Genomic DNA, 57,671 nt, shown 5'->3' with positions numbered 1-57,671 from the left:
CGCTCAGTTTTGTTGGTTTGATGATTCCTCATCTTGCTACCACGCTAGGTGCAGTTCAACTCAAGCGCCAATTGCAATTGGCAGCTATTTTGGGAGCAGCGTTGATGGTAATCGCTGACTGGCTTGGGCGTTATATTATATTCCCGTATGAGATACCAGCTGGCACCATTGCCGCAATTATTGGTGGTGCGTATTTCTTATACCTGATGCGCCGTATCAAAGCGTAAATCAAATCGTACTGAAAAATCGATGATAAATCATTTGTTACGATCATTTATCTAACGCTATTCATAGCATTTAAAAAAAAGGAGTTGGGACGCGCCTCCTCCTTTTATGCTACCAACATACATAAAATTCACTCTATTACTGAGCCGCTATGTCTTCTCGCACCCCATCTTCTTTGTACCGTATGATTTGGGCATATTATCGCCTACCTTTTCTCAAAGTCATTTTACTCAACTTAGTGAATGCAGCGGTTAGTGTTGGCATTATTGCTTTTATCAATCACACCTTTATCAGCCAGCCTGCTTTTAATACGTTGTCGTGGGTCAGTTTGGGCTATTTTGCCGCTTTGATACTGTTACTGCTAATTACTACTTTTATATCGCAGTATACTTTGACTTGCTTGGGACATAAGTTCGTCTACGAGCTAAGAACCAAACTGGTCAAACAAATCATCGATACCAAAGTCCCGCAAATTGATAATCTAGGAAGCGCACGGTTGATTGCCAGTCTATCCTCTGATATTCAATCAATTACCGTCGCCTTTGTCCGTATGCCAGAGTTGGTTCAAGGTGTGATTTTATCTACGGGAGTCGCGCTTTATTTGGGCTGGTTGTCGCTACCACTACTATTGATTGTCATGTTTTGGATCGTGATGACGATTTGGATAAGTACCATTTTAGTCAAGCATGTTTATCAACATTTAAAGGGATTAAGAGAGCTTAATGATCTTTTATATGAAGATTATCAATCGATCATAGAAGGACGTAAAGAGCTTGCTCTGAATCAACACCGTGCTGAAAAGCTGTATAAAACTGATTTTTTGACCCATGCTAAATCGTATGAAAAAGCAGTAATTAAAGCGGATACGTTTCATTTATCCGCGGTGAATTGGTCAAACATCATGATGTTTGCAGCAATTGGCGTGGTGTTTGCTCTATCAAACTATCTTGACATACCGATGGGCGTTGCCACTACTTTTTCTTTGACGATTTTATTTATGCAGTCGCCTTTATTGCATGCAGTTGGCGCTTATCCAACCATACAAACTGCACAAGTGGCGCTAGACAAAATCCATTCTCTAGAGCTTAGTGACTATAAACCAGAATTTACGACCAATGCGCTTATACAAGATTGGCAGTCTATCTCATTAACGGACATTGGCTATCGCTACCAAGGGAGTGAAGAAAACTCTCAAGGTTTGGTGACTCAAACTGACAACCACGCTGGTGATATATTAAGTGAGGTCAACTTTACCCTCAAACGTGGAGACGTGGTCTTTTTGATAGGCGCTAACGGTAGCGGTAAGTCTACTCTTGCAAAGATTATCACAGGGATTTTCACTCCTACCAATGGTCAAGTAAAAGTGGATGATAAAACAGTTTCAGACGTCAACGCTGTTGATTATAGACAGCTATTTTCTGCTATTTTCAGCGATCAGCATCTGTTCAAACAACTGGTCGGTAGTGAAGGCAATGACCCTGATATGACCTTGGTGACATCTTGGTTGCACAAATTGAACTTACAAGAAAAAGTCAGTGTGACCGATGACCGTTTATCAACTGATAAATTATCACAAGGACAGCGAAAACGTTTGGCTATGTTGATTTCTGTCGCTGAGCAAAAAGACATTTTATTACTTGATGAATGGGCGGCTGATCAGGACCCTGCCTTTCGCCGCGTGTTTTACCAAACGCTTATTCCCGAATTAAAAGCGATGGGTAAAACCTTATTTATTATCAGTCACGATGACGGTTACTTTGAACATGCTGACCGACTGCTACTGATGAAAAAAGGCAAATTAATAGAATTAAATGCTGAAGAGCGACAGCGCGCTAGTGCTGATGCCATATCTATGTTGCACTAAATACCAATGATCAAATACTAGTGATAAAATACGACTAACATTGGGACAACCTACGGGCGCTACATTTATACAGTAGCGCTCCTCAATGAATCATTTCCTCCAATCACTATACCCTCCTCGCTTTATCACACAACGATACAAACCTGCATGCAAATGTGTCAAAAATATTTCTCTATTGTATTGCTAATCATTATCATTATCATTATCATGTACACAATTAATCGTGCCTATCTGTGCACCTTAAATAGCGTGTCCTTTACCAAATCGTTCATTGGTCATTTGAATCTGTACCGAGATAATGTTGGACCAATCCTTCTATTACTTTAATTGAGATACCCTCTGATGTTTATAATTGCACAAGACACAAAGCGACATAAACCCAGCACGTTAAGTTGGTTCGTCAAGCGGACAATGCACCTTTCAGCCATTGCCTCATTGGCGGTCAGCTCATCTATTATTCACGCTGAAACTGTATCGCAAACACCGACTGATAATGGTATCGAAATTAATCGCGCTGACAACGCAGCAGAACCAAGCACTACTTTAGAGACTATCGTAGTCACGGCAAATACCAACTCACAAATCACTGAAAACACGGATCGCTATACCATCCCTGTCGCGACCAGTGCCACAGGCATGGCGCTATCAGCCAGAGAAACGCCGCAAGCGACCAGCGTAGTGACTAATCAGCAGCTTAAAGACCAAAACTCAACCAATCTAACAGATGTCCTCAAACGTGCACCTGGTATTCAGGTAGGCAGTATTGACGGCGCTCGCAGCGGGTTTTCAGCGAGGGGTTTTGGCATTACTGGTTTTCAAATTGATGGGTTAAATACCGATTTTGTTCAGCAAGCGGCAATGGGCGAATATGGTGTTAATACCGCCATGTTTGATCATGTGGAAATCGTACGAGGCGCGACTGGTTTGATGAGTGGCTCAGGCGACCCTTCTGCCAATGTCAATTTAATACGTAAACGTGCCGATAGCAGCGTGCCCGCCACCGAACTCTCAGCGGACGTAGATCGTTTTGGTAAATATGGGCTGAGTGTCGATCATAGCCAGCCTTTGACTGAGAGCGGTGCGGTACGTGGTCGAGTGGTCGCAAGTTATCAAGATGGTGATACCTTTATCGACCGTCAAGAACTGGGTCAAAATCTGATTTACGCTACAGTTGATGCCGATCTGAGCGACAACACCACCGTCAGCGTGGGTGCAAGCCGTCAACATAACAAATCAAAATCGACCATGTGGGGCGGTTTGCCAAGTTACTTAAGTGATGGCTCAAAAGCGGATTGGGACACCAGTAAAAACGGCAGTCCAAATTGGTCAAACTGGGACTCTGACAATACCTACTACTTCGCTGATGTCTCTCATGATTTTAATGAAGATTGGAACCTAACCACTAAAGCCAGTTACAACGAGAGTGATAGCAGCCCAAAACTCCTTTATATGTATGCCAACGCAAATCAGGAAATCGACCCTAATGTTGGACTGGTCTACAACTTAAATCCATTCCACGCTGATACCGAACGCAAACAAGTCAATGTCAAAACTGAGTTAACTGGTAATTTTGATGCATTAGGCAGAACGCATCAACTAATTCTAGGTGGCTCTTATAACAAAAGCGATCTTGATACCTTTACTTATAAAGCACCGCCTGATGGACTTTTACCGATATCTGAATTTGATAACTGGGATGGCAGCTACGCTGAGCCAGCATGGGGCGCTAGAACTCAAAGCTCTGATGTGACTACTAAGGAAAAAGCCATCTTCGCCGCCACTCAGCTTAAGCTCACTGACCCTTTGTCAGTGATTTTAGGGACTCGCGTGTCTGATTATGAGCGCTCGGGTATACAGTATGGCAGTAATGTGGACACCAAATCCGATCATATCTGGACGCCTTATGCGGGTATCACTTATGATATCAATGAAAACCACAGTGTCTACGGCAGCTATAGCGACATCTTTAAGCCTCAGTCAAAGCGTGATATCAATGGTAACTATCTTGATCCTATTGAAGGCAAAAACTACGAGATCGGTCTAAAGAGTGAGTCGGACAATGGTGCACTACAAAGCCAAGTCAGTCTCTTTAAAATTGAGCAAGACAATCTTGCGCAACTCGATGGCAATCAAACCATACCAGGTACTAATGAATTTGCCTACGTTGGCGCAGAAGGTGCCAATAGTCAGGGCGTCGAAGTGGAAGTCACAGGTCAGCTGAGTGATAAGCTAAAGGCCACTATCGGATACACGCATTTTAATGTTGAAGATAAGAATGGTAAGGCCATAAATACAGGCTACGCGGATACCACGCTTAATCTGTTTGCTACCTATGATATGAACGATATCATTCCTAATTTGACCATTGGTGGCGGTGTCGATTGGTCAAATGGCTACTACGGTGTTGTCACAAACCCTATTACCCAGAGATCTGAAAAGTACGGTCAAGATGATGTAACCCTTGCGAGCATCATGGCAAAATATGCCTTTAATGACAATTTAGAAGCACAAGTTAACGTCAACAACTTATTCAACCAAAAATATCTTGCTGGCGAAAACTTCTTTGGATTGACTTATGGTGAACCTATCAATGTAGTAGGTAGACTGACGTATCGCTTTTAGTCTGAATACTGGTTTTTTAAACAAGTAGACCGTCACATGAGTCATCGCCGTAGCAAGCAAAAAAGTAGCCAAGGTTTTTATCTGCCCAGTCTTAATGTACTAAGTCGCATTGTTTTAGCGATGGGTGGCGGCTATGGCGTGGCGGTACTCACGAATCTTGTATTTTTGGCCTTACCAATGGATACGATTTCTGCTATCTATTGGAGTCAAATTGCAAGTATCGTGGTGTACGCGGTCATCATTATCTTGGTATTCTCGCTGCAGCATCTGTGGCTGGCTTGGACAGTCGTCGCTGGCATTGCTGCGATATTAGGAATTATCTGCTATACCACTATTTAGTTTTTTATTATAATCAGGTCATTTTTGATGTCAGACTCTGCTAAAACCCAAACTGTAGCGATGACCAAAACTAAGACAAAAGCCAAGGGGAAAGGTTATCGGGCAACGATGTCCGACGTACATACTTGGTTTGGATTACTATTGGGTTGGTTATTATTTACCATCTTTCTCATGGGTACGGTCAGTTATTTTAATAACGAGCTGACCGCATGGATGCAACCTGACATTCCTGCTGTCTCCCAGCAAACCTCACTAGCGTCCCAGCAACTTCAGTCAACACAGTCACAAAAACTCCAAAATGCGGCAAGCACAGCAAATAAGCCTGAACCATTTAGCGTGGCGATTGCACACTTGCAAGCAACCCAAGCAAACGCCAAAAACTGGTTTATCACCACAGGCCCTAGTAGCACGAGTAATGATCAGCGCTTGCATGTTACTGTCAGTACTGAGGATGAAAGACTACAATATCAATTTGATACGCAAACCCGAACGCTATATACACCAAGAGATACCGCAGGCGGTAACTTCTTTTATCGCATGCACTTTGATTTGCACTATATGAGTGTGATATGGGCGAGAATCATCGTCGGTATTGCATCTATGATGATGTTGATTGCCATCATCGCTGGTGTCATCGTCCACAAAAAGATATTTACCGACTTTTTTACTTTTCGCTGGGGCAAAGGTCAACGCTCGTGGCTTGATGCACACAATGCTTTTTCAGTATTACCCCTGCCCTTTCATATTATGATTACGTTTACAGGTATCATCACCTTAATCACGTTATACATGCCATGGGCTGGCAAGGTCTCCGACATTAACACTCAGCAATTTTTTGAAGAAATTTATTCTTATCGAGCTGCTGATGCAACAGAGCTACAACCTGCATCGATGGTAGATGTCACCCCCCTACTGGCGAGTGCTCAGGCGGACTGGCAAAAACTCAATCCCAATTATGCGATTACGAGTGTCAGTATCAATCATCCCAACACTGACCACAGTATGATTATCATCGATGGGAAAGCCGACCGCCAAATATCGACGATAGGCGTGTTTCGTATCTATGATGGGCAAACAGGAAAAACCCTTAAACAAAGCGAGCCACCACCACTTGCTGTAACTACTCAAACGGTCATGATTGGATTGCATGCAGGACGTTTTGCTGACTATTGGCTGCGCGGACTGTACTTCTTATTGGGCGCGGCTGGATGCGGTATGATTGCGACAGGCTTGGTACTTTGGACAGTAAAACGCCGTCGTCAATTACTCGATATGGACAAGCCTTATGCCGGATTTTGGCTGGTGGAAAAGCTCAATATCGCAACGCTTGCCGGACTACCATTGGCTATGGTAGGGTTTTTATGGCTCAACCGTATGCTGCCTTTAGATATGACGAATCGCGCAAAGTGGGAAATAGATGGCTTTTTTATGATATGGGCAGGCAGTTTGCTGCTGACTTTATGGTGCTCCAATCGTCATGCATGGCGCATTTTGCTGTCATTGGTCACGCTATTGCTCTTGTTCACACCGCTACTCAATAGCCTCACCACTGAGCGTGGGTTTTTTCAAAGTATCTTAAATAGAGATATATTATTTATCAGCTTTGATGTTGCTTGTTTCATTTTAGCGCTACTGTTTGCGTACATCACTTATGCAGCGACTTTTAAAAAAGTGTCTCCCAAACAAAAGACGAAGTCGAAGCACCGCTTAGCATCTCAGATAGGAAACCCATAGTATGTCTAATTTGATGCTGTCTGGACTGCTATTTTTACTGAATCTGCTGAGTATGATTGCCTTAATGATGAGCAGTAAAAGACATAAAGATAAATTTCAACGCAAACTGCCACTACTCTTAAATGAGCAATGGCTACGCGGGCTGGGATTCATACTCTTAGTAATTGCGTTTTCATTGACCTATACTTCAGACCAGACGGGCTATTTTGTCGTGATGTGGTTTGGGAGTTTGACAGCGGCCGCAGGATTGGTTTATTGCGTTATGATGGTATATGAGCAATTGAGACCGATTACCTCTCGATAATTTGACCTGTCTTATCGATATATTCGAAATAACAGAAATCAAAGCCATCATCAATAGCGTCTTAAACCGCATATTTTTTAGCTCCGACCACGCACGCAACTGCGCCCAATGTGCTTATCAACATGCCTGTGCTAACCATCTCATGGAGCAATAAAGCCGCCAATGCCAATCCCATAAAAGGCTGCATTAGCTGTAGTTGGCCAACTGCTGCAATACCCCCTAAAGCCAAGCCACGATACCAAAATATAAAACCAATAAACATGCTAAATAAGGATACATAAATTAAGCCCGCCCAAGCAGTCGCGCTCACCTCTATCAAAGACTCAGGCCATGTGAACCACATAATTGGCAGCATAATAGGTAGAGATAGAACTAACGCCCAACTAATCACTTGCCAGCCACCGAGTACTCGTGATAACCGTCCACCTTCGGCATAACCGAGTCCGCAAGCTATCACTGCACCCAGCATTAACAAGCCTCCTATTAGGGAGGTAGAATCACTGTTTAATGCTGCATAACCTGCCACAAATAAGCTGCCTAGTAAGGCAAACAACCAAAACAAAGCTGGGGGACGCTCATCCCCTCGCCAAACTGCAAAGATTGCTGTAAATAACGGTAGGACGCCCAAAAAAACCATAGCGTGAGCTGAGGTGACATACTGTAGCGCCATGGCACTGAGCAGAGGAAACCCGATGACTACACCTAGAGTAACAATGGTTAACGCTGGCAAATCTGTCTTGGTCGGCAAACGTTGTTTTAACATAAGTAAAACCATACCGCCAAGTAATGCGGCAAGTGTCGCTCTTGTCGCAGTCAGAAATACGGGATCAAAATCCATCACCGCTAAGCGTGTGGCTGGTAGCGACCCTGCAAAAATAACCACGCCAATAAATCCGCTAATCCAGCCTTGAGTCAATTTTTTCATAATCATACCACTGTGTATTTATGTCATGATTAAAACAAAAGCACAGTGGGTTATCTATGTACAATCCAATACAATTTTATCGAACTGTTTGGCTTCATTTACCCATACAGTTAGGATGTTTTTTAATATTTATTACTTTTCGACTCAGTAGCGTTTGGTAGTAAACTCTAGTAGGTAGGCTAAACGAGAAGCAACATAGAAGATGCGTCAACGATGAAAGATAAAATGACAAAAATTGAATTAGTAATGGCAGATATCAAAGCGAAGATAGCCACGGTTATCTATATGCCGGGGACGCGCTTGCCTTCTGTCCGTGCTGCCGCTAAAAGCCATGGATTTTCACCTTCCACTATTATAGAAGCTTATGAGCGACTACAAACAGATGGCATCATCACCTCACGCCCAGGTGCAGGATTTTATATTTCAGACTCCGCAGCACCGCTGTCTATAGCAGATATCGGACCAAATCTTAATCGAGCCGTCGATCCACTGTGGGTATCGCGGCAGTCGCTTGAGATCTCGGAGGACGCATTAAAACCAGGCTGCGGCTGGTTACCCCCTGATTGGCTATATGCGGAAGGTATGCGCCGTGGCCTACGAAGTGTAGCGAAAGCGGATGCCAAGGTAATAAGTGAGTATGCAACCCCACTTGGGTTGCTGGCGTTGCGGGAATTGCTGACACGTCGTATGGCAGGTTTGGGCATTGAGGCCGAGCCTTCACAAGTAATATTGACTGAATCTGGCACTCAATCAATCGACTTGATTTTTCGTTTTTTACTGATGCCCGGTGATACCGTTGTCGTCGATGATCCCTGCTATTTTAACTTTCATGCCTTGTTGCGTGCCCATCGGGTAAAGGTGGTCGGTGTGCCCTATACACCAAATGGTCCAGATGTGGACGCTTTTGCGACAATTTTGGATGAGCATAAACCACGCCTTTATATCACCAACGCAGCCATACATAATCCTACTGGTGCTACCCTATCGCCCGCTACGGCATATCAGGTATTGCGATTGGCACAAGCCGCCGGGTTATACATTATTGAAGACGATATCTTTGCAGATTTTGAGTCCACGCCAGCGCCTAGATTGGCAGCATTAGATGGGTTATCAAAGGTGTTTTATATTGGCAGTTTCTCAAAAACCCTGTCAGCCTCCTTGCGCTGCGGTTACATTGCCGCGCCTCGTGAGTGGGTCGAGCCTTTATTGGATTTAAAAATAGCCACGGGTTTCGGCGGTGGACAATTAGCAGCAGCGGTTGTGTTATCCGCCCTCACTGATAGTGGCTACCGCAAACACATGAGTACGGTACATACCCGCTTATCAAGCGCTCGCGCTCACACCATACCGCGACTCGCCAAACTGGGTATCACGCCTTGGCTAATTCCGCAGGCTGGTATGTTTCTTTGGTGCAAATTGCCTGATAATAATAGTGCCGCTGAGCTGGCAAACCGCTGCCTATCGCAGGGTGTGGTTTTAGCGCCGGGCAACACGTTCAGCCAATCACAACGCGCAGAAAACTTTATGCGCTTTAACGTCGCACAAGCAAATAACGCTAAAGTGTTTGAAGTGTTGGCTCGCGCACTAACGTAAAAGCTGCCAGGTAAAAGACGCACGATCAACACTCAAAGAGTTACTAATCGTCATTAGGACTCATCGCTTATACTGTTATCAAATTTTTCAATAATGATACTTGCGCATTGCTCAGGCGCTTCCATAGGCAGCAGATGCCCATTGTCAAACAACTCAATAATTCGCTTGGTTGGAACCATATTTTTCCAAACCTTACGGACTTTATGGCTGATAAAAATGGAAGGTTTACCAATAATAATCGTATAAGGAAATTCTATCTTATTGAGTTTTTTTAGCGCATCATTAACGAAAGGGGTATCAAAATAACTTGCCAGCTCTTGCTCAGGGGTGAACAGTAAACGATACGCCTCGCCCTCATTTTGGGTAAGACTGTTTTTTGCAAAGACATAAAGATGGTCATCATTAATGCGTTTGAAGGCACGATGCGCCCGCAAGTATTCGTAATAGGCATCAACGCTGTCCCACTTTACTTGCTTTGTGAGCGTGCTTTTAAAAGGTTCTTGGCCTATTTTTAATCTGTCAGGCATCAAATCCATCATAAGCTTTTGCGATTTGGTAAACGTCACAGGCTCCATCAAGTACAATTGTGAGAATAAATCTGGACGTTTGGCGGCAGCAATGGCAGTGGCTGTCGCACCTTGCGAATGCCCAATACCTACCACAGGCTTATCTTGCGTTTGTTCCAAAAAGGCAATCAATGCCTCGGCATCTTGCTCACGGCTCAGCTTCTTTATCGATGGCAAGTCTTGCCAATAGCCGCGCATGGCCAAACTGCTCAGATCAAATCGCTCACTGAGTTTGGTTAATAAGGGTACATAGACACCTGCCGTAAAACCATTGCCGCCATAAAAGTGTGCGGGTGGCAATTTGGTGTTTTTATCCCTTTGCACCAAATCAGAAAAGTCGTAATAACGGGCTTTTTTTCCATTAATACTGATAATACGTTCGAATGTTTGCATAGTAAAAGTCTTATCATTAATGAGCAGTCAGAGCAGTTTAAACATCAAATATCAAACAAGTCGTGGTGGCATGTGCGTACAGTTTGCCATCTGGCCCTACAATCCGTCCCTCAGCGGTAGCAGTTTGACGACCCGCGTGAATGACGTTGCCTTCGGCGCGCACAAGTGGGGTTGCTGCACTCAAAGCACGTATCATATTTACTTTTATTTCTAACGTGGTATAGGCCCTGCCAGCTGGTAAGGTTGAATGAATGGCGCAAGCAACTGCGGAGTCTAAGAGCGTACAAAACCAACCGCCGTGGACACTACCCAAAGGATTGTAGTGCTGCGGGCCTGGTCGTCCCTGAAAAATAGCAGTGCCAGATTCAATGCGAATGGGCGTAAAATCCAGCGTCACACCAATTGGCGGCTGTGGCAGCTCACCGGCAAACATAGCGTTGAACACCTCCATGCCACTCATACCAGCCAAATCAGCCGGTGGGGTAACGCCAGCAGCGCCTAATTTATCCTGTACTTGCAACGCTTCTGCTTCCCAAGCGGCAATTATATCTGCAACGTCCATTTTACAATCCTTGTTCGTTAAAATACGTGTTGTCTCAGCGTTTTGCTTTATCAGTTAACTACAGGGTAATGTAATAGTCGATTCTTATTGCTTTAAACGCTGCACCTCAAACTCTGTTTAGAAATATAGCACAAAAAAATTGGCGATTACTTGAATATTATCTATCGCCTATTTGAAAATAATTTCCTTGCATTTTTATTATAGTAATATATGATTCGTATACGTTTCATATATTAAAGGTTTTTTATGGGTATCGTAAAAATTGACGATGAGCTACACGAAGAGATTCGTAAGGCGAGTACGGTTATGGTGCGCTCTATCAACGCACAAGCAGAGTATTGGATGAAGATAGGTATGCTCGCTGAAGCCAATCCTACTATGTCTTATAGTCAAATCATCAATGAGCAAATGAAAAAAGCTGATGTCAATGCTGAAATAAACATAGGGAATCTTATCGATGGCTAAAATCATTCTAAAAACGCCTGAAGAGTTAGAGGTAATGCGCAAGTCTGGACGCCTGCTTGCCTCTGTTTTTGATTATCTTGATAAGAATATCACCATTGGCACATCGACGATGGAAATCAACGATCTTACGGAACGCTATATCGTCGATCAGCTAGGCGCACGGCCAGCCAGCAAGGGTCAGTATGGTTATGAGTATGCCTTAAACACCTCTGTCAATAATGTGGTCTGTCATGGTATCCCTTCAGACACTCAAATCCTAAAATCAGGCGATATTGTGAACGTAGACATCACATTGGAGCAAGGTGGCTATATTGCAGATTCGAGTAAAATGTATATGATCGGTGAGGTAGCACCGCTTGCCAAACGTTTGGTTGATAAGACTTATGAGGCGATGTGGGAAGGCATACGGATGGTAAAACCGGGTGCAACGCTGGGTGATGTTGGTCATGCCATTCAAACCTATGCTGAAAAGCATGGCTACTCTATCGTACGAGAATATTGCGGTCATGGTATCGGCCGTGAGATGCATGAGGCACCAGAAGTCCTGCATTACGGTATTCAAGGGAAAGGGTTGATGTTAGAAGAAGGCATGACCTTCACCATTGAGCCAATGATCAATCAAGGTAAAGCCAAGGTTAAAACAAAAAACGATGGCTGGACTGTCGTTACCCATGATAAAAAACTGTCTGCCCAATGGGAGCATACCATTGCGGTCACGTCAGACAGTTATGAAGTACTCACGCTTCGAGAGGATGAAAGTGTGTAGATAACGAATAAGATAGACGTTTAAATTTGAGTTATAGAACTCTTGCAAAAGTATCCCCTCACAGCCTAGCACTACGAGGTTTAGCCATAGCTTTTACAAGAGTTTTGTCTATTATTCATTAGAATTTATAACGCTGACCATCGTTTGGCACTAGTGCGCGCTGCTTATCCAAATGCTTTTCTTCAATAAAACGGCGTAGCTCTGCTTTTGTTAGCGTTGCATGATTAACGGTATCCATGTGAACGCCAACGATTTTAGCATTGGGAGAGAATTGATACGCGCGGTATAAATCTTCTTTACCCATGATAATTGAGTCATCAAAATTATCGACTTTTGCATACCCTATGTTAAGAATAACAGCATCAGGCTTATAACGAGTGAGTGCCTCTTCTACCTCCTCGTTCCAAACGGTATCACCCACTACATAGACAGTCTTATAATCAGGTCTTTGGAACACAAGACCCATCGTTTTGCCCAGTGACTCAGCTAACGGCGGTACTTGGTACATCTCATCAGTACCATGCTGCCCTATGGTTTTGTTGATTTTAGTACCATTGAACGTAACCCCAGCTTCAGTCAATACTTTTACATTAGTAAAGCCGTCTTTACGCACAGTTTTTGCATCGGCTTCATTTTGAGTAAAAATTGGCATGTCGCGAGGCACTAAAAAACGTGCGGCCTCGTCCCAATGATCAGCGTGCAAATGGGTCAAGATAATAGCATCCGCATCAAGCACTTCTTCAACCGTTACTGGTAGATCTACTTTAGGATAGCGTACTTCACTGTTTACGGTGCCTGCAAACCCTAGATAAGCGTTTTTAGGCGCGAGCATAGGGTCTACCAAAAATTTGGTACCTGCATAATTCAGCTTAATGGTTGCATTACGGATTTGCTGAAAAGTCACAGTATTGGCACTCGTTTCCTTTTCAGGATGAGAACTGCCAACTGGACTTGTAAAAGTAGTACATGCGGTTAAAAACAAAACGCTACTTAAAATAGTGGTGCTGGTCAGTAATTTGGTTATTTTCATTATTTTATACCTGTTAATAAGGAGATTTTACAGATTCATCCTGCTTGTATAAACAACTTAGTATTAACGCGCAATCCAAGTTTTAGTATCAATCACTTCGCCATACATAAACTCAATGGCAGCCATGATAGTGGCATGAACCTGTGACGCTGGTATTTTGGTTTCCCCAAACTCAAGATCACGCGTGGCACACGCATCATGAACCGTCGTTGTTTTATAACCAAAATCCACTGAAGCACGAACGGTCGCATCAATACACATGTGACTCATAGCACCAATGACTGTCACCTCTTGGATACCGTGTTTGTCTAGCACTTCTTTAAGAGCGGTCTCTCGGAACGAGTTGGGATAATGCTTAACGATGACGGCTTCCCCTTCTGCTGGTCTTACTATCTCATTGATTGCCACTCCATCGCTATTAGGCGTAAATATCGGTGCATCATTTGATGGCATTTCATGTCGCACATGAATGACGGTATGACCTTTTTTGCGGGCAGACTCGATGATCAAAGCAGCATTAGCAGCGGCTTCGTCGATACCCACGAGCGGAAATTTTCCTTGTGGGAAATACTCATTTTGGATGTCTACAACGATAAGGGCTTGTGTGCTCATGGTTATTCCTTTTTTTATGAAAGTAACTGTATAGGCGTACAGTTTACAAGTGCTGTGCTAAACTAACGAGTGGCTGTATCGACATATAAGAGGTTAATAACGACAGATGACACAAAAAGAACCTATAGAGATCGGATTGGTGATTTATGAAAAAGCACAAATGGCAGCCGTACTTGGTTTGACTGATTTACTGGTTGTTGCCAGCAAAATCGCTGCCAAACGCCAAGATACAACTGATCTTCCTCTACAAGTGAGTCATTGGGAACTTAGCGGTTCTGAGCGGCAGCCCACACGCACTTTCTCTAGCAATCCAAATCTATCAGGAAGTGTGTCGGCACTGATTATACCGCCCACTTTAGAGGAACCAATTGGTGCAGAAGCTGCAACACCTTGGATAAAATGGCTTAAAGACCACCATTCAGAAGGTGTCATATTGTGCTCCGTCTGTGCCGGTGCTTTTTTGCTTGGCGAAACAGGCTTACTCTCCAAACGCAAGGCAACCACACATTGGGGTTATGTAGAAACCTTCAGCAATCGTTTTCCAGATGTCGATCTAGATATTGATCGAATCATTATCGAAGATGGTGATATTGTGACCGCTGGCGGCGCTATGGCGTGGACGGATTTGGGTTTGAGGATGGTGGATCGTTTTCTTGGCTCGCAAGTGATGAGTGAGACCGCTCGTACGTTATTAATTGACCCATCAAGGCGTGAGCAATGTTACTACAGTGCGTTTTCACCCATATTGACACATGGCGATGCTGCCATATTAAAGGTACAACATTGGCTGCAAAAAACAGACGCACAGGACATCAGTTTGTCCACACTTGCAAGTTGTGCTCAACTGGAGGAACGTACTTTTTTGCGTCGCTTTCATAAGGCCACAGGCATGACATCCACTGAGTATTGTCAGCGACTGCGCATAGGAAACGCGAAAGACTTTTTGCAGTTCTCACTATTGGCAGTTGAACAAATTGCATGGAAAGTTGGCTATAGCGATGTCAGTGCTTTTCGTAAAATATTTAAACGTATTGTTGGATTGACACCAAGCGAATACCGTTTGAGATTTAACACTAGCCAATAACATATTGGTTTTTCACATGCTTTTTTTAAACAAGATAATAACGTAAATAACAATTATGATTCTTGACAGGTAGATTTAAACTTAATCTTGTAATGATATTATAATGAAAATAATTATCATTATAATAAGCGTTTAAACCACACGCCGGAAACATTCATGCAACTGTCTCGCTTATACTCTGCTCTATTTCGCTCGCCATCTTCACTACGATCACTAGGTTCAACCTGTCTATCTACATCAGTATTACTACTGGGAGCAAGTCAGGTAGCCTGGGCTCAAACCGATCTAAATACGGATGCTCAGTCTGAGCCTAGTGTTGTACTTGATACGATCGTAGTGACCAGTAGTGCCGATGCTTCAGCAGATGGATTGCCAATTGCCTATGAAGGTGGTCAAGTTGCAACCGGTAGCCGCGTCGGAATTTTGGGCAATCAAGATATCATGGACACGCCGTTCTCGACTACGTCTTATACCAATGAATATATTGCCAACCAGCAGGCACAAAGCGTAGGTGACCTGCTCAAAAAAGACCCGACTGTCCGTGTTGCAAGGGGTTTTGGTAACTTCCAAGAAGCGTACTTTATGCGCGGCTTCATTACAACGTCAGATGACACAATGTACAACGGTCTATACGGTATCTTACCAAGACAGTATATTGCGACCGAATTGTTCGAGCGTGTTGAAGTCCAGCGCGGTGCTTCTACCATGCTGAATGGCGCAGCTCCAAGTGGCGGTAACTCGGGCGGTACAATTAACCTACTGCCAAAACGTGCTGGTAATGAGCCACTGCGTGAAGTGACGCTCGGTTATGGTCAAGGCGATCAAGGCAAAGTAGCAGTAGACGTGAGTGACCGCTTCGGTACGGACGACGCCTTTGGTGTGCGCTTTAATGCCGCTTATCAAGATGGCGACAGTGCGATCGACGACGAATCTGCAACATTGGGTCTAGCCGCTCTTGGTTTGGACTATAGAGGTGATCAGTATCGATTATCTGCTGATTTGGGTTGGCAAGACAACAAAATGAATGAGACTCGCACCAACGTCACTCTTGAGGGTGTTTCTAGAGTACCAAAAGCACCAAAGGGAACCAAAAACTGGGCACAACCTTGGACGTATTCAAATGAAGAAGACGTATTCGGTACTATTAGAGGCGAATATGACTTTAATGACGCCGTCACTGCTTATGGTGCTTATGGCGTTCGACGTGGCGAAGAAGAAAACTCATTAGCCAATTTAACTGTCAATAACGTCGATGGTACAGGCTCAACCTATCGCTTTGACAATACTAGAAAAGATTTGGTACAGAGTGCCGAGCTTGGTCTGCGTGGTCAGTGGCAAACGGGCAAGATCGATCATGATTGGGTAATAGCAACAGAGCTTTACGATCAAGAAGAAAAAGGCGCTTATGGTTTTGATTTTACTAACTTACTTGCGACCAATTTATATAACCCTACTAAATATCGTGATAACAGCTGGTCAGATGCAGCGTTTTTTGGCGGCAATTTAGACAATCCAAAACTAACAGGTGAAACGCAGCTACAAAGCTATGCTTTAGCAGACACTTTCTCTTTATTTGATGACAAACTAAAAACTACTTTAGGCGTGCGCCATCAGAATATCAAAACAACCAGCTATGACTACAACACGCAGGCGCAAACTTCTGACTATGATGAAAGCAAATGGACGCCTAGTATTGGGATTGTCTATCAACCCAGTATGGACTGGTCTGTTTACGGCAATTATATCGAAAGCCTAGCTAAAGGAGACACGGCACCATTGACGCAGGGTGAAACAGTTGTCACCAATGGCGGTCAAGATTTGGCACCTTATGTCAGCAAGCAAACGGAAATGGGCGTTAAGTATGACAATGGGATGATTGGCAGTAGTCTTGCTATCTTCCGTACTGAGGAACCTCGTGCTTACGTTGATAATACTGATACCTTCGTGGAGGCTGGGGAAAACCGTCATCAGGGTGCTGAGTTATCAGTCTTTGGTAGTCCAAGTGAAAACATGCGTCTAATCGCTGGCGTAAGCTATTTAAATGCTAAACAGGATAACACTGGCGATGTCACATTGGATGGCAAACGAGTCATTGGTGTGCCCAAACTTCAGAGTAACGTCAATCTAGAATATGATTTAGCGGCAGTCGAAGGTCTAACGTTGACAGGCGACATTATCCATACGGGCGCTCGTTATGCAGATGCGGCCAATACGTTAAAAGTTGACGGTTATACCACATTAGATCTTGGCGCACGTTATCGCACTGTGCTAGCAGGACAAGATGTCACGTTAAAAGGCATGGTGACGAATGTCACTGGTGAAGACTATTGGCAGTCAGTGGGTGGTCTTCCAACCTATGGTTATTTAAATGCGGGTGATCCTACTGCGTTAAAATTGTCAGCGACGTTTAACTTTTAAGCTGTAGCAGTTAAACCATATTTATAAAATTTGAATAAAAAGGGTGTCTTGCTAAAAGACGCCCTTTTTTAATTACAGAAATAAATTATTCCTTTGGTCTAAATGCGGTTTTAGCGAACACTTACTTTAATAGCTTTTGTAAGAAATCAACTCGAGATATCATCAAAAAATCCAACAACGCGATAATTAAGATGGCGATGATTGCTGTTGGAAATATAACTGCCACTACCAGTAAGGGAATGGCAAACGGCCACCATACCGACAAGCTAAGACCACGTGCGGGCGGTTTCAATCCTCTACTCTCGCTGATGCCACGCGGACGACGTTGCCACCACATGACATAGCCTGTCACACAAATAGCAATCACAGATAGGCAAAACAATACATTGGCCAGCACACTCCACCACCCAAGCGTCCCCATATGAATGGCCGTGCCCGCTGCCATAAATTTGCCGAAAGCATTGTAATCGTCATAACGGATATCAGCCAACACGTTGCCTGAATAGCGATCAATATGTACCGTACGATCCGCTGTCGGACTCTTCATATCATAACCCATCGAATCTTGGCTGAGAGTCCAAACGCCTGACGCGCCCTGCGGTAAGTTCAATTGATAACGACCCGTAAAACCAATTTCACGGGCAAAGCGGTCTACTGTGTCTATCATAATAGGTATGTTGGGTGCGATACCTTTCTCACCCCTTGTTGTCCCCGATACTGGCATCGGCGTCAGCTCCAGCACCCAAGGCACATCTTTGGTGTTACCTGAATTTAGGACACTGCCATGTGTTGGCACAATCGCTGGTGTTGCTCCATGAACGTGCGGCGCGGCATTGGCGTTACCCATATCCATACCAGCATGATGCTCATGGCTAGGGTCAATTGAGAGTGGCATTGGAGCAACGCCCCACTTGCCGGCCGGAAACTGGCTCCAAGCCTGAACGACTCTCTCGCCCCATACTCCTGCCCACGCCATGCCTGTGATACAAAAAAACAGCAGCAAGACAGATATCCAGCTACCTAGTGTCGCGTGAATGGTACGAAAAAATGACCGTTTTGTCTGACGTTTGGTATTGTCGTCAGGAATCAACATGGCTTTAAGCGATTTGCGTTTTTGCCACCATAGATACCACCCTGTCAAAATCATCAAAATGGTCAATGAAGCGGTGGTTTCTAAAAGGTAATCCCCAAATTTACCTATCAACAAATCACCATGAATGTTGTAGAAGGTATAATACAAATTACTATTGGCAGGCGTACTATCAACGACATCCGCAGTATAAGGATTAACCGCCACCATATTGTCATGATTTGCTGATTTGATCTGAAACAATGCCACTGTATCAGCCTCACGGGGCGCAGTATATTTGATCAATGTGCTATCAGGCAAAGTATTGAGCGCATTTTTGGCTTGAGTCGCCACTGGCGCTGGTGTCGCTGATTCTGACACTGAGACAGTTAAGCGGTCATCATCTCGGCCTACTGTACTGGACATGAGCAACATACCAAGGGCGGTGCAAGCTAGAATCATTAAAAAAGGCGCTATAAACATGCCAGCATAAAAATGCCATCGCCATACCGTAAAATAGCGTTGATTGCTGACTGATTGATGTGTGTCTTTGTTCATAAATATGACCTTTAACAATCTTGAGTTGCTCAATTAACAATATAGACGTATTGATGATAATAGAGAGCGCGCGATCTTTAGTTCCATCCTCAACGCTTCATAAGACCGATACCTTGGGTCTAATCCTCTTTACGCCAGCCATCTTGTATATAGCTGCGGCTGCATAATACGAGAAAATTTATTCAAACACCACTACTCATAGCAATTGATCTGCATGGTAAAAGGTTTGTTGATTGGCTCATATTGTCTGAAGGATTATTGAAATTGTCACCTTTTGCGCTTTCTTACTTTTTATTTTCGCGGCTTTTGCTTCTTACCAGTCTTTAGCTTTCTACTATAAGTATAGGCAACGTCATTTATTAGCTTTAGCTTTTCTAACAATTCGACCTGCATTCTTTAATGATAATAATAATCATTTATGTTATTATACGTCTGGTTTAGTAGACTCAAGATAAAGTTCAGCACTCAGCATTTTCCTGCAACAGGAAATGGGATACGGTTTACTTTTATCTCTCACTTTATTCAAAAAAACGCCTTATGATCCCCGTGAAAACGCAGCTATCTAACTATCCATAAGTGTCGATCATCAATTTTGTGCCAGCGATATGCTAGATAGTATCGAGGATTATAAGATTGCTACGCTAACGGACGCCATTATTCTTAACCTCACAGCCTACGTCAGTGTGACATCACCAAACATGCTATTTGGTCACAATATTATTGAATACTGAGCAACCAACAAACCGTCCTGCTGGCTTCATTCTTATCAATGAGTCGCAATATAACAGACAACCCTTTTGGCATTACCGTTATAAAAGAAGGAAAATACCTTATGGCAAAACCCAACCCAAGAGTGCTTGAAGTCATTCGCACCACCTACCTTACTCCGCACATGTGCCGCGTGACGCTTGGCGGTGCTGGCTTGGCAGATTTTCCAGTCGATCAAGAAAGCGCTTACATCAAGCTTATCTTTCCTCAAGACGAAGAAGCTCGTCCACTAATGCGCACTTACACAGTCAGCGTCCAACGTAACGACGAAATAGACGTCGATTTTGCTTTGCACGACGTTGAAGGCCCTGCCTCGACGTGGGCGCGAAATACCCAAGCGGGCGATCAAATCTTGGTAGGCGGTCCTGGACCAAAAAAACTGATCAATAATGAGGCAGATTGGTTTTTATTAATCGGCGACATGACTGCTCTACCTGCTATTACTGTCAACCTTGCACAGCTCCCTGATGATGCACGTGGCTACGCAGTCATTGAGGTGACCACGGAGGAAGACCGTCAAACTCTCAAAAAACCAGAAAACATTGATATTCATTGGGTCATTAATGCTGCGCCAAATGCCGAAAGCTGCCCATTACTTGAGCATACTAAAAGCTTGAATTGGTTGGCAGGAGAACCAGCGGTTTGGGCGGCTTGTGAGTTTCACAGTATGCGTGCCCTCTGCCAGTACTTTAAAGTAGAGCGTCCGATAGCAAAAACGCATTTATATATCTCAAGCTATTGGAAAGTTGATAATACAGAAGATCAGCACAAAATTGAGAAGCGCAACGATGCAGAAAGCGCTGCATAACATGTGACGTGCGTTTGTAACTTTAACAGTCTTTTGATTTTGGAAGTCTTAGCAGTCCCTGAAACGATGCGATAATATTTGATTATTTATTACATTGTTTTAGGGATTTTTTTGTCTGCTGAGACGCAGACGTTATTCATCAACATTGTTTAAGATTAATAAACCACTGCTCTTGGCCACTCTATCCTAATAAAAAAGGCATTGGTATTTAGAAAGTTACTTAACAGACATTATCAAAACCGATGTTTGTAATGTCTGATATCGATAGCAACGCACTTCATTATTTGTTAACCTCATCTATAGCATCAAGATATTGACCGCACGCTATAATAGATAAAAGGTAACGTCGTCCAATGATACCATTACGCCAAAAACTATTACGTGAAAAATGGCTTTGGGCAGTGTGCCTTGCAATATTGGTACACGTGGGATTTTTCTTTGTTTTCTATTTGAATGTGAATAAAGAAGAGCCCGCACAAGTGACCAATAGCCGTGTCAATACAGTTAAGCCCTCAGTTGCATCTGATGTCGGTCAAGATTTACCGCCTCTTATTGCCAAAACCTATACTGCAACCAACAATACGGACACGATAGAAAAAATTGGCAGCGATGATAAGACCACTACCCAACTGACACATGACAAAGAACCAATAATCGTCTCAGCGACAGACAAAACACTCTCTACTCAAACTTTGACAGAGGATAGTGTTTCAACGTCTTCAAAACCTGTATCTACGCTTGAAGAGTCTCTCCAAAGAAATGCGAACTTGAGTCCACAAACAGATGACATCTCTAACTCTATGCCGTCAAATACGGTCGAGGCACGAGAGAATATCAAAGCCCGTGCAGGCTTACTGTCTATAGATATTCCAACTGAGCCGACTCACGTCAAAATAGACAAAGCGTATCTTTCGGCAAAATCTGAAGTAGAAGACATTAACGACCAACTGAGCGCCGCCATCAATGAAGTGAAAAAGCGTAATCAGCAAAAAATCGATGAGACGCAGCAATTAAGAAGTGGCATCAATAGCAGTAAAGATGAGAACACTACAGGAATGTCTGAACAAGCGGATCGAAATGACTCCCTATAGCGCGGCGCTTACCACTGCGTTTCTATCTCATTATCGTTCGCCCAGACCTTCTGATAACGTTTTGGTGATGGGTTTCGTGAGATAAGACAATACCGTACGCTCCATTGCTTTTATGTCAACAGAAGCCGTCATACCTGGTTTGATAACAATCTTATCTTCTCGGCCCTCAAACTCCGCCCCCGTGATTACGATCAATACCCGATAATAAGGCTCTTCTCCTTTTGGAGTCTGTTCTATGAGCGTATCTGGACTGATATAGTTCACCGTGCCATTCATTGCCCCAAAGATTGAATAGTCATAGGCATCAAGTTTGACAGTCGCCTCTTGCCCCTCTTGTACATAAGCGATATCGGCAGGACTGACTTTTGCATCTATGACCAGATCACTACTGGTCGGCAAAATCTGCATAATCGTTTCGCCAGGCTTCACCACACCGCCGATAGTCGTCACATTGATGTTGTTAATCTTACCTTCGGTTGGGGACAGTAAGCGTTTTTGTTCTAATACTTGTAAACTGTCTCGCAGTAGCTCAACCTCAGTATCCAGCTCTTCTTGGGCTTTAGTCATCTCTGCCTGAGCTTCTTCAAAATATTTATCACGCTTGTTATTAATTTGCGCTTCAATGTCAGCAACCTGACGACTTAACTTTATGACATCTGCCTGACTGACATCACCGTATTTCAATAGTGGCTCATTCATGCTCAGCTCTTGTTTTGCCAGCACAAGCATTTTTTCAAGGGAGGCAACCTCTTCATTACTCATGCAAATTTATTGAAATAGTACGTTGAAGATTTGACATGTATAGTTGTCTTAGATGGCCCAGATGCAGCTTTTGAAAAGGAGCCCTACCCTTTACAAGTTATAAAACCGTTCGCGAGAAAGTTGCTTACTGAACTGCTTTTATAGTTTGGTGGGAATAAACTTGATGAGAGTAAAAAATTCTTATGAATAACAAGCCATCTTTTATTTGTCTATAAACATAAAAAATGATCCTGTAGCCGCCTTCTAAGAAAGAGTGACTGCCGTAGGATCACTTTAGAGTTGATGTCTTGCTTTGTATGAAGAGATGTATTTATTGCTTACAACGTGCTTTTGTTTTTTTAGACGTTCCTATATTTAACCACTGAAGATTTTAACGCAGTAAAATTACAGGTGATAACGTACTTGCGATAATTTCTGTCGTGGTACTGCCAAGAAACAACTGTTGCAACTTAGAATGCCCATACGCACCCACCACCATCATATCAATGTGATTGTCTACTTGAAACTTTAATAATCCATCAACGGCATCAGAGGCCGATAAGTGATGAGCGTCTACAATGAAGCCAGCATCTTCTAGTTGCGCAGCTGCAGCGCTTAGGCTTTGTTTAGCAGCATCGTTATGACTCCCTATCATGACGATATGACCTTGTAGGCCTTTCAATACAGGGCTTCTTGCAACCATCCATACAGCTTTAATAGCGGTTTTACTGCCATCAAAAGCTATCACATAAGAATTCGGCTCTTTGAACGGTTCTGAACAAATCAATACAGGGACATCTGAGGCTCGTGCGACCGTTTCGATCTGACTACCGATATTGATACGACTGTGCTTATGGTCTTCGCCGCGTCTCCCCATGACGATGGCACGATTCTCGGTTTTGAAGTGTTCAATAGCGGGTAACAGCTTGCCGTGACGTTGATAAAGACGAACATTGATATCAGGAAATCTCTCTTGAATGTGACTTTTCGCGTCTTGTACTAAGGCATTACTATAACTGTTCTCTATCTTCGCTCTTTGTTCGTCCAACTGGGTCAATTCTTCTAACAAAAACTGGCGGCTATTGATACCGATTGCGCCCGACAAATCACGTCTGGTAGATACAGGAACGTCACTAACATGCATTAAGCCAACGGGTAGATTTAATTTACTGGCATACCATGCGGCATAGTCACAAACCGATTCGGTCACTGCCGAGCCATCAATACAAGCCAAAATGTGCTGTGATGTTGTCATAATTCATCCTTAAATTTGGTTGATTAATCCTAGTGCCATCGATGCCTGACCAAATCACCCCTTCAGCCAAAAGCATGTGTTAGATATGCTAGAAACAAACATATCTATTAACTCGATAGTAACCGATTTAAGTCGCTTCTTCCAGTGAGTAGTGAGGATTTTGCCACATCCTAGATTCGCGCCAAGAACCGATGCCCATAATATTGGTTTGCCTTATTAGCAGAGTCATACTTTCTGCTGGCAACATGCCGTAGCAAAGTTTGCTACAATGTATTTTTTAGCATTTATGATTTCGCATTTACGATTCAAGTATCGTTATTTAGGTGATAAAATTATGGCAAAAAATGCCCTACAGGCTCAATTATTGAAAGCGGGATTGGTGGATAGCAAAAAAGCCAATAAAATCAGCAAGCAGGCTCAACACGCTAAGCGTACTGGCGATTCAGAAAGCATAGAAGCCAAAAAAGCACTGGCAGATGCCCAAGCGAAAAAGCTAGAAAAGGATCAAAAGCTCAACCAAGAAAAGCAGCGGGTTTTAGAAGAAAAAATGCTAAGAGCCAATATCGTGCAAATGATTAAGCAGCATCAGATTACGGATACAAGTGGTGAAGTCAGCTACCAGTTTGTAGATGATTCTAAAGTAAAAAAAATCTCTATCACCCAAAAGTTATATGATCAAATTGTGGGCGGTCATGTTGTAATTGCGCGTTTAGAAGAAGGCTATGCCTTGCTGCCTCGCCCATTGGCAGATCGTATAAATACGAAAATGGAGGGCTTCATCGTTGTGTCTAACGATACCTCAGAAGAAGCGTTGGCAGAAGATGATCCTTATGCTGCTTATGTGATTCCAGATGACTTGATGTGGTAATCGCCTAATTTTATAGGGATCGCCATATAATAAATATATGGTCGATCCACTATGAAACGAATACAGTACTGCTAGTATATATTTTTACAGTTTTTGTTTGTCAAAGTACCGTGAGCACGCAACATTATGCTCGCTGTATTTTATAAAAATTGTTTTTTTATTCGAAATCAATTATTTCAAAAACCTTTATATTGCTGTTGGTAGCTCTTGATGTTTTAGCCCAATGGTTCTTAGCTTTCCTTGATCATCAACATCTTTGATGACCAATGACCACTCTTCACTGATTGCCACAGTATCGCCTGACACGGGTGCCGTCCCCAAACTCCCTTTTATGTATTCAGCAACGGTTTGTTCCCACATACTTTTTGGGTCGTCCTCGTTTTCAGATTTCAAACTGTCTACAAGCGATTCAGATTCCATAATACCCGTGAAGAACGGCAAGTCTCCAAGCTTGACACTCGGCGACAGTAACCAATCACCATAAAAATCATCAATGACTTTGCGATCGAGCGTTGTGTCATTGAAAATATTTGCGATTTTACTGGCATGATTGCCTCGCATGGCATACCAAACACTATCGCCGAATTTTAGCTTAGTGTCTTCATTAACTACTACGACTTCCTGCTTACGTAACAGGGCAAAGACACTGATTTCGTCAGGGCTTATGCGGCGGGACACATCCATTGGGTGGCGGCCAATAGCAAACGCACCTGATTGCACTTCAAACTCATACAAGGTAATACTTGCCTTATCTGACACCCAAACTTCCAGCTCTTCTTTTGGGTCTTTGTTATTCGGAATGCGTACTTTAAACAAATTGGCCATAAAAGGAATGGTCGTGCCTTGCAAAATCAAGGATAAGACCACCACACCAAAAGCGATATCAAACAGCATAAAGGCGTTATCTATCCCCGCCATCACGGGCAACATGGCAAGGGTAATGGGCACCGCACCGCGTAAACCAACCCAAGAGATAAAACCAATCTCTCTGTCTTTAAATTTGAATGGTTTCACACTGGTATAAACAGCGATAGGACGGGCAACCAAAATCATAAAGGCCGCAATCGCCACAGAATAATGCCAAACATTGAGAACGTTCGATGGAGTGACCAATAGTCCGAGTACCACAAAAAGCACCGCTTGTGATAACCACGCAAAGCTATCCATCACTCGCATGACATGCTCAGTTGAGCGTACCTTGTGGTTGCCAATCAGTACACCAGTGAGATAAACGGCCAAAAAACCACTGCCGCCAAGCAGATTGGTCGCTGCAAAAACAGCTAAGCCAGCGGACAGTATTAAAATGGCATACATCCCTTCTGCCAAATGCAACTTGGGCAATAATCGCGCCAGCAGATAACCGAAGAGCACGCCCATCCCCAAACCAACACCCAGCTGCTGCAACAGCAAGATTAAAAACCCAAATGCTGTCTGACCCGCTGGATCGACATTTAGGGCAATCAAACCTGTGACCAATAGAATGGCTAATGGATCGTTGCCGCCAGATTCTAATTCGAGTGTGGCTTGAACGCGATCATTGAGCTTTACGCCGCCATTACGCAACAGAGAAAATACGGCAGCCGCATCGGTCGAACCCACGATGGCTGCCATCAACAAACCAAAACGCCAATCGACATCGAGCAGCCAAGTGACGAATACCCCAAGCACCATCACCGTGACCAGTACGCCCCAAGTCGCCAAGGTTATTGCAGGCTTTAGACCCACGCGAAACGACTTAAAAGAAGTGCGTAGACCACCATCCAACAAGATACAAGCCAAGGCTGCTTGACCGACAAAATTGGCAAGCGCATATTGAGAAAACTCAATACCTAAAATGCCTTGCTCGCCAGCCAACATCCCGACCATTAAAAACAATAGCAATAATGGGACGCCCAAGCGTGCTGATAATGTACTTGCCATAATACTGGCGAAAATCAACAATGCCCCTACGAGATACAGGATATTTAAGGTATCCATCTTTTTTAAACCCTATTTTTATCAATTATAATGAATGAAGTTATTGCAAGAATTTTTGCTTTATATTATATGAATGGTGCTCGTGTCTTAGTCGAGATATGACCGTCAAAATACGAAAATGCAAGCAAATTGCACCAAAGTGGCAGTATTGTTTATTGCTTAGTTTTTCGCCTACTATCAGAAGTCTTATTGTTATTTTAGAGCCGACCTTAAGAATAACACTTGCAACCAAATCTAAAGAAATTATCTGTACATGATTTGATATAAGAAACATTGATTTTAGAAAGACTAATTTACTCCTTTATCAGGCTTATAAAATATGATTTTGCTTTATCGATACCCCATGGCTTAATCATGACTCAACGTTGACAATAGTTAAGCCTGAATATATTGCCATGTCATTACTAAAATGGCGGCGGCTATGATCCAAGCGACTACCCCTAGCATCAAGGCTTTATATAGACTGACATAGCTAATACCAATAAATACAACAAGGGTATAAACAAGGTGCGGTATGACGCCAAGTATGCTAAATATCAGTGCGACTCTTAAATCAGCCGGACTACGCTCAGTACCGACAATAAAGTGACTGATCAAAGCAAAAGTGGGGAAAAGTGGAGCGAGCGCTGCTAAATAGAAAAATCGCGTTTGCGCCAATAGTTGAATTGCCAATACCATCAAAGCACCAATAAGCATTTTTAGCCAAATCATGGTGGAGTATCTCCTGTTAAGTGCTAGAGGCTAAATATAGTCCAACTTACCATGATACTAAAGTATGCAAACTGACATAAGGGGCATATCTGTTTAGTTATGCCCCATTGCAAAATTATTTAAAAAAACCCCATTTAGTCGTGAAACTGAATGGGGTTTTTCTTGCCGTGATTCAAACCTAGTACCTATTCTTATTTTAGTCGGTTTTTGGTTTTAGCGCGGCGCTGATATCAGCCAGTAGCGGTGGAATATCATGCTTATCCGCAATCACCTCTATCATCACTAACTTATCTGTAGTTTCTGCTGCTTTTTCGAGCGCAGATTTCAACTCACCAGCGGTTTCTACCTTTAACATCAAGCTGTTTTCTTCTGTGGCGCCAAATGCTTGCGGTATTACCTGCCAATTACATTTAGGGATATCGTTGTAGTATTGGTTTTCACCATGAATCGCGCGCTCAACGGTATAGCCATCATTATTGACGAGCACAATAACTGGATTGATACGCTCTTTTATCATCACAGCGATTTCTTGCACGGTCAATAACGCTGAACCATCACCAATCAGTAACACACTGCGCTTGTTTGGCGAGGCAATAGCGCCGCCCAAGCTGGCAGGTAACGTATAACCAATCGATCCCCACATAGGCTGACCGTAGGAGGTGACGCCTTCTGGTAGACGCACATCGCTGATGCCAAAATACGCCGTACCTTGATCAGAAAACACTAAGTTATTATGATCTAAATGGTCAGCGATTATATGCCAAAGATCGTCTTGACGGATAGGCTCATCGTCTTTGCCGTTTTGCTCGTGCGGCTTCATTTCTCTACAAAATTGCTTAGGTACAATCTCAATACCTGAGGTCATGACTTCATGCAGAGCTTGTAAGGCATCTTTTAGAGCAATTGGCGCAAAGTTCTGACCACTGACTGATGCGCGCTCATAATGCAAATCTACCACCACGTCTTCGTTGATATCTTGGCTAAATCCGGCGGTAGTAGTATCGGTATATTGCACACCAATTTTTATCAAACACTCGCAGTTTTCTACGGCGTCTTTGACGACGGGACGGGACGCCACGCCAGCATATGTCCCAGCCCAAAGCTCGCTGTTTTCATCGAGCAGCGTCTTACCCCATGACAGGGTTGTGTAAGGGATATTGGTATCGGCAATCAGAGCTTTTAGCTGATTTTGTAGTCCTAAGCGATGCACCATCAGATCTGCCATGAGCGTCGTGGTTTTGTTTGGCAAAAACGCGGTTAAAGCTTTTTTGAAATCTGCCAATGCTGCTTGGCTAGTGATGTCCTCTTCGCTGTCGTTTAGCTTGGTCGTTGGCGGATAAATAGGCTGGCGCGCCACATCGGGCGATAGTAGCAAATAACCAGGACGGTGCTTTTTGAGTACCAAGCGAATCACACGGTCAATCTCTGACGCCGCATTTTCGGGCGTGATCTGCGCGCGCGCTACCGTCACTGGCTCTACCATTTTGATAAAATGATTGAATATACCATCACCTAGGGTGTGATGAATACGGCGCTTTGACTCTTGCGCAGCGGTATTGGGTGCACCCACGACATGAAGCACTGGCGCATACTCAGCAAAAGAGCCAGCTGTGGCATTGATGGCGGACAGCTCTCCTACTCCAAAAGTCGTCACCATCGCTGCAAACCCGCGCTCGCGTGCGTAGCCATCAGCTGCGTAACCAGCATTTAGCTCATTGGTGTTACCCACCCAGCGCAGTTTATCAGAGGCGAGGATATTGTCTAAAAATGTTAAATTAAAATCACCAGGCACACCAAATATCTCGGTGGCACCTGCTTCAGCAATACGATCAAATAAATAATCAGCGATGGTATATTGTTGATTCATTTTTTTATCCTTGTGACTTATCACTATAAGTATTGATAATTGAGGTTAATTATAAAAAGCACTCCAGCCTATTTATGTAATACAAAGCTTTTGGAATACATATTATAATAAACCGTTATAACATACATTTGGTGCTAGATAACACGCCTGTTTTACTAACTTTACTTTTTTTCGTCATGAGTGTTGACACGCCAAAAAAACTGCGTATAATACGCCTTCATCATCTGATGTTACTTAAATGATGATTTAGCGGGAATAGCTCAGTGGTAGAGCATAACCTTGCCAAGGTTGGGGTCGAGAGTTCGAATCTCTTTTCCCGCTCCAAATATTTAAAAAGCCTCACTTAACAGTGAGGCTTTTTTTTGTCCGATTTTTAAGGGCTACAGAGTTTTCCAGTATTAGCTATTCACTCTAATTGCTAAGTTTATCTAATATATTAAAAGCTCAAAAATCAGCACCGTGACCAAAACGTGACCATTTCGTGCCCACGCTATAAACACTGATTTCGTAATTGACCCCAACTTATTATTCTTATATTTATAAAAAGTGATGCTAAGAAATATTTTTTTAACATCGCTTTTCCTTTTTTACTGCTTTTGTATATTGAGCTCATAGCGTGACCAAAACGTGACCAAATCATGAAAAATTAAGTTTTAAAAATAACCCCAACCTTAATTTTAGGCCTTGAAACGTCATATATAAGGCTCTACCACTTATTCCTCTGCGCATCTTTTTCAATTTTGTAGATCCTCAAGACTCTTCATCATCTTTATTATTTGGCTTATAAATAAATAAGTCACCCACCTGCACATCTAAAAACTCACATAACTGGTCGATGGTATTGAAGTCAATTCTTGATGACTCTTCATTGTATAGCTTATGAAGTGTTGATTTACTCATACCTGTTGCTCTTACAACATCTGCTACACGCAATTTTTTCTCTGCCAAAATAACAGGAAGTTTAGACACGATCATAAAAATTACCTCTTTTCGGGTAAAAATGCTTTACATTGCAGTAAAAAGGTAATATATTACACAAATCGGTTACTAATTACCTTTAAGCGGGTAAATTATAACTGATTCCTTCAAGATGCATTTTTACAGGTTGATAAAATAATTTTTATTCTATCACTTAATGCAATGACTTAATAACTGAAAAGAGGTAAACACCATGAGTAATACTTATTTAACAACTGATGAGTTAGCCGAACGCATCAAGTACGACGCACGTACTATCCGCAATCAAATGAAAGATACCGTTTTGATTGAAAACATTCACTACATACGCCCTTTTGGTGGTCGTAAGATTTTGTACGTATGGGAGCGTATCGAGGAAGACATGTGCAAGCCGGTTATGAGCGCTATCAACGGTATGGCACTTCAATAAAAAAATAAGGAGATTTACTATGGCTACTATGCGAGGACGGTTTGGTAAGCTGGTCGTTGACTTCCGCTACTTAGGTAAGCGCTGTCGAGAAAAGACCAGTTTAGAAGACAACCTAGCTAATCGTAAAAAATTAGCGCAAGTCATGAAAAAAATGGAAGCAGAAATAACTTTAGGCATCTTTGACTATGCTGCTTACTTCCCAAAGAGTGAACGAGCCCAGGAGATGACGGCATTGGCTGATAGAGCCGAAGCTTGTATCAGTCGTAATCCGACCTTTAAGGAGTTTTCGGAAACATTTTTTGAGGAGAGGAAGATTGAATGGCGACCGAGCTATCGGCAAAAAATAAAGATTATTTTGAATAAGTATTTATTACCTGAGTTTGGTGGTAAAGCAGTACATGCGATAAAAAAACCAGACTTGCTGACCTTCCGTAGCTCCCTCGCCAAAGTTCGTTACGGTAAAGATGGTCAGTCAAATCTGTCAGTAGCACGGATCAACCAGATCATGATACTTCTTCGTATGATACTAGAAGAAGCATCTGATCGCCATGAGTTTGAGATGCCTTATAAAAATATTAAGAATCTTAAGCAAGCTCGTCCTGATGTGAATCCTTTTACACTTTCTGAGGTATGGCTGATTTTAAAGAATGTCCGTACTGATTATAGGCCCTATTACACCATTCGCTTCTTTACAGGAATGCGTACCAGTGAGATTGATGGGCTGAAATGGGACTGCATTAATTTTGATCGCCGTGAGATCAGTATCAGAGGCGCATTAGTAAACGGTGAGATGGGTCCAACGAAGACGTTAGGCTCACAACGTGATATTGCGATATCACAGCTGGTATACGATGCCTTGTTAGAGCAGAAGGCTCGCACCTATGGTAAGTCAGAGTTCGTATTCTGCAACTCACAGGGCAATCCAATGGAGTACCGTAATGTGAATAGGCGGGTATGGAAGCCCACCCTTGCCCTCCTCGGTCTGAAACATAGGCGTGCTTATCAAACTCGGCACACGGCAGCGACGCTTTGGTTAGCTGCTGGTGAAAATCCTGAGTGGATTGCTAGGCAGATGGGTCATAGCAGTACGGAGATGCTGTTTAGGGTGTATAGCCGCTATGTGCCTGATATTACCCGTCAAGATGGCTCAGCGATGGATAACTTACTACTTGCGAGTAAGGAGAAGTTAACAGGCGCATCGAATAGCTCTGGAGCTGAAACACTAATCACGAATGCACAAACTGACAAGGAGACGTCACAATGAAAATCATCAATTATGAGGAGCTGTTTGGTGAGTTTAAACCTGATGGTGCAATCAGTACAGATGCAAACCTTATTGCTAATGCATTGATGCGTGAGTTATATATTTCATCTGGTCATAACCTAGCACGCTTCTTAGGAGTGAAGCGGTGCTTTAACAATGACATGGCGATGCGTATATGGGTACAGAAGCGCTTAGATGCTCAAGATGGGTACTTTATAAAAGATATGAGCAGTCAGCTTCAAAGCGAGCTCTACGAGCTATTACCGCACTCTGATTATGGCAGCTATTGAGGAGAGTATGATGAGTGTCAAACTTCAACCCAATATGACGCAGAGTCCATATGATATCAAGATATGTGAGGATTACTGGGCATACGATAATAAAAGCGGCTTTATTAAACATGTGAAGACGCTTTGTGAGAAGTATGAGGTAAGTCCTCAAGTATTCTTTGAGACAGTCGCTCAGTGTTATGCTTACTTGGACGATGTTATATGTGAGTACTGCGGTTATGCTTGTCCAATTGAAGTACCTGCTGATATTCGTTATATGCGCACAAAAGATAGTTGGTTATGCGCAATATGTGAGCATGCTTTATGGCGGACAGATAAAGAAAATAAATGAGTATGAACCATCGAAAAAGCCAGACAACTTAGGTTGTCTGGCTTTTCTATATATCAAATACCTTCTCTTAAAGATATTGTAAATTTGATGAACCTACACAACCCTCAACATTTTTACTCATTTTTTTAAAATTAAGTTGAGTAGAGTCGCTACTTTAATTAGCTACCTTTTAATAATTATTTTACTTCTTTTATTTAGTGTATTTATAAGACCTATGTTTAAGTGGACTCAAACACCAGCCTTTTCTGCTGCATAAGTTGCTTGGCTTTGACTGTAACCATCACTTTGAGAAAGTGTTTCGATAAGATTTTTGCGTGAGTAGCCAGAGTATTCAAGCCAATCTTTTGCTGACCTCAGTGCCTGCTCGTTCCAATCAATATTCAAACCATCTACTGCTGCAGTCGCATCATCAATAGTATATCCATCACTTTGAGAGAGTGTTTCAATAAGATTTTTACGTGAATAAGCAGAATATTCTATCCAGTCTTTTGCTGCCTTCTTAGCTTGCTTTGCCCAGTTAATATCCAAACTGTCTACCGCAAAAGTAGCATCCTTAATAGTATATCCATCACTTTGAGAGAGCGTTTCGATAAGATTATTACGTGAATAAGCAGAGTATTCTATCCAGTCTTTTGCTGACCTAACAGCATTCTTTTGAGGATTTGTCAGATCGTCTGAATTCTTAGGTGTAAACTCCACCGTTTCTGTTTGGCTCTGCTTAGGCTTGTCACTCTTCGATTGACTCAAGTTTAGGCTATCTACTGCTGTGGTCGCATCACTGCTCGTATAACCGTCATACTCTAGTTGATCGATCAGACCGTCACGCGAAAAACCTGAATCTTGAAGATAAGACTTTGCTGTTTTCTTAGCTTGCTTAATCCAATTCATATCCAAACTATCTACTGCTGTGGTCGCGTCACTGCCTGTATAACCGTCATACTCTAGTTGCTCAATCAGACCATTACGCGAGAAACCCGAATCTTGAAGATAAGACTTCGCTGTTTTCTTAGCCTGCTTAATCCAGTTCATATCTAAACTATCTACTGCTATGGTCGCATCACTGCCTGTATAACCATCATACTCTAATTGTTCAATCAGACCATCACGCGAAAAACCCGAGCTTTCAAGATAGCTGTGAGCAGTTCTAACCGCATTTTTTTGAGCATTGGTTATGTTTGTAGGGTTACTTGGTATTGCTTGTGCAGCTTCTGCTACAACTGGATCAGGGAAGCAAGTCAAGAAAACATCGTTTGTAGGTGGTGGCGCAGTACTGGCTGACGTAGTTATATCAGGTATAGCTTTTAATGAATGCGAATGAGGAATAGGTGGCGGCGTATTTGTATTTGGACGAACCATGCTTATTGACGACTTTGGTGTAACTGCCCGAGATTTTTCATTAAATGACTCAGCGATAGAGACAGGCATATTTTGTGGCAGTGTTGGTGGCATAGCAGGACGTGCCGCAATTTCTGGTTTTGGTATATTATTAACCAATTGGTCATGCGTTAAGCTTGGAACATGATCTGTTTTTGATCCTTTAGAGCGATTACAACGCCAACACAGTACTTGTAAGTTATCTTCTATTGATTTACCACCTTTTGATAAAGGAATAATATGATCAATCTCAAGTAAAAGATTTTTTTCATCCGAAGTGGAAAGAGAGCATATTTTACAAGTAAAGTTATCTCGTACTTTAATTCTTTCTCTCAACTTGGCTGTCATTAATGCCCGTTGACCTGCCACACTATTCTCAAACTTCACCAATTCAGCTAAGTAACCGATAAATCGTTCTAGCTGGTCTAAGTCTAATCTGAAATCAAACCTTGATGAGCTGTTACCACCAGCTGAAACATACTGAAAGGTATAAACAGGAAAATACAACTGAGATAAGTTGACAAGCATAAAGCCTAATTCTTGCTTTATTCTTTCTTCACTAGAGCGCATTACAAATGCCGGTATGGATTCCATTACACTGGCTATCGTAGCATCTCTTTCCTGCACCAACAAAACCTTACCTTGTTCGGCAGCAGAAAAATCATTTAATGCATTCTCAAACTTCTCTAAAGTTTCTTCAGTCGGTTTGATGTTAAAGTACTTACATAGATACTTGAATGGCTGATCGTTAGCGTTTTTCACAATAGATAGAGAGCATGGATGCGTCCATCGGTTGTTTGTGCTTTCAGACCAGTTTTTTCTTTTCATGTTATATCTACTGGTGTCAGACAAATTTCCTTTACCATAGTCGAAGGATTCTATATCAGCATATGAAAGCTTTAGGTTTTGGATATGTTGATTTAAGTCATTACAGTCTTGTACATGCTGAGAGATACTTTCTTTTATGGCAAGAAACTCTTCACTCTTGAAATAACGATCTACAGCATACGGGTAAGCGACATTCTTTATAAAAAGATAAGCAATAACTGCAAAAATAATTGTATAAATGAAAAACAAGATTTTTCTCCATGCATATTTATTAGATAGCTACTAATAACCTTGTTAACCTCAAGGATTATCACATTAAAAAATATTTCTAAAATAAGCAGATAGAGCAAAGCTAGCTATGCTTAAGCTCATTGTAGTCAACTTATGAAACTTTCTACTGCTATGAAATTTCTGCTAGATCGTTAGGGCATCATACCTTTATTTATGTCACTAATAATTAACGGCAGTAGTAGATAAGGATTAAATATAACCCCACCCTTTGATAAAAGTCTTACTCAATAATCGACTGAATCAGTTCTTGAGTGAGCTCTACGTTTGGCTTCAACATATCATCAGCAAGGCTACGCTTACTTGATAGTAGCTTATCCAGTTTAATCTCAAACGTCTCAAAATCAGTTGCTGCAATAGATGGGTAGTACACGTAAACTTCTTTATCCTGCCCAATTCGGTAGGCTCTATCAGTTGCCTGATCTTCCTTGGCTGGGTTCCAACTACGTGTATAGTGGATCACATGATTCGCTTTTTGGATATTCACACCAAAGCCAACTGCAACCGTGGATAAGATAATTACATTAAAACCATTCACTTCTTGGAACTGATCAATAATGCCCTGCCGGGTTAAGCCTTTTCTGCTATTGGTATTTGAATCTCCATTCACTGTAGTAACGCTTAATCCATATCGCTCAAGGAGAAGGCGTTTTAAAAATAATTGAATATCTCTAAACTCAGTGAAAATAATCACCTTCTCATGTTTTTGTTTTATGGTCTCTAAAGTGTCTATTAACCACTCAGCTTTAGGTGAATCTTTGATAGTTGCTTGCTCTTGCAACTTTAGAGGGTGAGCGCAAATCATTCGCATACTATGTAATGCGGTTAACATAACACCCTTATGTCCTTGTTCAGACAAACTTCTACAATCATTTGATACTTGTTTATAGAGTGTGCGTTGCAGCGTTGACATTTCAATATTTTTACAATCATTAACTTCGTGTTTTGCTGGTAGCTCAGCGACATCATGCTTCATACGTCTTAATACTTGTGGCTCAATCAATTGACGAAGCTCATCTATTATCGCGCTATCTTCATCGTCTTTCTTTTCAATAGGACGACGATACTCTTTGTTAAACTCACTAAGCGAACCCAGTAGATTTTCTTGTATAAAATCAAATAAACACCATAGGTCAACCAGTGAGTTTTCTACAGGCGTACCTGTACAAGCAATCTTAAAATCTGCTTTTTGGGCTTTAGCGGCTTTAGTCACCATTGCAGTGGGCACTTTTATTTTTTGTGCTTCATCACATATCATGACACTCCAATTCACCCTTCCTAAAGAGAACTCAAGGTCTCGCATGGTTTCATAAGTCGTCAGTACAATATTTGCATCACCTAACCAATCCTCTTCAAGCAAATTCGTTATTCCGTAATCATTTCTTAATTGAGAGGATATTAAGTGCTTCGGTATTTTTCGCTGCTTTAAGTCATCGCCATATAAATTTAAGACTTTGCCAAATTTTGCGCTAAAAAACCTATTTATCTCAGATTCCCAGTTTTCGAGTAAAGAAACTGGCGCTACGACCAGTGCAGGTTTTTTAGATTCTGCAGTTTCTAAATACTCACCGATAAAACAAAGTAACTGCAATGTTTTCCCTAATCCCATATCATCTGCTAGCAAGCAACCGCTGACTTGGATTGGTGCATACTGATATAGGTTTTGTAGCCAAGCGATACCATATTCTTGATGCTTTTTTAGACTAAATTCTTGGCTTCTAAAACTTGATGGTAATCTGGCCGGAGGTCGATTACTCTCATCAAAATTCAGAATTTCAGCTCGCTTCTTAGTAAAGTCAGCCTCATCGATATTATTGGCAATCAATAAGGTGGACTTTTTCTTTTTTTCCTCAATATCTGCCTGTTCTTGCTCTACATCGTTTTCAGATGAACTCTTATCTTTTGACTCACGAAGCTCATTAAGTAAGTTTTTTGCATCTTCTAAGGCAATAGATACATTGCTGTCTGGGTGTAGAACGAATTCCTTCCCTTCTGCCTCTGCATGCTGGATACGTTGCTCAAGCAGTTCAGTGCTGGCATCAGTATTTGCGGAAGTGAATTGGGATAAGTTGGCTGATTCATCAATAAGGTTCTGTGGTAACCATTCGGATTCGCCGCTATCTTTTTGGATGGCTTCAGAGCTCAGTTTTTCAGCTTCACCAATACCAATCACTCGATCGCTGTAATTGCTTAAATCTAGTACAGTCCTAGCTTGTAACTCGTCATCATACTGTTGAATTTTTTCTAGATCGCTTTTCAGCGCTTCTATTTGGTTATCTAAGTAGTTGGTTCTATCTATACTGTCACCTGCCCACACAAAAATGGGTGATGGTTTTTCATAAGCTGTAATAAAATGCTGGGTCTGCTCTAAATTCACCAAATGTCTTATAATTGGCTCTTGCTCTCGACTCGAGTTTTCATGCAATATTAATTGAGCGGAACTAAAATGTGATAATTCATCATAAGTTTTATCTATTAGCAAACGGTAGCCATAGATTTCTGCTTCTTCTTTGGATTGCTCAAAACCCTCTGAAGAGATAACCTCTACGGCATCTTCACCTAACTGCGCAAAAGGATTATGCAAAAAGGTTTGTGCACGCTCACCAGCTATCCGACGATTTGGCATCTTCTTAATTTCATTGAGTACACTTTTAACTTGCGGATCGATGATGACGTGTGCCAAACCACCTTCTGGTAAGCTGATTGTATACTCGTTTTGAACGTCATTATATTTATCAAAAGTTTGTAGCCAATTTGAAGGCGAGTCTTTAAAGTCAGGCTGCACCTCTACCACTGACTCAGTACTCACTAAGTTTTTACGGAGATTAAGTTGCAGCTCCTCTGGGGCAAGTACAATGGTTTTACGTAGAAACTCATCTAAGTTCGCTTCACTTTTATTCGCTAAACTGCGTATTTGCGCCCAATACTTTTGGTTTAATAATTTGTTTTTATCCGTGACACGAGAGAATTCTTTAATTTTCTCTAATAGCTTCCAAGTCGCCTCACTCAACAGATGCTCTTTACCGGCAAGACTAATGATTGCCCCTGTACGCTTGACGGAGCCTTTGAATTTAACCTTGTTGTTATCACACCAGCCATCCAAAATAATTTGAAAATCCGAATCACTGATACCATTTTCACTACGAATAATCGGGTATAAATCATTTGAGGATGGCAGGTTGAGCAGATCAATAACACCATCATGCTCAGAGTCTTGTTGGATCTGAAAAAGCTCTTCCCATGGTAAGATATAGTTATCATCCGACTGATAGGCGACCTCCTCATCAGCCAAACTCTCCCAATAGAAATCTGCATCTGTTTTAGCCACAGCTGTATAGCAGTGCTTTAAGCCAATATCATCGTATTGCAGCTGTAAAGATATGATACTTGCTACTGTATCTTCTGCAGAAGCAGGCTCAACGGTTTTCTTTCTTTTCCAGAACGCTAGTTTCATATCAGCTCTTTAATAACGTTTTTTGTATTTTGGACTACTGGCTTGGCTGGAAAAAACACCCAACTCAGCGAGTTTTTCATCAAATCTCGCTTCCCAGTTCCCTGAATGACTCAAACCCATACCTTGACCATACTCACCTTTGAAAATGGAATGAGGCTTACTCTTTAGCTCAAAAACCGTTATGTTTTGCTTACTAAGATTAAAAGGTAAATCACTATATCCATAGCAAGCATTTCCAGTATCTGAAAAATCAACAATATGGACGTTATCAATTTTTAGTAAAAAAGCATTATTACTAGGAGTAGAACTCGTAAGATTTTTTAATCTGCCACGGTTTAGTTCCCTGAACTTTCTATGCTCAGCATGTCTAGATTGCACAGCGGCTGGGCCTAAAAATATCTGAGAGAACGAGATTTTATCAATAAACTTAATCCAGTAATCAAAGCGATCAACATCGGCTGTATGGCTAAATAATTTGAAGAAAGCTTCTAAGTCGGCTCTGACAAACCACTGCACCACCATTTTTCTAGTATCTGAACCGACATTTCGCCAGCCGACTGATGAGTCGTATTGTGGGTTACCCCATTGCTTCAAACAGACATTCTTTAAGTTTTCGTTTACTACCGCACGCTTTGAGGTAGCAGCATAGCGCTCAAGTAAAGCTGTTAAAATAGCGGTGGTATAGATTGGATTTCTTTCTAATAGCAGTAAAAAACGTGGAATCACTTTAAAGTAATCCTCTTCTTTCATGGTCTTAACAGACTTGATAGATGTGTTAATCAAACTGTCCCAAAACCAGCTATTTGGTGCAATGCTCAAGCTTTCTAACTGATTGCTAACTCTGCTGTCATCGCTATTCTGTAAAAAATCACGAATGAATCGTTTTGAAGGATCTAGTGAGAGTACTTCAGGATGATCTGTTAACGTGATAAGCCATTTTTTAGGCTTAAGCGTGGCCTGAAATAACGTAGAGCGATTGTTATTTAAGATATTTCTGAGCTGAATCCAGTTATTGGGCCGTTTGTTTATTTCATCTTGTTCTACTGCAAAATAACCGTACAGCAGCGGGAAATAAACAGGCTTTAGTGACTCAGGCCCCATTTTGCTAAACTGCTCAATAAGCTGGCCACCTATAAAGGTAAAAAGGATTTTATCCTCATAATTTAAAAGCTTTTTACTGAGTGACCAAGCTAGGTTCTTCCAGTCACGTTTTGTCAAATAGTCTTTGCCATGCTCTTCTAACTTTAAAATCGAGTTGGCAATCTTTTCTTCGATAGGCTGTGTATTTTCCATATCATCAAACTTACGTTCAATGAGTGCTAATGTCTTCATTAATTTGGTCGGTTTGGCAAATTTATTATGTACTTGGTCGGCTTCAGAAAAATTATCGACACTCCGATTCAGCCTCTGCTTTAATATAGCGATACTCATCACATTCACCTTGCCAGCTGACAGGTTTCAATAGGGGCAGAAACAAAAATCGGCTGCGCCTCAGCACTGTCTTTTTCTTTTAAACCATAAAACTGCATCCGTAGCTCTACACGGCGCGAGGCTTCTTTACTATTTTTTGCGGCATTAAATGACACACCGCCCGCTAGAAACAGCTGTTTGATTTGATTTTTTTGCGTGTCAGTTAAATCCAAATCTTGATTAAATGTGGGATCCAATAAACTACACATCACCCACTCCGAACGACGCAAGCTTAAATTTAGGTTATATAAATACGATCCATCTGTATCTGTAAACCCTTCAATCACGATCTGCTTAAACCATTTTTTACCATTCTCACTATTAGCAGCTTCTAAGACAACGGGCACCAAAGCACTTAGCGCTTTTATACCCTCTGCATTCAATCGGTAGTCGTTGTACCCAAACCGACCCGCTTCACCAAAATTTATACGGTTCTCTTTACAGTCTACGGTGATCAACTGATTCTTTAAAGTAGGGTCATCTTTAATATTAGTACAGATATCTAAAATCTCTGAACTGCGTTCTTTCTCTGCTTGTGTGGCTTCATTAATTTTCTTAGTGACGACCATTAATGATACTGCCATCACTACCAAAAACAGCGTCATTAGCGCTGTCATCAAGTCAGCAAATGAAATCCAAAAAGGTTTTTCACCCTCATCTTTTGAACGATGCTTCTTCGCGTACCTATTACCAATCATTAGCGATACACTCCCGAATTAGCGTCTGGTTTTTTGCGTAAGGTCTTCAAGGTTTTCTACCACATCACCTAAACCTTCAACACCAGTTGCCAGACGTTTGACAGCTTGGTCAAGTGTATTATCAAAAGACACTAGCGAATGATTTAGACTGCTTTCAACGGAGGTGCCGAAACTATCAAAGCTCTTCACCAAAACATCACTCACTTCTGATAGATACTCTTGCATTTCCATCTTCACTTTGTCTAAAGCTGTGGTCATATTCTGCATATCATTAAGCATTTTACTACTCATGCCAGCTTCAGACTTTGACTGCTGAATAAGATTCTCTAGTGTTTCAATGGCAATATTAACGCTGTTTTGAGAGTTCTTATAATCTCGTATCAACTCAATGAGATTACTACTTGCACTGGTCATGTTGGTCGAAGTGGTATTCACCTCTGCAATAAGTTCTGAGGTTTTACCGGTCACTGTGACTAGTGAGCTACCAGCTGTCGTAAACTGCTCAGAGGCTAAGCGCATCTTGTCTGCGCCAGTATTCATACCAGTAATACTATCGGTGGTCACTTGAAACAGTTTTTGGATACTTTCTTTATGACTTTGAACTGCATGTTGGCTATGAACAATCAGCTCTTTAATTTCACTACCTAAGTTATCAATCAATACAGATGACTGCTCATGCAATTTTTGTTGATTGTCTAATATTTGGCGATCCTGATCGATACGTTGCTCTGCCACATTTGATAGCAGGCCTGACATTGAAGTACCTAAACCCGACACCATTTCTGATACTTTGCTATTTAGCTGCTCAACAGCATGCAGTCCTTGATCGCCAATTTTGGCCGAACCTGCAGATAGATTTTCTACCATTTCGTTCATTTGGGTAGACATCTCATTTTGCTTTTGATGAATATCATCCATCATTTTTGCCATTTGTGTCTCTAACGTTTTGGTCGAAACTTCACTGTTAGTTTGCATATCTGTGATTAGCTGAGAAAATCCTGACTGCATCTCACGCATGGCTGTCACAGATTGAGTCATCATCTCGCTCATACCAGACATTTGACCGCCAAACGTCGTTTCTAGCTTACTCATAAACGCGGCTAGTACATCAGTCATAAGTTCTTGTACGGCTGAACCTTGATCACCACTAACTTGCTGCACGCTTGAGGCGATTTTATCTAAAGGCTTTTGAAGACTATCTTTAATCGAATCGCCAATTTGAGTTGCCATCGACTGGCTTGTTTGAGCATAAGAGTCACTTAACTGAGCAGCAAAGGCAGTTTGATTTCTTTTATTTTCTTCGACCAAGTTAGTCATCATGGCTTTTAAGTCATTAACTAAGCTGTCTTTAAGCTGTCTGGCATTGACTTCATTGGCTTGGGATGACTTCAGTAGCTTGGCTAGATATTCCTCACCACTTTCATCAGCAGTAAAGGCGTTATCAATGGCTGTATTCAACCGTTGTAATTGTGCGTAGCACTGTCTAAGCCATGATTTTTCACGCCAAGTAATGACCATGGCAGCTGCAATAGCTAAGCCAGAGGCCATAAATGCTTCTGCGACACCTGTTAGCAATAACGCCAAACTGTCTTGAACCTTGTCAGGATTGCCAGCAGGGTCGAACGCTAACAACCCAATTAGCAGACCAAGAAATGTCACGATAATACCGACACCAGTAATAATGCCTGGCAGATGCTTATAAAAATCCACCTTTAACGGTATATCAACAACAATGGATTCCGTGAAAAACACCTCGCTTGGTACTGTTGCCCGTGAATAAGCTACCTTAGCTTCGCCATCCACTGTTTCATAAGTATCATGGAAGGTTTTTTTATAACTTATCCAAGCTTGCTTCAAAGAAGGGTTGCCATCAAACTTTACGTCTAATGAATCTTTATCAAGATTAGAGTTGTCATTAAGCTTGTCTAAATCATCAGCTAATTGTGATATTTTATTGTTTAATTCCTTAGCAGGACTTAAATAGTTTAGGAAAAACCGCAAACTGATGTAAGCAATAAAGATGAAAATTATTGCAGGAAAAACATAATAGCCTTGCGAAAACTGCGCTACTTTTAACCAATCCATCAATATCACCTATCCCATCAAATAAAAGATTGAAAGTTATATTATTTAACTTATCAATCCTAAATATTACTAAATTAAGGTCAGCTTAAATTCATGGGAAACAGGTACGTCAATAAATATGTCTGACGGCATTACATACCCTTAATTACAAGCTGTAACTTAAAAGATAGAATAGTAACATAAACCAATTATTGTTTATCAAAATTAATCAGACTGGAGGTGACAAACAAATGATTAGGAAGTTATTGACAATAGATGTTTGGGAAATGTCGATAATTAATATCTAAATGCATTTATATTTTTGTTTGAAAAATAGCTATCGTTCAAATTACTGCTAACCTCTCACGACACTAAATGACACATAGCGTTTATTTTTCTTCAAACACCCTTCTTATTTAGCAGTACTATAACTACACTGAGGTCAATACCATTAATCCTTTAAGTCAACCTATACGGTGAGCAAACGAGCGATAATGTGATACCATTCTTCGATAATTTCTTTACTAATAAAACCTCTTCTAATCATAAGATTTATAACTATGGCACTTAAAAAGACCGAAATTTATTCTACCCTTTGGGCAAGTTGCAATGAGCTACGTGGTGGTATGGATGCGAGTCAATACAAAGACTACGTATTGACCATGCTATTTATGAAGTATGTGTCTGATAAATATAAAGACGATGCTTTTGGCGATATCGTAGTACCAGAAGGTGGTAGCTTTGAGGATATGGTCGCACTAAAGGGTGATAAAGAGATCGGTGAAAAGGTCGATAAAATTATCGCTAAGTTGGCTGAAGCTAACGGTTTACGCGGTGTCATTGACGTTGCGGACTTTAACGATGAAGAAAAGCTGGGTAAAGGCAAAGAGCATATCGACCGCTTATCGAAGCTAATCGGTATCTTTGAGGGATTAGATCTATCGGGCAACCGTGCTGATGGTGATGACTTACTAGGTGATGCTTACGAATTTCTAATGCGTCATTTCGCTACTGAGTCTGGTAAGTCAAAGGGTCAGTTTTATACGCCATCGGAAGTGTCACGTATCCTAGCCAAGATTATTGGGGTAGATGACGAGACACCACAAGACGCAACGGTATATGATCCGGCCTGTGGTTCAGGATCTCTGCTACTAAAGGTCAGTGATGAAGCGCCACGCGGTTTGACTATCTATGGTCAAGAGATGGACTTTGCCACTACTGCATTGGCAAAAATGAATATGATTTTGCATGGGGCAACAGGCGCTGACATCTACAAAGGTAATACCCTATCCTCTCCGCACTTTGTAGAGGGCAGTCAGCTCAAGACCTTTGATTTTATCGTGGCAAACCCACCCTTTAGTAATAAAAACTGGACCAGTGGCTTAAACCCAGAGTCGGATGAGTTTGATCGTTTTACTTGGGGTATTCCGCCTGAGAAGAACGGTGATTACGCTTTCCTCCTGCATATTATCAAAAGCTTAAAAAGCACCGGCGTGGGCGCAGTGATTCTGCCACATGGCGTGCTGTTCCGAGGCAATGCCGAAGCGCATATCCGACACAACCTAATCAAGCAAGGCTATATCAAAGGCATCATTGGCTTGCCAGCCAACCTCTTCTACGGTACAGGCATCCCTGCTTGCATCATCGTGATAGATAAAAACACCGCACAGAGCCGAGCCAAAGGTGATGCGGGTCTGTTTATGATAGATGCTAGCCGCGGCTACATGAAAGACGGTAATAAAAACCGCTTACGTAGCCAAGATATTCACAAAATCGTCGATGTCTTTAACTCTCAAGCTACTCTAGATGGATATAGCCGAATGATACAGCTCGATGAAATCATTGATAACGACTATAACTTAAACATTCCACGCTATATCGATGCCAGTATTGATGAAGATCAGCATGATTTGACTGCGCATTTAAAAGGCGGTATTCCTGTCACAGATATCGACTCACTAGAGTCTTATTGGCAGGTATTACCTAACTTACGCAAAACGCTATTCTCTGAAATGACGCACAGTAGAGACGGTTACCGCGAGTGCCTCGTGGCATCGACCGAGGTCAAAGCGGCAGTATTGGCTCATCCTGAGTTTATTGCCTTTGCTGAGCAAAGCTTAACGCCGTTCAATGACTGGTGGCAAGCCATACAGCTGAATGAAATAGCCAAAGGTGATAGACCTAAAGCGCTTATTCATAAAATCAGTGAAGATTTGCTACAACGCTACGAAATAGCACCCCTACTCGATAAATACGATATTTATCAAATCTTGATGGACTACTGGAGTGAAAGCTTGCAAGACGATGTCTATGCTATTAGTCAAGATGGCTGGCAAGTGGGTAGTCAGCTGCGCAAGCTAGTCGTGGCCAAAGGTGAAAAGCTTAAAGAAGAGCCTGACCTGATTATTAATAAGGTGAAGTATAAAGCGGAGCTAATCCCGCCTGCGCTTATCATTGCGCGCTACTATAGCGATGAGCAAGCCCATATCGATGAAATGCAAGCTGAGCTAGATACTGCCTCGAGTACCATAGCTGACTATACGGAAGAGCATGGTGATGAAGAAGGCTTACTAGCGGATGCCGCCACTGATAAAGGCAGCTTTACTAAATCGAGCGTCAACGCGCGTCTAAAGCTTGCGCGTGATAGCGATGAGATCAATGCACTTAAGAAATTACTCGCTTATTTTGAACTAGAAGCCAATGCGAAAAAGTCATTAAAAGAAGCGCAAGAGGCGTTAGATCTGGCGGTATTTAAGCACTACCCGACTTTGGATGAATCGGCTATCAAGACGCTACTGATCGAGAACAAATGGCACGCCACGCTACAAGGGCGTATCGAAGATGAGATTGAGCGTATCACCGCTCAGCTTGCCAATCGTATCAAAGAGCTAGATGAGCGTTATGCTGAGCCTTTATCGCAAATCGTCGATGAGGTGGAGACGTTAAGTCAGAAATTACAAGCGCATCTACAAGCGATGGGAGTGGCATAATGACTGAGGTTAAGATACCCGAGGGCTATAAACAGACTGAGGTTGGCGTTATTCCTAAGGATTGGGAAGTCGAACCTTTGAAATCTTTGCTTAAAGAACCTCCTAAATATGGAATTAATGCCGCAGCGGTTCCTTTAACTGGAAATTTGCCAGTTTATATTCGTATTACAGATATATCAGAGGATGGATATTATTCACCTGAAAAGGTAGTTGGAGTAAACAGCCCTTTTTCGAGCTCGTATATTCTAAATGAAGGCGATATCGTATTAGCGAGAACCGGTGCAAGTGTAGGTAAATCCTATTTATATAGAAAAGAAGACGGTACTCTTATCTACGCTGGCTTTCTGATAAAAGTATCACCTAATGAAAAGCAGCTTAATCCGAAATACTTACATCAATATCTAAAAACTGAGCAGTACTGGGCTTGGGTAATCGTCAATTCGATGAGAAGCGGACAACCAGGTATTAATGGGAATGAATATGGTAGATTATTGATTCCGTTACCAAGTATCGAAGAACAAACTGCCATCGCCACTGCCCTATCTGATGTCGATGATTTAATCCAGTCACTAGAAAAACTGATTGCGAAAAAAGAAGCGATTAAGACGGGTACGATGCAGCAGCTACTCACTGGCAAAACTCGCCTGCCAGAGTTTGCCACTCGTGAGGATGGTAACCCTAAAGGATTTAAACAAACTGAATTGGGGCGAATTCCTGAGGATTGGGAGACTATAAATTTTGACGAACTACTTGAACCAACTATTTCTAAAAAGCCTATAAAGCCTTCTACATTAGTAACGTTTATAGGTATGCAGGATGTTACTGGAAACGCCCAATTGGCTAATCAAACTGTTGTAAGTCATGAAAAGGTTAAAAATGGATTTACCTATTTTGAAAATGGTGATGTGCTTCTAGCTAAAATTACACCTTGTTTTGAGAATGGTAAGGGTTGCCATACTGAAACTCTTAAAACGAAATATGGCTTTGGAAGTACAGAATTTCATGTTTTAAGAGCTACAGAATATTCAGATTCAAAATTCATATATTTTTGGACTACTCGCAATAGCTTTAGGATAGATCTTGAATCCACAATGGTCGGAAGTGCAGGTCACCGAAGAGTCCCACTCTCAGCAGTCAAAAGTTATCAGATTCCCTGCCCTACAAGTAAATCAGAACAAACCGCCATTGCCACTATTCTCTCCGATATGGATGCCGAAATTCAAGCATTGCAGCAGCGCTTGGAGAAAACCAAAGATATTAAGCAAGGCATGATGCAGCAGCTGTTGACTGGGAAAGTGCGTTTAGCGCATTAAAATTATAAGGAAGTAAGATGCAAAATAATAAATTAGAAATGAAACCAATAGTCGACCTATTGGATGAAAGTTTCTATATCCCTGCTTATCAACGTGGCTACCGCTGGAAAGAAAAACAAGTTCAAGACTTATTAGAAGATATCAGAGAGTTTTATCTGACCTCACTGAACTCCGAAAAGGATACTTTTTACTGCTTACAACCTGTTGTCGTCAAACAGCGTGAAGATGGCTCTTGGGAAATCGTCGATGGACAACAACGACTAACCACTATTTACATAATTTTAACCTACTTATTGGAAGTCGATGGTGGTGACAATCTATCACGATATCGCATCAGCTATGAAACAAGGAGCGACTCGGCTGAATTCTTAGAACGTATTGATCCAAGCAGACACAAAAGTAATATCGACTTTTTCCATATTTATAAAGCTAAAGAAGCCATCAAATCATGGTTTGATGAGCAAGAGGACTCAGATAAATATAACTCTATAAAAACGCCTTTACTCAATTTAGATAATAAGAGCGTAAAAGTAATTTGGTATGAGCTCAGCGACCATGAGGTACCCACCCAAGTATTTTCAAGACTTAACGTCGGAAAAATACCGCTGGTAAGTGCAGAACTTATTAAGGCACTGTTTTTAAAATCAAGCAATTTCACTTTAGAATCGAAATCGAAGGATGCCCAAAGTCTATTGCAGCTTACGCTTTCTCAAGAATGGGATGCCATTGAAAAAAGTCTTCAAAATGATACTTTTTGGTATTTTTTGAGCAACGAAACCCTTGAGTCAAACCGCATTGATTTATTACTCACTCTTAGAGCATCAGATCATAGTGAAATAGAAAATAACAAAGATGAGTTAAACACTTTTTTGCAATTTAATGAGCTGCTAAAAGAAGATAACTTTGACATGGTTCAAGAATGGCAAAACATCAAGCGTTTAATGATGACATTAGAAGAGTGGTTTAATAACCGCGAATTACTCCATTTAATCGGCTATTTAATAACTGAGGGCAAAACGATTCCTGAAATTATGCGACTTAGTAAAGATAGCCGAGATAAGCAACATTTAAGACATAAACTTATAGGTCAAGTTTTTAATCTTACTTTTGATGCTAAGTTCAATGCCTTGTCATCATTTGATGAAATTGAATCAAAAGTCCGTGATCACTTATCAGAGCTTGATTATGAGTCTAAGAACTTGAGTAAGATTCGCCGTATCTTTTTACTCTTTAATATTGTCAGCTTATTGAGTAACCCCAAATCAAACTCTCGCTTTCAATTTGATAGATATAAAAGTGAGAATTGGGATGTCGAGCATATACGTTCAGTAGCCTCAAATATACCTGAAGGCATTAGCAATCAAAAGAAATGGCTAATAGATGTTAAAGACTATTTAGACAACTCAAAAGTTGATACAAGCCCTTTCAAGTTTAATGACGCTGAACAAAATGAAAAGCAACTTATCAATAGTGAAATTAACCAAATCCTTCAGGCACAAACCTTTCAACAAGATAAGTTTGAGAATGTTTATAAGAGTATCATAGAGATCTACGATCCTAGCAATGGCGAAGCAGTAGACAACTCAATCGGCAATCTAACTTTGCTTGATAGATACACCAATCGCAGTTATAAAAACGCCATCTTTCCAATTAAACGCAAGCATATTATTGAGCTTGATAAAAAGGCTATATATGTGCCTTTGTGCACCAAAAATGTCTTTTTGAAGTATTACAGTCAAAATTTAGATAGCATGCTTTACTGGCGCTCAGAAGATAGCCAAAACCATCAAGATGCTATTATAGAAACCATAACAGAATACTTTTTTAAAAATGGAGCTCAATAATGAACATGGGAGAAAGAGTAACCTTTAATGAGCTATTAGATATAGTAAACTTTATTGAAATTCCAATTATCCAACGTGACTATGCCCAAGGTCGCAAAGATCAGTCAGAGGTTAGAAACGCTTTTTTAGACTCCCTTTTTTCAGCTCTTATCAGAGACAAAACTTATGATGATCAACCGTCTCTAAATTTAGATTTTGTATATGGCGACATTGACAATACTGACACACTTTCAGTACTAGATGGCCAGCAGCGTCTTACAACTTTATTTTTATTACATTGGTTTTTGGCAGTAAAATACAACCATTTAACAGAGTTTAAAGCACGTTTTACCTTGAAAGGTAATTCACGCTTTACCTATAAGACCCGCCCTAGTTCATCAGAATTTTTTAATGCTTTACTATCTAACGGTACTATCCAGCAGCGATACCAGGCATTAACTAAATTTCATATAGATCAAACAACCGGATCTAGCAAAATCAATGATTATACTATTGACCAACTCATTGCTGACAGCACTTGGTTTTTTTCAGCTTGGAAACAGGATCCTACTGTGCAAGCTTGCCTTAACATGTTAAAGGCGATTGAAGAAAGATTTGCACTCTGTAATGAAGATTTGTACCTGCGGATTGTGGATAGCAATAACCCTTGTATCACTTTCCAATTTTTGCCCTTGAGCAAGTTTGGACTGTCTGATGAGCTGTATATCAAAATGAACGCGCGAGGCAAGCCCCTCACCCCATTTGAAAACTTCAAAGCTAATCTACAACAAACTATAAAGTCGTTTTCTAAAGAACTGCCTAATTATGATTTAGCCGCTAGAGGTGGTGTAGTCAATGGTTATGAGTACTTTATCCATAAGATCGACACCGACTGGGCAGATCTGTTTTGGACGTATCGGACTGTTGGTGATAAGCATGATTCCTATGATGATGAGCTTATGAACTTCATTCGCTTAATTATTCTATACCAATATATTATCGATACTAAGAACAATGATAGTAAAAGTGAGGATAATCTCAATACTTTTTTTGGACAAAAAGCCAAGTTACAGCACTTAACAATAGCCCAGTACACTAAACTAAATTGTTTTACACCTAATTTTGTAACTAATCTCATTGCTCTTTTAGATCTGCTTGATCTAGATGACTATCACAACCATCATCTCAAGACTTACTTACCTGACGCATATAATAAGACACATTATTCAGAAGTGTCTATGTTCGAAAAGGTATTAGCAGATAATACCAGTTATCCTGAAAAGCTACGATTCTATGCTTTTTATCGTTTTCTTTCAAAAAAGCTCAAATCAGCTAACAGCATTGATGCTAATGACATTCAATCTGAGCTCGTTGAATGGATACGTGTCATTTATAACTTAACTGAAAATACTATCTTTAATACTTCAAAAGATTTTTTAGAAGCTCTTCTATCCATTGAAAAGCTAAGTAAGTTTGACTCTCCTATTTTGGATACACTGACTAATAGACCTGGGCTCGTCTTGAGTAGAATCTCAGAAGATCAGCTTGTTGAGGAGAAGATTAAAGCTCATCTCATACTAAAGTCAGATGATTGGAAGAACGCAATCCTACAGGCTGAAAACCACCCCTTCTTTAATGGACAGGTAGGTTGTCTACTCAACTTCTCCGGTATTCTTGAATACTATCGCAATCATAATAACTGTAATTGGGACGCCTTTGAAAATAATAGTTTACTGGATACTTTTAAGAAATACGATCAATCGCTAGGTTCTGTTTTCAACCTCATAGCTGCTAGCTCATCAGACATAGAGTACTTGTGGGAGAGAGCGACCCTGACTAAAGGTATGTATTTTACCAAAAAGAAATCGTATGACCGTTACAACTTGCTCAGCACTCGACTATTCAAAAACAATATCAATCGTGATCACAGCTGGAAAAGATTATTACGAATTGGCTCTGAAACCATGGAAATCAGACAGTCTTACGTAAAAGCCGTACTAGATGATCCCGATTTCGATGCTAATGATATTAAACCTTCACTACAGAGTATTTGTGATGTAGTGCTGGCTAATAATGATTTTGATAAATGGCGTGAATATCTCATTCAGTATCCTCAGCTTTTCGACTACTGTGAACAGGGATTTATTGAAATTAGTGAGATAGAAGTACTTTTATTATGGCAATCTCAGCGTAATCATTATCATAGTGAGCTTTACACAGTCGTATTAGATATTCAGCTAAAAGATGAACTTGAAAAACTAATGCCCTTCTCTAATTTAGAATATCAATACGTTAAGTCCACACAGGAGCAGGCCTCTCTTAAGATTGAAGGTTGGAATTATGCGAATAGTAATTACTACTTCGAAATCTTAAAAGCGCCAGAGAACTTCGTAGTCCAGTTTAAAAACGGCTCATCAAACGATTACCCTCAAAAAGTTACTGATGTGCTTGAAGGTAATGGACTTCAACGCAAACATATCACAGATGAGGAAATAGGCGATGAAGCAGTGCACTACGAGATTAGCTCATTAACATCAGTAGATGACGTGATTAGTCAGCTTATTCAAACTTGTAGCTCATTGAGGAGTATTGAGAATGAGTAACGTCACCGACATAGAAAGACTCACTCAGAACCGTGTCGTACGCTTTTTCACCCATACACTAGGCTACCGTTATCTAGGCGACTTTAAAGACCGTCCTAATAACAAGAACATTGAGTCCGAGATTTTAGCCGCATGGTTAAGCTCACGTAATATTAGCCGCACCTTGCAAAACCGAGCCATTAACACTCTAGAAAAAGCAGCTGCTCTAGGCAGTGGCGTTAAACTATACGATGCCAATAAAAAGGTCTACGAACTACTGCGCTATGGCATCAAAGAAAAAAAAGGCACCGGCGACCACAAAGAGACCATTTGGCTGATTGATTGGAATAATATTGAGGCTAATGACTTTGCTATTGCCGAAGAAGTCTCCATCATGGGCGAGAATAAAAAACGCCCCGACATCGTCCTTTATGTCAACGGCATTGCCCTTGGCGTGATCGAGCTTAAACGCTCAACCATCAACGTCACCGAAGGCATTCATCAGAACCTAGACAACCAAAAGAAAGAATTTATTCGACAATTTTTTAGCACCATACAATTGGTTATGGCAGGTAATGATACCCAAGGCCTGCGCTATGGCACGATCGAAACGCCTGAGAAGTATTATTTAGAATGGAAAGAAGCCAACCCCAATCATACACCCCAGTCTGATATTAGCGTACCGACTCATCTTACTTTAGCGAATGCTGATTTTACGGATCAGCCCTTAGACTTCCATCTGTATTATATGTGCAATAAGCACCGATTCTTAGATATCATTAATAACTTCATTGTCTTTGATTCAGGTATTAAAAAGACCTGCCGGCATAATCAATTCTTTGGTATACAATCCGCTAAGAAACATATTGCACAGCATAAAGATGGCATCATTTGGCATACGCAAGGTTCAGGCAAAAGCTTGACCATGGTTTGGCTGGCTAAATGGATACGGGAGAATGTCACCAATAGCCGTGTACTCATTATTACCGACCGTACCGAACTGGATGAACAGATTGAAAAAGTATTTTTCGGTGTCGATGAAGCGATATATCGCACCAAGAGCGGTGCTGATCTTATTACCCAGCTAAATCAGCCTAACCCTTGGTTGCTTTGCTCTTTGGTTCATAAGTTTGGTCGTCATGGCGATGATGACGATAATACAGAGGACACAGACGACTTTATAAAGGACATTCAAGCCAGCCTACCATCAGACTTTACTCCTAAAGGCGATTTATTCATCTTCGTTGATGAATGTCATCGCACTCAGTCTGGTAAGCTGCACAGTGCTATGAAGGCGCTATTACCAGAAGCTATGTTTGTCGGTTTTACAGGAACGCCACTACTCAAAAAAGATAAAAAGAAATCTATCGAAGTGTTTGGACCTTTTATTCATACCTATAAGTTTGATGAAGCAGTCGCTGACGGTGTAGTGTTAGACCTTTTATACGAAGCGCGTGACATCGACCAACAGCTTACCTCCTCTAAGAAAGTTGATGAGTGGTTCGACGCCCATACTCGTGGTTTGACCAATATTGCTAAGAGCCAGCTCAAACAAAAATGGGGAACCATGCAGCGGGTTCTGTCTAGTCAGTCACGCATAGAATGTATCGTCAATGATATTTTGCTCGATATGCAGCAAAAGCCAAGACTTATGGACGGTCATGGCAATGCCATGCTTGTCTGTAACAGTATTTATCAAGCCTGTAAATCTTATGAGGCATTTGAGAACTCGTTCTTAAAAGGCAAAGTGGCAATTGTGACCAGCTACTTACCGACTGCAGATAGCATCAAAGGTGAAGAAACTGGCGAAGGTATGACAGAGAAGCTTTTCAAATATCGAATTTATCGCAGGATGATTGCTGATTATTATGATATCAGCGAACAAGAAGCGGGCTCTAAGGCAGAGGACTTTGAAAAAGCAGTTAAAAAACGCTTTATAGAAGAACCAGGTCAAATGCGACTGTTGATAGTCGTAGATAAACTGCTGACAGGATTTGATGCACCTTCTGCCACCTATTTATATATTGATAAAAAGATGGCTGACCATAATCTGTTTCAAGCCATTTGCCGTGTTAACAGACTCGATGGTGCAGAAAAAGATTATGGCTATATCATTGATTATCAGGATCTATTTCAGTCTTTAAACAGTACTATTTCTAATTATACGCAAGGCGCATTTTCAGATTATGAAGATGAAGATATTGACGGGCTGTTAAAAAACCGCTTAAGTGCGGCAAAACAAAACTTAAATGATGCCCTAGAGATGGTCAGAGGGCTGTGTGAGCTTGTTAAGTATCCTAGGAACATACAAGACTACGCTGCTTACTTTTGCCCTATTGAAGATGTGACTGAAGCTGATAAAATAGACAAGGAACAACTGCGGCTTACCTTATATAAAAGCGTCTCCAAGCTGATACGTGCTTATGGAAACATCGCCAATGAAATGTCTGACGCAGGATATAACGACCAAGAAATCAAACGCATCAAAGACGATGTAAAGCACTTTGAGTCGGTTCGTAATAACATCAAGCTTATGAGTGGCGACCATATCGATATGAAAATCTATGAGCCAACCATGCGTAGGATGTTAGACACTTATATTCATGCCACCCCTAGCGAGACGGTTATCGACTTTGAAGATTTAGGACTTATTGAGTTAATTGTCAATCAAGGGCCTGAAGCTTTAATCAAAGCCATACCTGAGGATATAGCGAGCAACCCTGAAAACGTCGCAGAGACCATAGAGAACAACGTTCGAAAAACGATTGTCGATGAAAACCCCGTTAACCCAAAGTACTACGAGCATATGTCTGCCCTACTCGATGAGCTCATTGAGCTACGCCGACAAAAAGCCATTGCTTACGCTGAGTACTTACAAAAAATACGCCGGCTAGCTTCTAAAGTAATCAATCCGACTGGCACAGCAAGCGGTGACTCGTACCCTGAGACTATCAACACTCCTGCTAAGCGCGCGTTATATGATAACTTGAATCAAAACGAGGACTTAGCAGATAAAGTAGACGCTGCCATTAGGCTTAATAAACAAGCAGATTGGCAAGGTCATCTAATCAAAGAGCGGCGAATCAAAAACGCGGTACATCAGACCGTCTCCGAGTATCAAGTTGATATCGATATCGACGCATTGATTAACTTAGTTAAAGCACAGCAGGAATATCAGTGATTGCTCAGTCAGCCTTTATTAAGATTGGTGAGCTAGATATACATCTGACTCGCAAAGATATTAAAAACCTACATATCAGCGTCATGCCACCTGATGGACAGGTCAGAATATCTGCACCTGATGCCATGACTGAAACCGCCATTCGTATGGCTGTTATCCACCGTATACCTTGGATTAGGCGTCAGCAGGCTGCCTTTAACAAGCAAGAGCGCCAATCGGCTCGAGAGATGGTAAATGGCGAAACGCATTATCTATGGGGAAGACGCTACCGACTTGAAGTTATTGAGAGTGATACCCTCAAGTCTCAGACGGTAAAACTAAAAAGTGGTAAGCTTATACTAACCGTAAATAAAGGGCTATCTGATGAAGTAAAACTTAAGCTATTGACTGAATACTATCGGGGCCGACTAAAAGCTAGAACTCCCGATCTTATCGATAAATGGTCGAAGAAAACTGGCGTCACTATCAGCGATTGGCAAATCCAAAAAATGAAGACCAAATGGGGCAGCTGTAATATAGAAGAAGGCAGTATACGGCTTAACTTAGACCTGGCCAAAAAACCACTGCTTTGTTTGGAATATATTATCTTGCATGAACTGCTACACTTCAAAGAACGGCAGCACAACGATAGATTTAAAACCCTGCTCGACACTCACATGCCTGATTGGCGATCTAGAAGAGAGTTACTCAATCAAATGCCATTAAACCAAGAAAACTGGAAACATCAAGATTAGTTCTTTAATTATAGACTAACGCTTAAATCTGAGCCTATACCTACCCCTCAGCATACATTGCCCTTAATCGAAAAGATTCAGGCTCATCGCTCATACTTGTGCAGTAGTACTTATATAATTCATCAGCCATAACGTTCTTTTCAATAAATGCCACTATATAAGAAGTAGTATCTAGTGAGGGGCTTTCGCTACTCTCCATACCTAGCAATAGCCCTTTAATATTAAGGTTTTTAGGGAACTGACCAACCAACTCATTAGCTGCTTTTTTTGCCATATCTGTTTCAAATCCATCTGTTATATGAATTTGAATAAATTTATATAATTTTTCTCTTTCGAATAAGCTTTTAATATCGATAACATCTATACCTATTAAGCCACGTGGACAGATATTCAATAACTTAACTACTTGACTTACGTCTTCAGGCTGACACCTAACAATGCCCTCTATAATATCTAAGCGATCAAAATCCATATCATTTATGTGCAATCCCACTAAAAACCAAGCCTCTGACTTCTCTTTTAGCTCTAGTAGCGCCTGCTCATCCCAATCCTCACTGATAACAAAACAACCGATAACAGACTTAGGGTAACGATTTATAATTCGTTGGTATAGGAATGCATTAGGTGTGTCATCTATATATGATTCGTCCAGATGGTATTTCATTGCCATACTCACTGATAATTAATGGTGTTTGATGTAGTTAGAAGTATCAAACTTTAGCACTAGTTAAATCATATTCGGTTTTATTTACTTATATTGCTGGTCATTGATTTGCTTTAGCATCTTGATAGTGTTTATATCGTAACTGCCTGCGTAGAACTGGTATAAAAGCTGCTCAAATACACACTTATTACCAGCGGCAAAGGCAAACAACGTTAGCGAAGATTGCAGCTTCAGATTGTCCGGTGAACCAAAGATATCTAAAGCGCTTTTGTCAGGGTGCAGCAGTAGTAATTCAGCACACTCTATTAACCGTACTCCAAGGACCTCATGCTGCAAATATGCTTTTGCTTGCTCCAGACTCTCTATTGCAAATCGTCGAGACATTTTACTGTGCCCTAGCCCTTTCACCTGTGGAAAAATAAACCACATCCAATGCGTGCGCTTATGACCTTGGGTCAGCTCTTCAATCACTTGTGAATAGATAGTATCTTGAGCTTGGATAAAATCATCAAATAAATCTTTATCAATCGTTGTCATTTTCTGCACTCCTTGCGATTTAAGTAATGAACGCTCATTTACCCGACACGCTCACAACGTGAGTAAAACCATGTATAGTCAATGCTAGGCTAACCAGCCACATATATCGCCCCCATCCAGCAATGGTCAGGTTTATCAATCATCCTATTGCCGTAAAACACTTCTGAATCATCAGAAATCCGACTTTCAACAGCAGTTGTGATACTAAAAAACTCATCAAGAGATAGTTTATGATCGCTTTCAATATCAAGCATCATATACTGGGTACTAAGACCTTCAGGAATTTGATTGAGCAGATGATTAACGGCACGCCTTATTTGTTCTGAGTCTGGCTTACCGATTACCCTAGCTTGTATAAACTTAGCAGTCTTTTCAGACCCGCAGGATCTTTTGATATCATTAACATCTATACCAACCTTATCGCGATCAGATAGTATCGATTCAAATACAGTTGTTACCTGCCCAACCTCATCCGCTTTGCAAATAATAATACCGTCTATAACCTCGAACCTATCGATACATTTACCTGTGGTTTGTAGCGCAAACAATATGTCCAAACCTGTTTGTTGTTTTAACGCTAGCAATAGCTGTTCATTCCAGCCATCTTCGATAACAATAAACCCAACCTCAGACAAGAGGTAGCTATCTGCTTGTGGCGTATATAAAGTAGCTAAAGGTATGGGCTTTATCTGAAGCTCATCACTACGTTCTTCGTTAATATCGTTTTTTGTAGTCTGTTTATCTGTAAAAATACTATCTGCTGTCATACTCGGCTCCTCTTTAAAGTGAAATCATTAATTACGGTTATAAAGCTGCATCCCACTTTCTAGGCGCTCAAGAATAACTACCTTTAGCTCTAATGGTTCAATGACGACGGACAATTGCGACATACTTACCAGCCAATCTTGCAGACGAGTAGTATTAGCAACCGTAGCGCTGACTTGATTCCAAGTGTCATCGATAATAGTAATCTTCTGATCTATCGATAATGAGCGCTCATAAAGATGCTGACAGGCATACCTTTGCACCTTTAAAATCAGTTTAATTTGGGTATCGTCGGTCGGCTCTAACCTACCCAGTTTATGCAAACTCTTTAACGAAAAAGTGTCTCGCCCTACCCAGTCAGGTACTGGCTTATTCATGATTACTACCTCGATAATACGATTGACCGCAAAATTACGATG

The 57,671-nt window shown here is 41.4% G+C and carries 44 protein-coding genes, 1 tRNA gene and 1 pseudogene (1 of these 46 running past the window's edge); 25 read left to right on the top strand and 21 right to left on the bottom strand.

All coding sequences use genetic code 11. From position 1 onward, the window contains the following. The 6 genes from fhuB to ACT3TH_RS07140 form a co-directional block, all read left to right on the top strand. Positions 1-227: the 3' end of a Fe(3+)-hydroxamate ABC transporter permease FhuB gene (gene fhuB, locus ACT3TH_RS07165; protein ID WP_444755167.1), read on the top strand. It extends 1,747 nt beyond the left edge of the window; the window shows 227 of its 1,974 coding nt (coding positions 1,748-1,974); the start codon falls outside the window, past its left edge; its stop codon occupies positions 225-227. Between the two features lie 149 nt (positions 228-376). Further along, a complete protein-coding gene (locus ACT3TH_RS07160; RefSeq protein ID WP_444755166.1) occupies positions 377-2,089 on the top strand; it encodes a multidrug ABC transporter permease/ATP-binding protein in 1,713 nt (570 codons plus the stop codon). A 411-nt stretch (positions 2,090-2,500) separates the two neighbouring features. Further along, positions 2,501-4,711, top strand: coding sequence for a TonB-dependent siderophore receptor (locus ACT3TH_RS07155; RefSeq protein WP_444755165.1), 2,211 nt, complete (start codon positions 2,501-2,503; stop codon positions 4,709-4,711). Positions 4,712-4,747: 36 nt separating this feature from the next. Further along, the gene (locus ACT3TH_RS07150; protein ID WP_444755164.1) at positions 4,748-5,050 is read left to right on the top strand and encodes a hypothetical protein; all 303 of its coding nucleotides are present in this window, start codon (positions 4,748-4,750) and stop codon (positions 5,048-5,050) included. A 27-nt stretch (positions 5,051-5,077) separates the two neighbouring features. Then, the gene (locus ACT3TH_RS07145; protein ID WP_444755163.1) at positions 5,078-6,784 is read left to right on the top strand and encodes a PepSY-associated TM helix domain-containing protein; all 1,707 of its coding nucleotides are present in this window, start codon (positions 5,078-5,080) and stop codon (positions 6,782-6,784) included. Between the two features lies 1 nt (position 6,785). Further along, positions 6,786-7,088 (top strand): DUF3325 domain-containing protein, encoded by a 303-nt coding sequence (locus tag ACT3TH_RS07140; RefSeq protein ID WP_444755162.1) that lies wholly within the window; start codon positions 6,786-6,788, stop codon positions 7,086-7,088. Positions 7,089-7,149: 61 nt separating this feature from the next. Here the strand turns inward: ACT3TH_RS07140 and ACT3TH_RS07135 are convergent, their stop codons facing one another. Then, a complete protein-coding gene (locus tag ACT3TH_RS07135; RefSeq protein ID WP_444755161.1) occupies positions 7,150-8,013 on the bottom strand; it encodes a DMT family transporter in 864 nt (287 codons plus the stop codon). 213 nt (positions 8,014-8,226) lie between these two features. Between ACT3TH_RS07135 and ACT3TH_RS07130 the strand changes: the two genes are divergently transcribed. Then, positions 8,227-9,606 carry an aminotransferase-like domain-containing protein gene (locus ACT3TH_RS07130; RefSeq protein ID WP_444755160.1) on the top strand — a complete coding sequence of 460 codons (1,380 nt, stop codon included), beginning with the start codon at positions 8,227-8,229 and terminating at the stop codon, positions 9,604-9,606. A 53-nt stretch (positions 9,607-9,659) separates the two neighbouring features. Here the strand turns inward: ACT3TH_RS07130 and ACT3TH_RS07125 are convergent, their stop codons facing one another. Continuing rightward, positions 9,660-10,565, bottom strand: coding sequence for an alpha/beta fold hydrolase (locus ACT3TH_RS07125; RefSeq protein ID WP_444755159.1), 906 nt, complete (start codon positions 10,563-10,565; stop codon positions 9,660-9,662). 37 nt (positions 10,566-10,602) lie between these two features. Then, the gene (locus ACT3TH_RS07120) at positions 10,603-11,127 is read right to left on the bottom strand and encodes a PaaI family thioesterase (RefSeq protein ID WP_444755158.1); all 525 of its coding nucleotides are present in this window, start codon (positions 11,125-11,127) and stop codon (positions 10,603-10,605) included. A gap of 246 nt (positions 11,128-11,373) precedes the next feature. Here ACT3TH_RS07120 and ACT3TH_RS07115 point away from each other — a divergent pair, with 246 nt between their 5' ends. After that, positions 11,374-11,592: a ParD-like family protein gene (locus ACT3TH_RS07115; RefSeq protein WP_444755157.1), complete on the top strand. Its 219-nt coding sequence runs from the start codon at positions 11,374-11,376 to the stop codon at positions 11,590-11,592. Next, positions 11,585-12,358: a type I methionyl aminopeptidase gene (gene map / locus ACT3TH_RS07110; RefSeq protein ID WP_444755156.1), complete on the top strand. Its 774-nt coding sequence runs from the start codon at positions 11,585-11,587 to the stop codon at positions 12,356-12,358. Before ACT3TH_RS07115 ends, map begins: the two co-directional genes overlap by 8 nt. Before the next feature lie 118 nt (positions 12,359-12,476). Here map and ACT3TH_RS07105 read toward each other — a convergent pair whose 3' ends face one another. Continuing rightward, the gene (locus tag ACT3TH_RS07105; RefSeq protein ID WP_444755155.1) at positions 12,477-13,388 is read right to left on the bottom strand and encodes an MBL fold metallo-hydrolase; all 912 of its coding nucleotides are present in this window, start codon (positions 13,386-13,388) and stop codon (positions 12,477-12,479) included. Positions 13,389-13,451: 63 nt separating this feature from the next. Next, positions 13,452-14,000: a cysteine hydrolase family protein gene (locus ACT3TH_RS07100; protein WP_444755154.1), complete on the bottom strand. Its 549-nt coding sequence runs from the start codon at positions 13,998-14,000 to the stop codon at positions 13,452-13,454. 106 nt (positions 14,001-14,106) lie between these two features. On the opposite strand from ACT3TH_RS07100, the gene ACT3TH_RS07095 reads away from it, so the two are divergent. Together ACT3TH_RS07095 and ACT3TH_RS07090 are read left to right on the top strand one after the other, a co-directional pair. Then, the gene (locus ACT3TH_RS07095) at positions 14,107-15,084 is read left to right on the top strand and encodes a GlxA family transcriptional regulator (protein ID WP_444755153.1); all 978 of its coding nucleotides are present in this window, start codon (positions 14,107-14,109) and stop codon (positions 15,082-15,084) included. Positions 15,085-15,240: 156 nt separating this feature from the next. Further along, the gene (locus tag ACT3TH_RS07090) at positions 15,241-17,502 is read left to right on the top strand and encodes a TonB-dependent receptor (RefSeq protein ID WP_444755152.1); all 2,262 of its coding nucleotides are present in this window, start codon (positions 15,241-15,243) and stop codon (positions 17,500-17,502) included. A 121-nt stretch (positions 17,503-17,623) separates the two neighbouring features. Here the strand turns inward: ACT3TH_RS07090 and ACT3TH_RS07085 are convergent, their stop codons facing one another. Continuing rightward, positions 17,624-19,129, bottom strand: a complete 1,506-nt coding sequence (locus ACT3TH_RS07085; RefSeq protein WP_444755151.1) for a PepSY-associated TM helix domain-containing protein — start codon at positions 19,127-19,129, stop codon at positions 17,624-17,626. Between the two features lie 832 nt (positions 19,130-19,961). On the opposite strand from ACT3TH_RS07085, the gene ACT3TH_RS07080 reads away from it, so the two are divergent. Both ACT3TH_RS07080 and ACT3TH_RS07075 read left to right on the top strand, forming a co-directional pair. Continuing rightward, positions 19,962-20,705 carry a siderophore-interacting protein gene (locus ACT3TH_RS07080; protein ID WP_444755150.1) on the top strand — a complete coding sequence of 248 codons (744 nt, stop codon included), beginning with the start codon at positions 19,962-19,964 and terminating at the stop codon, positions 20,703-20,705. Between the two features lie 353 nt (positions 20,706-21,058). Further along, complete coding sequence (locus tag ACT3TH_RS07075) at positions 21,059-21,796, top strand: hypothetical protein (protein ID WP_444755149.1); 738 nt, start codon at positions 21,059-21,061, stop codon at positions 21,794-21,796. Positions 21,797-21,826: 30 nt separating this feature from the next. On the opposite strand, the gene ACT3TH_RS07070 is transcribed toward ACT3TH_RS07075, so the two are convergent. After that, positions 21,827-22,558 (bottom strand): HlyD family efflux transporter periplasmic adaptor subunit, encoded by a 732-nt coding sequence (locus ACT3TH_RS07070; RefSeq protein ID WP_444755148.1) that lies wholly within the window; start codon positions 22,556-22,558, stop codon positions 21,827-21,829. A gap of 370 nt (positions 22,559-22,928) precedes the next feature. Next, positions 22,929-23,792 (bottom strand): universal stress protein, encoded by an 864-nt coding sequence (locus tag ACT3TH_RS07065; RefSeq protein ID WP_444755147.1) that lies wholly within the window; start codon positions 23,790-23,792, stop codon positions 22,929-22,931. A gap of 334 nt (positions 23,793-24,126) precedes the next feature. Here ACT3TH_RS07065 and ACT3TH_RS07060 point away from each other — a divergent pair, with 334 nt between their 5' ends. Next, on the top strand, positions 24,127-24,660 hold the full coding sequence (locus ACT3TH_RS07060; RefSeq protein WP_444755146.1) for a DUF2058 domain-containing protein: 534 nt from the start codon (positions 24,127-24,129) through the stop codon (positions 24,658-24,660). Positions 24,661-24,846: 186 nt separating this feature from the next. Here the strand turns inward: ACT3TH_RS07060 and ACT3TH_RS07055 are convergent, their stop codons facing one another. The 3 genes from ACT3TH_RS07055 to ACT3TH_RS07045 form a co-directional block, all read right to left on the bottom strand. Then, positions 24,847-26,637: a potassium/proton antiporter gene (locus ACT3TH_RS07055; protein ID WP_444755145.1), complete on the bottom strand. Its 1,791-nt coding sequence runs from the start codon at positions 26,635-26,637 to the stop codon at positions 24,847-24,849. A 375-nt stretch (positions 26,638-27,012) separates the two neighbouring features. Next, a complete protein-coding gene (locus ACT3TH_RS07050; RefSeq protein WP_444755144.1) occupies positions 27,013-27,348 on the bottom strand; it encodes a GlpM family protein in 336 nt (111 codons plus the stop codon). Positions 27,349-27,544: 196 nt separating this feature from the next. After that, on the bottom strand, positions 27,545-29,215 hold the full coding sequence (locus tag ACT3TH_RS07045) for an alpha-keto acid decarboxylase family protein (RefSeq protein WP_444755143.1): 1,671 nt from the start codon (positions 29,213-29,215) through the stop codon (positions 27,545-27,547). Positions 29,216-29,464: 249 nt separating this feature from the next. On the opposite strand from ACT3TH_RS07045, the gene ACT3TH_RS07040 reads away from it, so the two are divergent. Further along, positions 29,465-29,539 (top strand) — tRNA-Gly (locus ACT3TH_RS07040). A gap of 426 nt (positions 29,540-29,965) precedes the next feature. Here the strand turns inward: ACT3TH_RS07040 and ACT3TH_RS07035 are convergent. Further along, positions 29,966-30,190: a helix-turn-helix domain-containing protein gene (locus tag ACT3TH_RS07035; protein WP_062844818.1), complete on the bottom strand. Its 225-nt coding sequence runs from the start codon at positions 30,188-30,190 to the stop codon at positions 29,966-29,968. Between the two features lie 196 nt (positions 30,191-30,386). Here ACT3TH_RS07035 and ACT3TH_RS07030 point away from each other — a divergent pair, with 196 nt between their 5' ends. Genes ACT3TH_RS07030 through ACT3TH_RS07015 form a run of 4 tightly spaced genes read left to right on the top strand, consistent with a single transcriptional unit; the run spans position 30,387 to position 32,487 of the window. After that, the gene (locus ACT3TH_RS07030) at positions 30,387-30,602 is read left to right on the top strand and encodes a hypothetical protein (RefSeq protein WP_011513303.1); all 216 of its coding nucleotides are present in this window, start codon (positions 30,387-30,389) and stop codon (positions 30,600-30,602) included. A 19-nt stretch (positions 30,603-30,621) separates the two neighbouring features. Further along, complete coding sequence (locus ACT3TH_RS07025; RefSeq protein ID WP_444755142.1) at positions 30,622-31,866, top strand: tyrosine-type recombinase/integrase; 1,245 nt, start codon at positions 30,622-30,624, stop codon at positions 31,864-31,866. After that, positions 31,863-32,156: a hypothetical protein gene (locus ACT3TH_RS07020; RefSeq protein ID WP_062844820.1), complete on the top strand. Its 294-nt coding sequence runs from the start codon at positions 31,863-31,865 to the stop codon at positions 32,154-32,156. The genes ACT3TH_RS07025 and ACT3TH_RS07020 overlap by 4 nt, the downstream gene beginning before the upstream one ends. Positions 32,157-32,166: 10 nt before the next feature. After that, positions 32,167-32,487: a hypothetical protein gene (locus tag ACT3TH_RS07015; protein WP_444755141.1), complete on the top strand. Its 321-nt coding sequence runs from the start codon at positions 32,167-32,169 to the stop codon at positions 32,485-32,487. A 228-nt stretch (positions 32,488-32,715) separates the two neighbouring features. Here the strand turns inward: ACT3TH_RS07015 and ACT3TH_RS07010 are convergent, their stop codons facing one another. The 5 genes from ACT3TH_RS07010 to zorA all read right to left on the bottom strand — a co-directional run bounded on the left by ACT3TH_RS07010 (position 32,716) and on the right by zorA (position 42,684). Next, the gene (locus ACT3TH_RS07010; protein ID WP_444755140.1) at positions 32,716-34,938 is read right to left on the bottom strand and encodes an Ltp family lipoprotein; all 2,223 of its coding nucleotides are present in this window, start codon (positions 34,936-34,938) and stop codon (positions 32,716-32,718) included. A 262-nt stretch (positions 34,939-35,200) separates the two neighbouring features. Further along, positions 35,201-38,431, bottom strand: coding sequence for a DEAD/DEAH box helicase (locus tag ACT3TH_RS07005; protein ID WP_444755139.1), 3,231 nt, complete (start codon positions 38,429-38,431; stop codon positions 35,201-35,203). A 9-nt stretch (positions 38,432-38,440) separates the two neighbouring features. Continuing rightward, positions 38,441-39,862: an EH signature domain-containing protein gene (locus ACT3TH_RS07000; protein ID WP_444755138.1), complete on the bottom strand. Its 1,422-nt coding sequence runs from the start codon at positions 39,860-39,862 to the stop codon at positions 38,441-38,443. 5 nt (positions 39,863-39,867) lie between these two features. Then, a complete protein-coding gene (gene zorB1 / locus ACT3TH_RS06995; protein ID WP_444755137.1) occupies positions 39,868-40,599 on the bottom strand; it encodes a type I Zorya anti-phage system protein ZorB1 in 732 nt (243 codons plus the stop codon). Positions 40,600-40,617: 18 nt separating this feature from the next. After that, positions 40,618-42,684, bottom strand: a complete 2,067-nt coding sequence (gene zorA / locus ACT3TH_RS06990) for an anti-phage ZorAB system protein ZorA (RefSeq protein WP_444755136.1) — start codon at positions 42,682-42,684, stop codon at positions 40,618-40,620. 539 nt (positions 42,685-43,223) lie between these two features. Between zorA and ACT3TH_RS06985 the strand changes: the two genes are divergently transcribed. From ACT3TH_RS06985 to ACT3TH_RS06960, 6 genes are read left to right on the top strand one after another with little or no spacing between them, the layout of a single operon-like run. Further along, positions 43,224-45,653, top strand: a complete 2,430-nt coding sequence (locus tag ACT3TH_RS06985; protein WP_444755135.1) for a type I restriction-modification system subunit M — start codon at positions 43,224-43,226, stop codon at positions 45,651-45,653. Further along, entirely contained in the window at positions 45,653-46,966 is a 1,314-nt protein-coding gene (locus ACT3TH_RS06980) for a restriction endonuclease subunit S (protein ID WP_444755134.1), read from the top strand. Before ACT3TH_RS06985 ends, ACT3TH_RS06980 begins: the two co-directional genes overlap by 1 nt. 17 nt (positions 46,967-46,983) lie before the next feature. Continuing rightward, positions 46,984-48,810, top strand: a complete 1,827-nt coding sequence (locus ACT3TH_RS06975; RefSeq protein WP_444755133.1) for a DUF262 domain-containing protein — start codon at positions 46,984-46,986, stop codon at positions 48,808-48,810. Then, positions 48,810-51,392: a GmrSD restriction endonuclease domain-containing protein gene (locus tag ACT3TH_RS06970; RefSeq protein WP_444755132.1), complete on the top strand. Its 2,583-nt coding sequence runs from the start codon at positions 48,810-48,812 to the stop codon at positions 51,390-51,392. The genes ACT3TH_RS06975 and ACT3TH_RS06970 overlap by 1 nt, the downstream gene beginning before the upstream one ends. Further along, entirely contained in the window at positions 51,385-54,552 is a 3,168-nt protein-coding gene (locus ACT3TH_RS06965; RefSeq protein ID WP_444755131.1) for a type I restriction endonuclease subunit R, read from the top strand. Before ACT3TH_RS06970 ends, ACT3TH_RS06965 begins: the two co-directional genes overlap by 8 nt. Then, on the top strand, positions 54,549-55,286 hold the full coding sequence (locus ACT3TH_RS06960; protein ID WP_444755130.1) for a M48 family metallopeptidase: 738 nt from the start codon (positions 54,549-54,551) through the stop codon (positions 55,284-55,286). Before ACT3TH_RS06965 ends, ACT3TH_RS06960 begins: the two co-directional genes overlap by 4 nt. Before the next feature lie 40 nt (positions 55,287-55,326). On the opposite strand, the gene ACT3TH_RS06955 is transcribed toward ACT3TH_RS06960, so the two are convergent. The 4 genes and pseudogenes from ACT3TH_RS06955 to ACT3TH_RS06940 all read right to left on the bottom strand — a co-directional run. Continuing rightward, positions 55,327-55,950, bottom strand: a complete 624-nt coding sequence (locus ACT3TH_RS06955; RefSeq protein ID WP_444755129.1) for a hypothetical protein — start codon at positions 55,948-55,950, stop codon at positions 55,327-55,329. A gap of 84 nt (positions 55,951-56,034) precedes the next feature. Next, positions 56,035-56,487 (bottom strand): DUF1810 domain-containing protein, encoded by a 453-nt coding sequence (locus ACT3TH_RS06950; RefSeq protein ID WP_444755128.1) that lies wholly within the window; start codon positions 56,485-56,487, stop codon positions 56,035-56,037. 89 nt (positions 56,488-56,576) lie between these two features. Beyond that, a complete protein-coding gene (locus ACT3TH_RS06945) occupies positions 56,577-57,254 on the bottom strand; it encodes a hypothetical protein (RefSeq protein ID WP_444755127.1) in 678 nt (225 codons plus the stop codon). 27 nt (positions 57,255-57,281) lie between these two features. Beyond that, positions 57,282-57,671, bottom strand: a pseudogene (locus ACT3TH_RS06940) (helix-turn-helix transcriptional regulator); the annotation flags it as partial.

Source organism: Psychrobacter sp. AOP22-C1-C5, from assembly GCF_052378885.1.
Classification (GTDB): domain Bacteria; phylum Pseudomonadota; class Gammaproteobacteria; order Pseudomonadales; family Moraxellaceae; genus Psychrobacter.
This window is presented reverse-complemented; position numbering and strand designations above follow the sequence as displayed.

Excerpts from the sequence above, each read along its gene's own strand:
- ACT3TH_RS06970 (WP_444755132.1), top strand. The coding sequence starts at position 48,810 with ATGAACATGGGAGAAAGAGTAACCTTTAATGAGCTATTAGATATAGTA.
- ACT3TH_RS07115 (WP_444755157.1), top strand. The coding sequence starts at position 11,374 with ATGGGTATCGTAAAAATTGACGATGAGCTACACGAAGAGATTCGTAAG.
- zorB1 (WP_444755137.1), bottom strand. The coding sequence starts at position 40,599 with ATGATTGGTAATAGGTACGCGAAGAAGCATCGTTCAAAAGATGAGGGT.
- ACT3TH_RS07100 (WP_444755154.1), bottom strand. The coding sequence starts at position 14,000 with ATGAGCACACAAGCCCTTATCGTTGTAGACATCCAAAATGAGTATTTC.
- ACT3TH_RS06965 (WP_444755131.1), top strand. The coding sequence starts at position 51,385 with ATGAGTAACGTCACCGACATAGAAAGACTCACTCAGAACCGTGTCGTA.
- ACT3TH_RS07125 (WP_444755159.1), bottom strand. The coding sequence starts at position 10,565 with ATGCAAACATTCGAACGTATTATCAGTATTAATGGAAAAAAAGCCCGT.
- ACT3TH_RS07070 (WP_444755148.1), bottom strand. The coding sequence starts at position 22,558 with ATGAGTAATGAAGAGGTTGCCTCCCTTGAAAAAATGCTTGTGCTGGCA.
- ACT3TH_RS07080 (WP_444755150.1), top strand. The coding sequence starts at position 19,962 with ATGGCAAAACCCAACCCAAGAGTGCTTGAAGTCATTCGCACCACCTAC.
- ACT3TH_RS07160 (WP_444755166.1), top strand. The coding sequence starts at position 377 with ATGTCTTCTCGCACCCCATCTTCTTTGTACCGTATGATTTGGGCATAT.
- zorA (WP_444755136.1), bottom strand. The coding sequence starts at position 42,684 with ATGGATTGGTTAAAAGTAGCGCAGTTTTCGCAAGGCTATTATGTTTTT.
- ACT3TH_RS06950 (WP_444755128.1), bottom strand. The coding sequence starts at position 56,487 with ATGACAACGATTGATAAAGATTTATTTGATGATTTTATCCAAGCTCAA.
- ACT3TH_RS07060 (WP_444755146.1), top strand. The coding sequence starts at position 24,127 with ATGGCAAAAAATGCCCTACAGGCTCAATTATTGAAAGCGGGATTGGTG.
- ACT3TH_RS07140 (WP_444755162.1), top strand. The coding sequence starts at position 6,786 with ATGTCTAATTTGATGCTGTCTGGACTGCTATTTTTACTGAATCTGCTG.
- ACT3TH_RS06980 (WP_444755134.1), top strand. The coding sequence starts at position 45,653 with ATGACTGAGGTTAAGATACCCGAGGGCTATAAACAGACTGAGGTTGGC.
- ACT3TH_RS06955 (WP_444755129.1), bottom strand. The coding sequence starts at position 55,950 with ATGAAATACCATCTGGACGAATCATATATAGATGACACACCTAATGCA.
- ACT3TH_RS07130 (WP_444755160.1), top strand. The coding sequence starts at position 8,227 with ATGAAAGATAAAATGACAAAAATTGAATTAGTAATGGCAGATATCAAA.
- ACT3TH_RS07025 (WP_444755142.1), top strand. The coding sequence starts at position 30,622 with ATGGCTACTATGCGAGGACGGTTTGGTAAGCTGGTCGTTGACTTCCGC.
- ACT3TH_RS07045 (WP_444755143.1), bottom strand. The coding sequence starts at position 29,215 with ATGAATCAACAATATACCATCGCTGATTATTTATTTGATCGTATTGCT.
- ACT3TH_RS07050 (WP_444755144.1), bottom strand. The coding sequence starts at position 27,348 with ATGATTTGGCTAAAAATGCTTATTGGTGCTTTGATGGTATTGGCAATT.
- ACT3TH_RS07085 (WP_444755151.1), bottom strand. The coding sequence starts at position 19,129 with ATGAACAAAGACACACATCAATCAGTCAGCAATCAACGCTATTTTACG.
- ACT3TH_RS07075 (WP_444755149.1), top strand. The coding sequence starts at position 21,059 with ATGATACCATTACGCCAAAAACTATTACGTGAAAAATGGCTTTGGGCA.
- map (WP_444755156.1), top strand. The coding sequence starts at position 11,585 with ATGGCTAAAATCATTCTAAAAACGCCTGAAGAGTTAGAGGTAATGCGC.
- ACT3TH_RS07120 (WP_444755158.1), bottom strand. The coding sequence starts at position 11,127 with ATGGACGTTGCAGATATAATTGCCGCTTGGGAAGCAGAAGCGTTGCAA.
- ACT3TH_RS06975 (WP_444755133.1), top strand. The coding sequence starts at position 46,984 with ATGCAAAATAATAAATTAGAAATGAAACCAATAGTCGACCTATTGGAT.
- ACT3TH_RS07020 (WP_062844820.1), top strand. The coding sequence starts at position 31,863 with ATGAAAATCATCAATTATGAGGAGCTGTTTGGTGAGTTTAAACCTGAT.
- ACT3TH_RS07095 (WP_444755153.1), top strand. The coding sequence starts at position 14,107 with ATGACACAAAAAGAACCTATAGAGATCGGATTGGTGATTTATGAAAAA.
- ACT3TH_RS06985 (WP_444755135.1), top strand. The coding sequence starts at position 43,224 with ATGGCACTTAAAAAGACCGAAATTTATTCTACCCTTTGGGCAAGTTGC.
- ACT3TH_RS07055 (WP_444755145.1), bottom strand. The coding sequence starts at position 26,637 with ATGGATACCTTAAATATCCTGTATCTCGTAGGGGCATTGTTGATTTTC.
- ACT3TH_RS07105 (WP_444755155.1), bottom strand. The coding sequence starts at position 13,388 with ATGAAAATAACCAAATTACTGACCAGCACCACTATTTTAAGTAGCGTT.
- ACT3TH_RS07005 (WP_444755139.1), bottom strand. The coding sequence starts at position 38,431 with ATGAAACTAGCGTTCTGGAAAAGAAAGAAAACCGTTGAGCCTGCTTCT.
- ACT3TH_RS07000 (WP_444755138.1), bottom strand. The coding sequence starts at position 39,862 with ATGAGTATCGCTATATTAAAGCAGAGGCTGAATCGGAGTGTCGATAAT.
- ACT3TH_RS07030 (WP_011513303.1), top strand. The coding sequence starts at position 30,387 with ATGAGTAATACTTATTTAACAACTGATGAGTTAGCCGAACGCATCAAG.
- ACT3TH_RS07065 (WP_444755147.1), bottom strand. The coding sequence starts at position 23,792 with ATGACAACATCACAGCACATTTTGGCTTGTATTGATGGCTCGGCAGTG.
- ACT3TH_RS07135 (WP_444755161.1), bottom strand. The coding sequence starts at position 8,013 with ATGAAAAAATTGACTCAAGGCTGGATTAGCGGATTTATTGGCGTGGTT.
- ACT3TH_RS07150 (WP_444755164.1), top strand. The coding sequence starts at position 4,748 with ATGAGTCATCGCCGTAGCAAGCAAAAAAGTAGCCAAGGTTTTTATCTG.
- ACT3TH_RS07090 (WP_444755152.1), top strand. The coding sequence starts at position 15,241 with ATGCAACTGTCTCGCTTATACTCTGCTCTATTTCGCTCGCCATCTTCA.
- ACT3TH_RS07145 (WP_444755163.1), top strand. The coding sequence starts at position 5,078 with ATGTCAGACTCTGCTAAAACCCAAACTGTAGCGATGACCAAAACTAAG.
- ACT3TH_RS07015 (WP_444755141.1), top strand. The coding sequence starts at position 32,167 with ATGAGTGTCAAACTTCAACCCAATATGACGCAGAGTCCATATGATATC.
- ACT3TH_RS06945 (WP_444755127.1), bottom strand. The coding sequence starts at position 57,254 with ATGACAGCAGATAGTATTTTTACAGATAAACAGACTACAAAAAACGAT.
- ACT3TH_RS07035 (WP_062844818.1), bottom strand. The coding sequence starts at position 30,190 with ATGATCGTGTCTAAACTTCCTGTTATTTTGGCAGAGAAAAAATTGCGT.
- ACT3TH_RS07155 (WP_444755165.1), top strand. The coding sequence starts at position 2,501 with ATGCACCTTTCAGCCATTGCCTCATTGGCGGTCAGCTCATCTATTATT.